Origin of the sequence: Streptomyces europaeiscabiei, assembly GCF_036346855.1 — a bacterium.
In the GTDB taxonomy this organism is placed as follows: Bacteria; Actinomycetota; Actinomycetes; order Streptomycetales; family Streptomycetaceae; genus Streptomyces; species Streptomyces europaeiscabiei.
The window spans coordinates 10,395,505-10,451,695 of the sequence record NZ_CP107841.1; the positions used below are offsets into that span (position 1 = coordinate 10,395,505).

Here is a 56,191-nt window from a genome sequence, read left to right on the forward strand (position 1 = left end):
CCCCGTACGACGGGGAGAAGTTCATCTACTGCAGCGGAACCACCAACCGCGACTTCCTGCTCTCCAACGACCATGGCATGAACTGCAACATGACCGGCGGCTCCAGCGGTGGCCCCTGGTTCACCCAGTTCAACGAGTCCACGGGCACCGGCCTGCTGTCCTCGGTGAACAGTTTCAAGTACAACTTCCTGCCGAACCGCATGTACGGGCCGTACTTCGGCACCGACGCGCAGAACCTCTACCAGACCGCGCAGACGTCCTGACCATCGGCCAGATCGTGCCGGCCACGCGTGGGCCGTGAGATCCCTGGCGTCCCGCATGAGATGACCGGGCGGCGGTGCCGTGGGCTACGGCGCCGCCGCCCTGCAGCCGACTGTCCGAAAGTCGGCTTCCGGCTCGTCTCATCCGGTCACGCGTCGCCCCGCTCGTCCGCCGCCAGAGCCACGACCCGGCGCGCACCGGCCGTGGAGCCCCGTTGCTCCAGCGCGGAAGGGGGGCGATGATGTTCGGGCCGACACGGTCTCGCTCGGTTCTCATGGGTCTCGACAACCACATGATCACCAGCACCGTACCTGCTCTGGTCTCCAGGCCCCCTGCCGCACAACGGACATGACGCCACGTCACTCATGAGACCGGCGAACCGGGTCGGGGCCCCAGGATCAGCCACCGCGGAAGGTGCCGACCGCCGCTAGTTCTAGTTCCGGTACCGGAACACGATCCGGCCGCGCGTCAGGTCGTACGGCGGGAGCTCCACCAGCACTCGGTCTTCCAGCATGATCTTGATGTAGTTCTTGCGGATCTTCCCGCTGATGTGCGCGAGTACCTGGTGGCCGTTCTCGAGCTCCACGGTGAACATGGCGCTGCGCAGGCACTCGACGACCTTGCCCTCGACTTCGATGACGTTCTTGTTCTTCGTCATCGCACCAGCTCCAGGTTGCTGCTCATGGGTCGGGCGCCGATGCCCTCGAACAGCGTCGAGGCTGCTTGGTTGGACTCGTGGACTTCGGTCCAGGCCGCGGCGAACCCGGAGCGGTGCAGCGTTCCCAACGCATGGGCCAGCAGCGCCCGCGCGATGCCGCGGCGCTGCTCGCCGGCCCGGACCGCAACCAGCCCGATGCGCGGCCGGTTCGCCGTCACCACCCGAATCAGACCCAGGTAGCGGTCCGGCGCCGCGGCCACCGCGTACTTCGACGGGTCGACGACGGTGTCGCCTTCGGGGCGGGGAATCACCTCCGCGGGCATCGACTGCCACCCGACGGTCGCCTCGACTTCGTCACGGACCGCCCGGTCCACCGCCCGCAGCAGACTCTCGTTTGCCTGACCGGCGGGCACGATTGTCACGCCCGAAGGCGGCAGGACTGCTTCGAGCCCGGTGACCCGCGGGTCGGTCGACACGACGTACTCCCACTCGCGGCGCCGGATCGTGAACCCTGCCCGCCGCCAGCCGGCCGTCCGCTCGACGTCGGCTTCGTCGACCACCGTGTACAGCGGCGCCGGCAGTTCCGCCAGCATCGCCTCGGCGAGCCGGTCGAAGGTGGCGTCGTGCCAGGCGTCGACGCTGACGAACAAGCGTCCGTCGGGCCGGTGCTCCGCATGCCCGCGGCCGACCACCAGGTCGTCATCCAGTGCATGCCATTGCCTGTCAGCGACACGCGTGATCATCACCGCGTTCTCGCTCATGTCAGACGTGAAGGGCTTCGTGTTCATCGGAGTTTCCTTCCAGGAGTGCCTCGATCTCAGGCGCTCCTGGCGACACCGAACGTCAGCCGCCGGACCGTGACGGGTTGAGGGAGCACCCATGGGTAACTGTGTTCACGGGGCTCACCTCCATACGACGACTTCACGGTCCACCACGAAAGTAGCAGCGGTGCGCCACCTCGCTCAAATCTTTTCCCTCAGGGCCGCTGCGGCGACCAAGGCGCCGACGACGGTGCTCGGGCGCTTCGGCCAGGAGGGGTGCGGGCGGGGCGAGTGGCGGGTTCGTCACCGTAGCCTGCTGCGCCGATCATGCCGAGGCCCAGGCGCAGATGATGCTCCTCCGAGCCGGTCAGCCGGGTCGGGTCAGATCACCTCCACTTGGCGCAGCAGCTCCGGTATCGCCGCGTGGACTGTGTGCAGCCGCCGCTGTCATCCACCCGGTCAGGCAGGGTTGTTGCAGGGCTCGACGCGCTGCGCGAGGTGTCCCGGCGCGGCACAATCCCGCTGCTGAGGGTCTCGCAGGCGCTGATTGGCTGCCCCGGTTGGCGGGTCAGGGGCTGGAACCGGCCGTGCAGCGGATGCGTGTCAGGGAGGGTGCCCAGGATCGGCCCGGGTAGGGCGCTCAGGGGTTCAGGGCCTGCTCGGTGGTGGGGTGACAAGAGATGAAGGTGTCGACGCCGACCAGTTGCAGGACCCGCAGAACGGACTCCTGCGCGCCGGCGATGCGTAGCCAGCCCTGCACGCCGCTTACCTGTTGATAGGCGGCGACGAAGACGTTGATGCCGCTGGAGTCCATGAAGGTCACACCGCTGAGGTCCACCACGATCCGCGGCGGCACCGTGCCGTCCTCGGACAACAAGGCCCGAGTGAGGACGTCCTTGACGGTGTGGTCGATCTCGCCCTGCACGGTCACGACCCGGACGTCGTCCACCATTCGGTGTTCGACGGAGAGCCGGCCTGGCCGGTCCGCATTCTCGATGTCGGTCACCGTCTCCTCGACTGCGTTCGGGCTGGCCCTTCGGGTCAGGGCATGCGCGGACGATTCTGCCCCAACGCCCCAGCGGGATGCACCCGGGTGGCGATGCCGAACAACACCGTTCCTAGAAACTGAGCGGGTGTGAGTCCTTGTGCCAGGTCTCATGCTCGGCCGAACGCCCCGAACGCCCCGAACGCCCCGAACGCCCCGAACGCCCCGAACGCCCCGAACGCCCCGAACGCCCCGAACGCCCCGAACGCCCCGAACGGTGTTGGACGTTTTGGTTGCCCGCGTTCACCTCGCAGTCGGCCGGCACGGATCGTGTCCGTGGTCCGGGGATGCGGGGGCGGGGTTCCTCACGTTCGGGAAGACTCAATCTGGCCTGGCCGGTCCGATGCCTCACCGCATCACTCCGGTGCTGTGAGGGTGGTGTCGTCCGTCGCCGGATCGGGTGTCCCTGGGCGCGCCTTCCGATCGCCACGGCGGCAGCATCATGGCGGGTGGTCTGACGAGTCGTGCTGGTCAGTGGTTTCTGCCAATGCTGGGCACCCCAGCGGCTGCTGCAGGCCGGGCCCACGGCGACGACCGCGATCCTCGTGGCGTCGGCCATCGAAGCGAGCCGGGCGCGGAGCCTGCCCGTGGGTATGCCGGAAATCGGCTTGCGCACCCACCGGACGCAGCACCTCCTCACGATTCAGGCGGTCGAGTCAAGGCCGTACGCGTTACGAAAACTCTCCAGCCGTCGACGGCGGCCGGGAGGCGCCGGGTAGCGCAGCCAGCGCAAACACTCGGCGTCTTCGCGGAACGGGGCGACGTACTCCAGCGCGTAGGCCACGTCGTGAAGCCGCGGTGCCGGGCGGGCGCAGTTCCAGTCGATGATTCCCACCGGTCGGTCGCTCTGCCACACGACGTTCCAGGGGGCCGAAGCCCCTGGCGGACGACCTCGTGGTCGCCGGGGCTGCCCGCGCCTGCGGACCAGGTCGCGCCCGGCGGGGGCGAGAAACCGGCGTAGGCGTCGCGGTAGTCACGCAGCAGCCGGGCGAAGTCCCTCAGACCCTGGTCATCCACGCCCTTGGCCCAGCCCGCAGCCCCGGAGCCACCCTTGATGAGGGGCAGAACTTCACGCCCTCCACCGTCGATTCCCAGAGGGCGGGGCGCATGGGCGAAGCCGACCTCCTCCAAGTGCCGCAGTAGCGCGTGGATGCTGGTTGTCCACGGCTGGACGGGCCTGCGGACAGCGTCACCGATCCGCACCACTCGACGATGGGCATCGTCCTGCAGCACTTCCTCACCGGCCACCCGATGCACGCTACCCAGCCGCCCGAGCTCACGGCACCTCGATTGCCCTCAGCGACGGCTGACGGCCAGTTACCTCCCCGGCAAGTGGCCGACAGTGGGAATCCCAACTGGCCACCAGTACCCGTTCGATCGACAAACCCCAAGATCGGTACAACAACAGCTACTCAGCTTCTTGTTTAACCTCGGCCGTTCACCTGACCCGCTGATCTTGGTTCGTTCCCGGGACAGCGGAGCGGCCGTTCTTCACGCTTCGAGGTGCAGAGCAACGGCACCTGAAGGAACGGCCGCTGGTGAAGAGTCTCACCGCTGAACAGTCCGCCGACGCCGCGTTGGGCGTCCTGTCCCACTTTCGTGTCCAGTTCTACGACTGCCTCTACACCCGGGCGGATGCGCTCTTCGAGCTCACCGACGCGGTGCTGTGCTCGGACGGCCCGGTGACGTCGCTGGTCGAGCTGACGCTCACGGCCGAGCACCGGCGCGGGCACGGAGCGATGTACGACGCGGTCAACCACGGCTGACTGGAGCCGCGCCGCCTACGCAGACTGCTGGCCTCCACGCCGCTGCCGCGTGCCGCCGACGGGCGGACCGTACTCGCGGTGGACGTGAGCAACTGGCTGCGTCCGGACGCCCCCACCAGCCCGGAGTTGCTGTTCTGCCACGTCTACGGGCGGGGCCGCAGCGCGGATCAGTTCATCCCCGGCCGGCCCTACTCCTTCGTCGCCGCCCTGGAGACGGGACGCACGTCCTGGACGGCCCTGCCGGCCGCGATCCGGCTGGGACCGTGTGACGATGCCACCGCAGTGACCGCCACCCAGCTGCGGGAGGTGGTCACCCGGCTTGTGCACGCCGGGCAGTGGCGGCCGGGCGACGCGGCATCCTCGTCGTCATGGACACCGGCTACGACGTCACCCGCCTCGCTTACGTCCTGGCCGACCTGCCCGTCGAGCAGGTCGGCCGGCTCCGCTCGGACCGCGTCATGCTCCGGGATGCCGGCCCACACCGCTCTACCCCACGCAGCGGACAGCCCCGCAAGCACGGCGGTGTCCTCTCCTTCTCCAAGCCGGAGTCCTGGCATACCCCTGACCAGGCCACGACGTGCGACACCACGCGCTACGGCATGGCCGAAGCTCGCCTGGGACCGGATGCACCCCCGGTTGCAGGCCCGTGGCCCCTGGCTCGATCACTGCGGTGAACTCCCTTTGATCCATGACACGTTGATCCGGCTGAAGGTTGAGCACCTGCCCGGTGACCGCGACCCGAAGCCGGTGTGGCAGTGCTCCTCGCGCACCAGCATGACCGGCGAAGACGTCGACCTGCGCCGGCAGGCGTTCCTCCGCAGATTCGATCATGAACATACCTTTCGGCTGTTCAAGCAGACCGACTTGTGGACGTGGCTGATCACCGCCGCCCACACCCAACTCCGCCTTGCCCGGCCCCTCGCCGAGGATCTCCGTCGGCCCTGGGAACGGCCGCCGCAGCCTCTTCGGCTCACCCCTGCCCGGGTCCGCCGGGGGTTCCGCCACCTCCGCGTGAATACCGCCCGTCCCGCCGACGTGCCCAGACCCTCCAAGCCAGGGCCCGGACGCCCACTCGGCTCGAAGAACGCAGGCCCGCCCCACGTCACGAGCCGGGGAAGATCGTGGAGCGAATCGAAACCCGCACCGAACACGTCCGCCTGAAACAGCAGCGAGGCTAATGATCAAGCTAACGGGTTGTCCGTCCAGAACACCCACTTGACCTCGGTGAACGTCTCGGAATCACCAAGGATCCCCAGCGCACAACCCACCAGGAACGCGGCACCGTCCCAGTCCGTCCACTCAGCCAGTCCCTCAGACAGATCCACGAAGCGATCGTGTCAGCACAGCATCAGAACCGGTGAACGTTCCCGGTCACAACGCCTGCGGCGACCCCCTGCCGTGATCGCTGCCCTGTAACGGCGGTGGCCTGGCGCGCCGTTGACCCCGCTCAGCTCGCGAGAGGGGTCCAGCCGTCGTGCGCGTACCAGTACTGAGGCAGGCCCTTGGTGCCGCTGGTGCGGAACGGGAGGCCGTGGTCGTCGATGCGCTCGGTCCCGGTACGGCCCTGTGAGGACCAGTCCAGCTCCAGATACCAGAGGCAGTCGCAGTCGACGGTCCGGGCGTCGACCATCAGCACCTTGGGATCCTTCGCGGTCACACGGTAGGGCATGCGCACCGCCGGGGTCCTTGCTGAGCCCTCACCGCCCTGGACCGTGCGGGCGATCGGCTGGTCCATGTCCAGATTCACGGCGAACGAGCGGGGGTCCAGGTCGGCACCGCAGCCCTGGCCCGTGAAATAGACGGTGCCCTTCACCGGGGTGGCCCGTCCCACGACGCGGACCCGCAGCGCTTCCAGTACGACGGCCGCGTCGGTCCGCCCCTGCACGGAGATGTCCACGAGTGTCTGGCCGCCGTGTACGGCGCCCTGTGTACGCGCCCACGGTGTGGCGTCCTGCGGGGCCGGGGGAGGCGGCACCTGCTGGGGTGCCCTGTCGATGATGTAGTCGTGATCGCAACCGGATGCCCAGAGCTGGGAGTTCACGGTCCAGGTGAGGGGCGGGACGGCGGGAACGGCCTTGGCGGAGGGGCTCGTGGACGGGCTCAGGGATGGGCTCGTGGACGGGTTCGACGAGTGGTCGTCCGTGGGGGGAGCCTTCGGCGAGGGAGTGCCGGGTGGTCGGCCGCGCGTGGGGGAGGCGGGTGCGGACGGTGACGGGGAGCCCTGCCGTGCGCCCGCGGTCGTCGTGCCGGACGTCCGGTCGTCGGCGGTGGCCGAGGAGCGCCCGGACGGCAGGGAGGACAGGCTGCCCAGGGTGGCGATCAGCGCGGTCGCGAGAGCCGCGGTGACCGCGACGCGGTGCCTGTACCAGGGCTTTCGCGAAGCACGGCGCGACGCCGCGTCGTGCTCGCGCGACGAGTCGGGGAGGCTCTCCGCAAGGGGCTCCAGGGGACCGGGCAAGGGGCCGGGCACGGAGTCGACGGCAGTCGCGGCGACGGAGTCGGTGGCAGTCATGGAGACGGAGTCGGCGGCCACCGAGGACACGAGTTCGGCTGCCCCGTCGGCCAGGGGGCCCTCGCTGCCCGCCGAGGGGGCTCCTGCGGCTTCCGGCGCGGACCCGGTCGTCGTCCGGGAACGTTGTCGTGCCGCCGCTGCCAGGACCCACCGACGGTGCAGCTCGATCCGTTCGGCCGGACTGGCCTTGCACATCGCGGCGAACCGTTCCACGGAGGCGAAGCCGAGCGGCACGGCGTCCCCCGCGCAGTACCGATGCAGCGTGGAGGCGTTCATGTTCAGGTGCTGCGCGAGTGCCGCGTAACTGCGGTCCGTGCGGGCCTTCAGACGCCGCAGCAGCGCCGCGAACTCCTCCACCTCGTCCTGGGACGACACCGATACCTCCTGCCTCGCATCCCAGGACGGCATCCCTGGAAGTCCGTACAGGGAGAGGTCAGATGGCCTGGGATGGTTCCACGGCTGTGGGTGGGGCGGGGTCGGCTGTGCCCGCAGCGCGGGGTCGCCGATGCTCTTGGGGTCGCCGGAGCCGTCTGCGCGCCGCGGAAGGTGTCCTGCCGACGCACGGCGCGTGCAAACGGCAGCACGGTGTTGAAGCCCCGGACCGGCCCTGCGAGGCGACGTGCAGGGCGAGCGCCCGATGCGAGTGGCCCTGCCAGAGCAACTTGTAGGCCGGGGTGTGCGCGGGCCTTATCGCGTTCAGCCTGTCGGCCGACAGGATCCGACTCGTCCTGCGTCCGGTCGGCTCGTCCTCCGTCCGGTCGGCGTCCGGGCGTGCCGCCGCCGACAGCGTGTCGCTGGTCGCCGGTGCGGGCCATGGGGTGTGCAGACAGGCGCGATGGGTGGCGGCTGAGGCCTCCACCGCCCGGCCGAGGAGCCGAGGACCTGCCACGGCCGAGGAGCCGAGGACCTGCCACGGCCGAGGAGCCGAGGACCTGCCACCAAGGAAGCCTGTCCGCGACCCGAGGGCGTCGGAGGCACCGTCTGCGTCACTTTGAGTGCCCTATTCCGGTAACGCGGCTTCCGCCCAGGTCAGGTCGGCGGAGTCCTCCAGTGTGTGCGGCGTGCCCATCAGTGCTGTGCCGAGCGCTGCGGCGCGATGGGAGTCGCCCGGTACGGTGACCAGGCTGAGGGTCGGGCCCTCCGGTCCGTCCTGTACGCCGAATGTCAGCTCCTCCGGGGCTTCCTGGTCGGTCAGGGCGGCCGTGAGTACGGCGCGCAGCAGGGTTGTCCGTGCGGGGCTGTCGGCTGGTGGGGTGGCGTCGTCGGCCTGGGCGTGGATCGTCACTTCACAGCCTGCTTCCCGGGCACGGCCGACCAGGTCACGCAGGGGACCGTCGAGGACGCCCGGCAGGTGCAGTTCGTCGCGGATGGACTGGGCCAGCCGGTTGGCCCGGGCTCGGACAGCGACCGGGCCGGGTCCGTCGTCGCCGCGGTCCGTGGCGATCGCGTGGAGGAAGGGCACGATCTGCGTGTCGATCTCCCGCAGCCGACGGTGGTGCTGTTCGGCTCTCGCGCGTGCGGCGGACTCGGTGGCGATGACGACCATGCGGTGCTGGTGGGCATCCAGTACTGCCCCGCCCAGAGTGACCAGCGTGCGCCGGATGACCATGCCCATCACCACCCCCGTCGCCGGAGCGAGCATCGCGGGAAGCGTCATGGCGACCGTGCTCGCCGCCGAACCGCCGCCCGGGGGATCCATGGCGGTCAGCGCGGCGATGCCCGCTTCCTCGCACAACAGCGCGAGGACCGCCTGGCGGACCGGGCGCACGATGACGAGCAGGGTCAACAGCGGTGTCACCGCGCCGATCGGCCACGAACGGTAGTCCGTGACGGCCTGCGGTGGGATCACCAGCAGGCAACTCACCGCGCCCGTGACCGCAATCACCAGCAGTGGAACGGCCACCCGTGCGCTGATTCGGCGGTGAGCCCGGGTCAGCAGTACGCAGGTGGCCCCCGCCAGCACCAGGTACCAGAGGAGGTGTCCGAGCAACGCCGGCGTCCCCACCGTCTGGATCACCGCGACCACGGCCATGACCACCAAGTACGGCAGGCACACCGCCGCCAGTGCCCCGCGCACGTCACCCACGGCGGCGCGCAGCGTCTCCCGCTGTCCGCGCGGGCGCCCCGGCGCACCGCCGTGAGCGTCCGGCGCCGGGGCGCTCCACCTCAGGCGTACCGTTGTGCCGTGTCCGGGACGGCTGCGTACGTCGGCCACGCCGCCGATGTCGGCCATGCGCCGGCCTATGGAGTCGCGTAGGCCCAGGGCGGTCCGGCGGACCTGGGACGGCACGAATCCGCGGCCGTCGTCGGCCACCGTCAGCTCCAGGTCCCGGTGGTTCCCGCGCAGCCGGACCACCACGTGGGCGGCACCGGCGTACCGTACGTTGCGCAGCGCCTCGACGGCCGCTCCCGTGCACGCTGCGGCCACCTCATGGGGCACCGCCAGTTCCGCCGGGAAGTGTGTCGTCACCCGCGGCCGTGGGACGCCGCCCACCGCCGTTGCCGCCAGCCCGGTCAGCAGCGGTACGAGGTCGGTGTCCGCGCCGCCCTCCGCTCCGGCCGAGCCGACCGTCAGCGCTGCCACCGCGCGGCGCGCCTCGGCACGCCGTTGTTCGGCGGGTACGCCGTTCATGCCCGCTACACGCAGCGCCGACCCGACGTCGTCGTGCAGCAGCCGCTGGAAGTCGCGTCGGCCTCGCCGGGCGGCCCGCTCCCGAGCGGCGGCCTCGCTCGTGTCCTCGTCCTCGCGCATGGCGGTGTCCGCGCGGTCCCCGGCGGCACGCAGGACGGGGGCCAGTACCGCTGCGGCCACCCCTCCGGCGAGCGCCGGCCACACCCCCTCCAGAGCGGTTCCCACGCCCTCGTGCCACGCGGCTGCCACCTGCGCCGCCAGCGCGACCACCGCCGCCGAACGCCCCCAGGCCCGAGGTAGATAGGCCACGGCGAGAAGGACCGCGGCGGCCGTCGCCATGCAACGCAGGCCCACCACCAGCTCGGCGGACCGCTGCACCGCGTACGCCGTGTGCACGGTCACGGCCACCGCCACGGCGGACCAGGCATCCACCGGACCGATGCGGACGAAGGCCCCCCGGTAGGCCCAGGCCGTCGCGGACGCGGCGAACAGCGCTGTGACGCCCAGGGACAGCGGATGCCGATGATCCGAGACGGCCAGCGAGACGGCCGTGAGCCACCAGGCGAGCGCGAACAGCAGGGACAGCCCGGCGAACGAGCGGCGAAGAGCGCTTTCCACTCCGGATCGATGGGTGCCGCGTCGGGTCACCCGGCGTCATCCGGGGAGGATGTGCCGGGCCTTCCGGTACCGGTCGGGTCCAGGTCGATGTGGCCGTCCACCATCGAGCGGTACACCAGTTCCGAGTTGTCGGCCAGCCGGGTCCCCTCGTCCTTGGCGAACGCCTCGATGGCCCGCCTCCGGTGAGTCCTGACCGTCTCCTCGGTCATGTACAGGCGGCGGGCGATGACCGCCGGCTTCAGTCCCCGGGCCAGCAGCTCCAGTACTTCGAGCTGGCGGGGGCTCAACCGCACCTTGCCGCGCCGGTCGTGGACGATCTGGTGGGCCAGCCGGCTGGACACGTACGCCCTCCCTGCGTGCGCCGCCCTGATCGCCTCGGCGAGTTGGGCGTCCGGGTCCTCCTTCAGTACCAGTCCGAGCGCTCCTGCCTCGATGCCCCGGCGCACCACCACGGGGCGGTGCTCGCGGCTGAACAGCATGACCTGCGGACCCCACTGGCGCAGGCGGTGGACGTTGGCGGCGATGTCGCTGCCGTCGTTCAGTTCGATGTCCAGCAGAACGACCGACGGGAGCGCCGATACTCTGGACGGCAGTTCATCGACGTTCTCGGCGCTGCCCACCCAGTCGATCTCGGGTGCCGACCCCGCGAGGCACGCCTGGATGCCGTGCAGGATCACCGGGTGGTCGTCGACCGCCGCCAGGCGCGGTCCGGTCGCGGCGTCGTCGCCGGTGCGCGATTCCCGTGTGTCGTTCATGCCGTTCTCCCACCCCCGCGGCCCGCCGGCCACCTGGCCGGGCTCAACGGCCCCACCAAGCAGGTCTACCACTCGTGGTAGCCCGGCGTCTGTCCCCGTGGCCGGGGACAGACGGGCACACGGCTCCGGGGCGAAGGTGTGAACCGGCCCCACCTGGAGGCCTGTTGGCCCCGCAGCAGCGGACCGCGGGGCGAAGCCGAGGGCGTACGGCATCACATCAGGAGGACGTTCATGGGCAGGTTCACCAAGCGGGTCGGCAGCTTCGACTCGCCGCACTCGGTCGAGGACACGTTGGAGGTTCTCTTCAACGGCGTGGCCGAGCAGCTCAGTACCCCGTCGCCGACCGTGTCGATGCCCGGGGTGGAGGCGGCGGTCTACCTGAGCCGCTTCGACACCACCGGCGTGACAGTGACCGCGGGGAACAAGATCGACACCTATTTCACGTTCTACGTCGACCTCACGCCCACCACCAGCGGCTGCACCGGTGAGGCGTACTTCGACCGGCGGATGGGAGCGATCAACCGCTGGATGGGCAACGCCATGGGCATGACGGGCGGCCTGTCGCTGGTATTCCAGCGGTGCAGTGTGCGCACCCGCGGCTGGACAATCGCCTGACGCGGAGGAACGAAGAGCGATGAGCCAGATGAAGTGCAGGTGTGGTCAGCAACTGGAGCGGTGCTGTTCCAGGGGGTGCAGCCGCTGCACCTCGGGGCAGCGATGCCCTCGGCACGGCAAGGACTGGGCAGTCACGACAGGCGGTGGGCTGTTCAGCGCAGGCCGGTCGGGCAGCGGCGCGAAGTGCCGCAAGGACCAGGTTCCTGTCGTCAACTGCCCCTACTGCAGGGGGCAGCGGGGCAGGACCTGCAACACCTGCGGCGGTACCGGCCAGACGTGCCCGAACCATGGCCGCTTCTGGACATGACCCTGGGCAGGTCCGAGGGGACACGGCGCGGTGCGGCCCGTACCGGCCGCACCGCGCCGCTGTGCCAGCTCCACCACCGGACCCTGTGCGGACAACGCCGCCGTTTCCGGAACGTCCATCCTGACCGGCTGACATGGGACCGCCCTGCACACACAGTGTCAGGTTGCCGCCCCTTGAGCGTTGTTCAACCTGAATTCGCTGGTCGTGGGACTGGCGTGGGCGGGGGCTGAGGTACTCGTGCCGGTCGGGGGCGTGATCGACAGGGTGATCATCCGACGCATTGCCGGTTCGCCGGAATCGCGGTGCCGGGTGGGGGAGGTCCCCAACGGCGGGCCGCGGGAGCAGGACACGGTGGATGAAGAGATGGAGCAGTGCTGATGGGCTGCTCGGCTGTCCTGCCAGGACGCCCTCGCCTGGTCACGTATCCCTCAGCGTGGCTCCTCAGCACCGTCGGCGCACGCGCAGCACCAGGTCGTCGGTGTGGTGCGCGCCGGCGCCGCCGTCGGGCGCCACGCCTGGCCGTTGCTCGTCCACCTGGACCTCCCAGTCGTCGTTCAGCAGATCGGCGACCATCGACGGCCAGACGTAGTCGGCCGGGTCGAAGCCGCCCTCGTGTGCCTGCTGGGTGTCCATCCCCGCGTGGTGTACGAGCAGCAGTACGCCGCCGGGCGCGACGGCCGCGAGCAGCGCTCGCTCGGCCGCGGCGTCGGGGGTGCGCAGCAAGGCCGGGTACTGCGCGGAGACCAGGTCGAAGGAGGCCGGCGGGAGGCCTGCTTCGGATAGTGCGGCGTGTATCCAGTGAACGGTGAGGCCGGCGTCCCGGGCGTGCCCGGCCGCCCGCTCCAGCGCCACGCCCGAGACCTCGAGCGCGGTCACGTCCCAGCCGCCGCGCGCGAGCCAGAGGGCGTCCGCGCCCTCGCCACAGCCGACGTCGAGCACCCGCCCGGGTGTGAGCCCGGCGACCTCGGCCACGAGGGCGCCGTTGGGCCGGCCGCTCCACAACTGTTGTCGGTCGGCGTACCGGTCGTCCCACTCCGCCCGCACCGCGGGGTCCCCGACGTATCCGTCGGTGAACGAGGGGATGTCGGACGCGGGCGATCCCGCTGCGATGTCGTCGGTCACAGTCCCACCCTCGCCCCACCGCGTTCCGGTCGGCCACTCCCGTTGCCGATCCGGCAAACCGGCGTCAGGGCCTGGGGCTTCGGGGTGCCTGGGGTCGGCGGTCCCTGGGCGGGGACCGACCGGCCCAATCAGGGGACGCGACAGGGCCGAATGGTCCCGGCGCGGTCGGGCGGCACGGCGTTGCGGGCCGACGGTCACGGGGTGGCTCGTGCCCCGGTGAGTTCACGGCCGGTGACCACTTCGGATTCGATCCGCACGAAAACCTCGTCGTGCATCGGCATCCAGGAACTGGGGCCGCTGCGCGACAGGCGTTCGTGCTCGGCCGGGTCGGTCACCACGGCGGCCCGCCCGGTGACGACCACGCTCCAGCCGGACCGGGTGACCGGATCGAACTCGTCCCCCTCGAAGGCGACGACGAAGCCGTCGATGGCGCGCACGAGGTCGGAGGCGGCCGACGTGCACAGCAGGACGGCTGCATCGGTGTCGAGGACGAAGTTGACCGGGAGGACCGCGGGCAGCGCCTGCCGGGTGTACACCACCCGGCCGACCGGCACCTTGGCCAGCAGGCGGATGCACTCCTGCCGGTCGAGTGCGCGAAAGGCATCGTTCTGAACCATCAGTCCATAGTCAGTGCGGCAATCGAACATGAGTAGGGCCGGTCGGCCTCTTCTGCGGCCCCGACCGGCAGAGGGAGGAGCGCGGCCGTGCCGATCGGGGCCGAACCGGAGACCGTCTGCCCGGCGACAGGGCCTGATGGCCCATGCGGGGGAGAGATCGACGCGCGGACAGTGGGTGCGGGTGCGGGCCGTTCCCCAGGCCGGAGCCTGCGACTCAGAGGTGAGCCCGTATCGCCGTGCCGGCGCGCGAGGTGAGCCCATATCGCCGTGCCGGCGCGCACGGGAAGGGACGGACAGCATGGTCCAGTCGTCGACGACGGAGAGCCGCAGTTCGGTGTCGGACGGGTCGGTGCCGGGAGGAGCGTGGCTGATGCTGATGCTGGTCCTGGTCCTGGTCCTGGTCCTGGTCCTGGCCACGGCCGGATTCGGTTGGAACTTCTGGGCCAGGACCCGCTCAGCCCACTCCTTCCGCTCGGCCCCCGGTTCGAGGACACCTCGCTGCTCAGCCCTTTCCAGCGCACCGGGGTTCGCCATGCGCTGAACCGTCCGGCGCCTGCGGCGGTCTCCCATCCGCCGAAGCCCTGCGACACGACGCACCGACCGACACCCCGCACCCCCGCTCGGATCGAGCGGGGGTGCGGGGTGTCGGTGATTCAGGCTGTGCGCGTCGTCGTGACGTAGAGGGTGCCTACAGGGGAGTCACCTCGGTCGGCGCTCGTCCGTCTCCGGCTGTTCCAGATGGGAGGCGAGGACCGCGGCCTGGACCCGGCGCTGTACGCCGAGCTTGGCCAGCAGGCGGGAGATGTGGTTCTTGACGGTCTTCTCGGAGAGGTAGAGCTTCTTGCCGATCTCGCGGTTGGTGAGGCCTTCGCCGATCAGTGCCAGGATGTCCCTCTCGCGCGGGGACAGGCTCGCCAGCTCGGACGGTACGGCGGGGGCGTCGACGGGTTCGGCCCGCAGCGAGCGCATGAGACGGGCCGTGGTCGCGGGATCCAGCATCGACTGGCCCGAGGCGACCGTGCGCACCGCTGAGACGAGGTCGGAGCCCTTGATCTGCTTGAGGACGTAGCCGGAGGCACCGGCCATGATCGCGTCGAGCAGGGCCTCCTCGTCGTCGAACGAGGTCAGCATCAGACAGGCCAGCTCCGGCATCTGGTTGCGCAGCTCGCGGCAGACCGAGATGCCGTCACCGTCGGGGAGACGCACATCGAGGACGGCGACGTCGGGGCGCAGCGCCGGGCCGCGTACGAGGGCGTGTTCGACGGTGCCGGCGTCGCCGATCACCGAGATGTCCGGTTCGGAGTCGAGCAGGTCGGCCAGGCCCCGGCGGACGACCTCGTGGTCGTCCAGCAGAAACACGCGGATCGGGTTCTGCTCGGTGAAAGTGCGTGGCTCAGGCATCACGGCCCCTCGTTCCCCGGTGGAGGACGGACAGCGGGTTGTCCATGATGACGATCATCACCCGCCCGGACCGAACGCACCAGGGCCGATCGGCCCCACTCACAAGGGCCACCTGGTGATGGCGGCCGTACGGAGGGGACCGACCGGTGCCACGGAATCGGCCGCGGTCCGGCGGTCACGTGGGACGAACGCGTTCGGTGCCGCCTGTGGGCACTGGTGTCGGCTCGCCGGGGCGCGTGAGGTCGAACGTCACGTCCACGACCCCCTCGACGGCGCGCACCAGCCGCGCGGACGTCGGCACCAGCGAGGTGTCGCGGACGTGGCCGACGAGCTTCACGACGCCGTCCCGCACCTCCACGCGCACGGATGAGGCCGGTGTGGGGAAGAGGTAGGACACGATCTCGCGGCGGACCTCCTCGGTGATCTCCTCGTCGGTGCGGAGGAAGACCTTGAGCAGGTCGGCACGGGATACGACGCCTTCGAGCATCCCCACGGCATCGACCACCGGGAGCCGCTTGACCCTGGCCCGGGCCAGGGTGCGGGCCGCTTGGGCGAGCGTGGCGTCCGGGCGCACGGTGAGGGCGGGGGACGTCATGAGATCCTCGGCGGTCACCCCGCCCGCCTTCGCCAGACCGGACAGGCGGCGCAGCTGGGTGTACCTGTCGGGGTCGCTGTCGCGGAACTCCTCCTTGGGCAGGAGGTCCGCCTCGGAGACGACGCCGACGACCCGGCCCTCGCCCTCGACGACGGGCAGGGCGCTGACCTTCCGATCCTGCATGAGCCGCACGATCTCCTTGAAAGTCGCCCTGCGACCGACCGCGGCGACCGTGTGGGTCATGACATCGCTGACGATGTGCGGGGCGCCGTGCATGGCCACTCCTTCGTGCCTCTTTCCGGGCGGGGTCAGATGGTGCTGCCGGCGCCGTACGGGGCGTACAGGTCCAGCAGACGCGTCCGGGCCGAGCGCAGACGGTGCGCCAGCACCCGCCCCACCCACTGGCTGATGTCGTTGCCCAGGGTCGGGTCGTCCCGGCACATGGACCGCACGGCGACGGCGTCGAACTCGTAGGCCCGCACCGGTGTCGTCGCCTCGGCTCCCATCTGCCAGGCGTGCGGCGGGAAGAGCCAGGACCAGCCGACCAGCTCGTTGTGCCCGAGACGCTCGATGACCGCCGCGCGTCGGCCCGGAACCCGCATGTCGAGTTCGATCGTGCCGGTGCGGATGATCCAGAACCGGTCGGCGCGTCCGCCCTCCTCGAACAGACGCGTTCCCTGAGGGACGGACACGTCCCTGGCCAGGCGCATGAGCCGCTGACGGTGCTCGGCAGTCAGTGTGCGCAGCATGCTGGGGGTGGGGGGAGCGTTCATGACGTGCCTCCGCTGCCGGGTGTAGGGACTTCCCTCACCAGGGTGTTCCGGGGCGTCGGTGAGGTCCATGGGCCACCCGGTCCATCGCACGGGCCGTTCGGCACCGGCGGCGGGCTGCGGGACACCGGCTCGGTGGGTGGAGGCCGAGGCGTTGGGGCTGAACGGGCCTCTCGGTCCTGCGCTTCAGGGGCAGGGCGTACCCGCCTACTGACGGGCGAGCCACGCGCGGTACGCGGCCACGGCCGTCGGGAGCGTCGGGAAGATCCGGTTCTCGCCGACCGAGTCCGCGAGGCCGTACGCCTCCAGTTCCTCCCGTAGATCCTGCTTCACGCGGGCGAGGGCGAACACGATGTCCCGGTGGGTCAGTGCGCGCCGCAGGTCGTCGACCGCGTCGAGTGCGGTGATGTCCACCTCGACGTTGGCCTCGGTGTTGAGGACGAACCAGCGCACGGGGTCGCCCTGTTCGTCGACGGCGGCCAGGGCACGGCGCCGGAAGTTCTCCGCGTTGGCGAAGAAGAGCGGGGAGTCGTATCGGTAGACGAGGAGCCCGGGGATCGTCCGGGCCTCGGGGTAGTCGTCGACGTCGTGCATGCCGGCCACGCCCGGGACCAGTCCCTCCACGGCGTCGTGCGGGCGCGCCACCCGGGTCAGCAGCTCGGCCACCGACAGACCGACGGCCACGATCACCCCGTAGAGGATGTCCAGGGCGAGCACTCCGGCCAGGCAGCCGAGGGCCAGCAGCAGTTCCCGGCGGCGGAACGACGCCAGCCGGCGGAAGCCCGCTAGGTCGATCATGCGGACGGCGGCGTAGACGACGAGCGCGCCGAGCACGGCGGACGGGGTGCGCGTCAGCAGAGGGCTGAGCAGGAGCAGCACGGCGAGCACCGCCGCGCCGGCGACCAGCGAGTAGGCCTGGCTGTGCGCGCCCGCGGAGGAGGCGAGCGCGGTGCGGCTGGCGCTGCTGCTCACGGGAAATCCGTGCAGGACCCCGGCGCCGAGGTTGGCCGTGCCCAGGGCGAGGAATTCCTGGTCCGGGTCGAGCCCGGGACCTGGGCCGTCGCGGTCGTCGAACGCCCGGGCGGTGAGGATGAAGTCGGTGTAGGCGACGAGGAGGACCCCGAGCGCGGGCAGCACGAGATGCGGCAGCTCGCTCAGGTCCGGGACGGCGAACCCCGGCAGTCCCGACGGGACGTCGCCGATCACCTTGAGTCCGTACCGGCCGTCGAGGTCGAAGACCGATACGGCGGCGGTGCCCAGCACGACGGCCAGCAGCGGGCCGGGCACGGCACGGGCGTAGCGGGCCGTCACGAAGAGGAACACGAGTACGGCGGTGGAGAAGACGACGGTGGGCAGGTGCGCGTCCGCCAAGTGGCTTACGAAGAACCACAGTTGAGGAAAGAACTCTGCCCCGGTGGTCCGCACGCCGGTGAGCTTGGGGAGCTGGTCCGCCATCATGATGAACGCCACGCCCGCGAGATAGCCGACCAGGACGGGACGGGACAGCAGGTCTGCCAGGAAGCCCAGCCGCACCACCCGGGCCACCAGGCACAGCAGTCCGACCGTGACCGCGAGGGCCGCCGCCAGTGACGCGTAGCGCCCGGGATCCCCGGCGGCGAGCGGCGCGACCACCGTCGCCGTCATCAGGGCGGTCGTGGACTCGGGCCCGACCGACAGCAGTCGCGAGGAGCCGAACAGGGCGTAGAGCGCGAGAGCCGGGAGGATGGCCCACAGCCCGGCGACCGGCGGCAGTCCGGCCACGCCCGCGTAGGCCATGACCTGTGGCACCAGATACGCGGCCACGGTCGCGCCGGCGAGCAGGTCACCGGCCAGCCACGCACGCCGGTAGCCGAGAAGGGCCGAGGCCCCGGGTGCCCACCGACGCCACCCCGATCCGTTCCCGCCCGCCTTGAGGGCCATGTGTCACCTTTCGCCGGTCCAACGATCCGTGCGTCCACGGCATCGCGCGAGACACGGGTACACAGCATGCCCGGACGGCGGGTCGTGCCGGGACCAACGGGTCTGGCGGGCAGGGCCGTTCGGCCCCCTGGCCGCAGGCCTTCGGCACCCGGCGCCACCCGGAGCGCGGGACGAGGGTGAGGGGGGTCGGGCAACGACCGGACCGCCCCTCGAAGGGAGTCACGACCATGGCCGTGCACGAGCACCCGCACCGGAGCTACCTGCACCTGCCGTCGTTCCGCAGGAACCGGGCGGCCTTCGCACCCGGGTCCGCGGTGTCGGGACACACCGGGACGCACACCGCGCGGGTCCACGTCTTCGTGTCGCTGCGTCTGCTCACGGGGTTCGTCTTGCTGTGGGCCTTCCTCGACAGGACCTTCGGCCTCGGCCACGCCACGCAGTCGGGCAGGGGCTGGATCGAGGGCGGATCGCCCACGAAGGGCTTCCTCGGCGCCGGCGCCGTCGCCGTCGGGCCGATGGAGTCCACCTTCGGCTCCTGGGCCGGCGACACCTGGGCCGACCGGCTGTTCATGCTCGGTCTGCTCGGTCTGCTCGGTCTGCTCGGGATCGGCGTGGCCCTGGTCGCGGGCGTCGCGCTGAGGCTCGCCGCCGTAGCCGGCACCGTGATGACGGGGCTGATGCGGGTCGCCGCGTGGCCGCCCGCCCGGCACCTCTCGGACGGAGCGCCGAGCATGTCCACGAACCCGTTCGTCGACCACCACCTGATCCACGCCGTCACCCTGATCGCCCTGGCCGCTGCCTCGGTGCGCAACACCCTGGGCCTCGGCAAGGTCTGGGCCAGGCTCCCGCTCGTCCGCGACAGCCGCTGGCTGCGCTGACCACGGGAGGCGCGGCGGGCACCTCCCGCGGGGTCCGCCGCACCCAGCCGCGTGCTCGCGGGGTCCGCCACGCCGAGCCGCGCGCCCACGGGGCTCGCCGCGCCGAACCGCGCGGAGGGTCACTCGGCCGGATGCGGGACCAGTGGCCCCTGCCGAACAGCCCCCTGAGCACGACGCTGGAATCGAACTCCTCTCCCCCTGGAGGTGAGCAGCGTGCGGGGAGCGGCCAGAGTGCGGGTGGCCGCGAGACGATCGCCTCGCTCGTCTCGCGGACCTACTGGAAGAGGCGGTGTTCGGAACCTGCGCTGTTCGTCGCGACGACTGAACCGGTCGGCCGGCTCTCCGCCTGCCTGTGTGTGGGGCGGCCGTCGGTGGTTGCGTGAGCGTTGCAGTGCGGCGCGCCGGGCGAGGCTCAGAACATGGTGTTGTCGTTCCTGGAGGTGGGTGGGATCACCTGGAGGACGTCCCAGTGTTCGACGATCTTGCCGTCTGCGTCGAAACGGAAGATGTCGATGCCGGCGTACTCCTCGTCGGGCCAGGTCTGGTGGCAGTGCAGGATCACGTGGTCGCCTTCGGCGAAGGCGCGCTTGACCTCCACGCGCTTGCCCGGGTACTCGGCGGCCATGCGCTCGAAGTAGTCGATGAACGCCTTTTTGCCGTCGCCGACATGCGGATTGTGTTGGATGTAGGTGTCGCCGGCGTGCTGGGCGATGGCCTCTGCGGGGCGGCACTGGTTGAACATCAGGTCGTAGAACGCCTGAGCCGTTGCCTTGTTCTTCTCCGGGTCGCTCATGGTGCCACCGTAGGGTCGGGTGCCGGGTGCGGCACGGTGAGGGCGTCGATCAGGTCGTCGGCCCCGACCGGGACGGACAGGGTCCGGCCGACGAGGTCGGCGGGGGTTTCGGGGTGGGTGGGGTTGACGCGTACGAGGCGTGCGTTGGGGATCTGGCGGGTGAGCTGTTCGCCCGGCCACCGGATGACGCCAGGGGTGTTGAAACCGGCGCCGAATTCGAGGATGAGCAGGCGGGCGCCGGCGGGGGCGGTCGTCAGCCAGTCCTGGAGTCGGCGGCCCGCGGAGAGATAGCGGCCGTCGACGAACTCGGGACCGATGCGGACGTTGATCTCGACCTCGCCGCCGCAGTTCGGGCAGCTGGGCAGGGGGCCGGTGACGGCGCCGGTGGCCGGGTCGTACGCGGCGAGGAGCTGTGCGACGAGGGGGCGGCTGTCGAAGGTGGCCGGGGTGCAGGGGGTGGTGCACTGGTAGCGGCCGTAGTCGCCCTGCGGGGTGAAGACTCGGTCGGGGGCGAAGCCGCCCCGGGCGAAGAGGGCGTCCACGTTGGACGTCATCACCCAGTGGTCCTTGTCGCCGACCAGTGAACTCAGCCGCTGGTAGAGGGGGTTGGGGTCCGGGGAGAAGCGGATGTCGTCGATGTGTACGGCCCAGTAGCCCCACCACAGCTCGGGCGGCAGCGGTACGCCGACGAGGTAGCGGGAGCGCAGGCCGAGGCGGTGCAGGGCGGGGAAGAGTTCCCGGAAGCGGTCCTCGTCGCCGTAGTCGTATCCGGCGGCGGCGCTGAGTCCGGCCCCGGCGGTGATCAGGACCCGGTCGGCCTCGCCGAGCCAGGTGCGCAGTGTTCCGGCGGCGGCTTCCAGGTCGAAGGCGGACTCGTTCATCGGGGCTGGGTTCCTTCGGTCAGTGCCTGGAGGTAGGCGGCGCGGTCGTCGTCCGCGTACACGTTGAAGATCACGCGGTCGAGCCGTCCGGGATGCAGGTCGAGCCACTCGGCCACGGAGTCCAGGGCGATGCGGGCGGCGGGCGCCTTGGGGTAGCCGAAGACGCCGGTGCTGATGCCGCAGAACGTGAGGCTGCGGATGCCGCCCGCTTCGGCGGCGAGGTCGAGGCAGGCACGGTAGGAGGCGGCCAGCGCCTGCTGGTGCTCCGAGAGCACGGGGCCGTCGACGATCGGGCCGACGGTGTGCAGGACGTAGCGGGCCGGCAGGTGGTAGCCGCGGGTGATCTTGGCTGTGCCGGTCGGCTCCGGGTGTCCCTGCAGGGACATGATCGTGTGGCAGTCGGTGCGCAGGCGGGGGCCGGCCGCGGCGTGCAGGGCGTTGTCGATGCACGGGTGCATCGGTGCGAAGCAGCCGAGCAGGGCGCTGTTGGCGGCGTTGACGACGGCGTCCGCGCCGAGGGTGGTGATGTCGCCCTGCCACAGCACCGTACGGTCGGCGGCCCGGTAGGCGGCGTGGGGAAGCGTGTCGCGGACGGTGGGCAGCGAGGCTGCGTCGGTGGTGTCGCGTGCCAGGCGTTCGCCGGCCAGGAGCGCGTCCAGGACGCGGGCGGCCCGGGTGGGCAGTGGGTCCGGTTGCCGGACCGTCAGCACGGCGCGCAGGAGCCGGCGGGCAGCGGCATCGTCGATCCGGTCCGCTGCTCCGGGTCGTGGCCGGCGTCGGGCCCGAACGGCTCGTCCAAGGCGATGGCGGCGCGGTAGGCAGGCAGTGGCAGCGCGGCCGGGGCCGGGGGCAGGGTCGGGGTAGGGCACACGGTGGTCCTCCGGGCAGTGGGCACGTGACAGGTCGAAGGGGATGGGTTCGCCGAACGGCACGCCGCCGCGCCCCCACTCCCGGGTCGGTGAAGGCACGGCGGCGGGTGAGGGCTCTCAGACGGGTTCGAGGGTTCCGGTGTGCAGTTCGGCGACGCGGCCGTCGCCCGTCTCGTAGGTCCAGAAGGCGTGGACCGTCAGGGCGTCGAGGTTCAGGAGGTGGGTGACCGTCATGCCGGACTTCTCGACCCAGCCGACCATGAACAGGCCGGGGGCCACTTCGGCGGGGTGGAGGGTGACGGTCTCCTCGGAGCCCTTGGTCGGGCCCTCGACGGTCTCGTAGTGGAGCGTGGTGCCGTCGGCCGCGTAGGTGTTGCGGAAGACGTCCCCGTTGTCGACGCGGAAGACGAAGGTCTTCCCTGCGTAGGTGAGCTCACTCATCGCGTTCTTCTCCGTGCTGGCGGTGTGCGGCTCTAGAACAGGCCGTTGCCGTGGGGCAGCTCGGCCGGGATCGGGGCGATGACGTCCCAGTGCTCGACGATCTTGCCGCCCTGGACGCGGAAGAGGTCGTAGTACGCGACGGCTACGCCGAACTCGCCCTCGGACTGGAGCAGTACGAAGTCGCCCTCGGCGATGACCCTGTGGATCGTCTTGTAGACGAGGTTCTTGCCCTGCTCGGCCCACTTTCCGGCGGCGGCGCCGAAGCCGTCGAGGCCGTCGGCGGCCTCCGGGTTGTGCTGGTGGTACGTCTCGGTGGAGATGTAGTCGGTGAGCACCGAGTAGTCGGCGCCGACCAGGACCTTCTGCGAGAACTCGGCGACCAGGGCCCGGTTGGCCTCGGTCTCCCCGGGCGCGGCGACCTCGGTGGGGCCGTCGGTCTGCGAGCGCCCGGAGGCGGTGTCGGCGACCAGCGGGGTCAGGGCGTCCCAGTGCTCGGCGAGCTTGCCGTCGGCGTCGACGCGGAACACGTCGAAGGCGATCAGCGGGTCGGGGCCGAAGCCGTGGTACGTGCCGTGCAGGGCGACCAGGTCGCCGTCGGCGATCACCCGGGCGCCCTCGTAGCGGAAGCCTTCCGGCAGGCCGGCGACCAGCTGGCGCAGGGCCTCGGGGCCGTCGGCGGCCAGGGTGCTGTGCTGGGTGTAGTCAGCGGCGACCCAGCGGTCCACCGCGCTCGGGTCCTTGTCGCCGAACAGTTCGCCGGCGGCGCTCAGGACGGTGTTCTTGGCGTTGCTCATGACGGTTCTCCCTGTGAGGGCAGGTCGTGGATGGGGACTTGGGGGACGGTCGTGGTCAGCCGCTGGTCGAGTGCGGAGGTCAGGGAAGCGGCTGTGGAGCCCGCGCCACCCATCTGGTCGGCGCCGTGCGCGGTGTCCAGCAGCAGAGTCGGATAGGAGCGGACGCGCAGGCGGCGCAGCGCACGGAAGTCGGCGCGGGCCTTCACCCGGCCGGCCGGGGCGCTGTACGCCGCAGTCACGGCGTCCGCGTCCAGGCCGAGTTCGCCGGCTATGTCCCGGTAGACCTCGGCGTCGGACAGGCTGCGGCCGTCGACGAACCACGCCCGCTGCATGGCCTCGGCCGCGTCCAGTTCGCTGATTCCGGGCTGGTCGCGCAGCGCTGCCAGCCCCGCCGCCGAGGCGGCGGAGTCGAGCACGGTCGTCCCCCGCGACAAAGCACGGTCGTGGCCCGTGCCGAAGGCGACCCCGGTCAGCCGCGCGATGTTGCCGCGTTCGGCCGACAGGTGCGGATAGGCGGACACCGGCAGCGCCCGGGCACCGGTGTAGAGGCCGGCCGAGACGACGCCGATCCGGATGCGGTGAGCGTTGTCCTCGGCGAAGGCCCGCAGGGTGGGGCCGAAGCCGTAGCACCAGGCGCAGTACGCGTCGAAGGCGTATGTCAGGGAGGCCCGTTCCGCCGAAGACATCACATGCCTCCTCTCTTACTGCTCGCTTACTGCTTTCCGACATCGATTGATGCCGGACGGGCTGGCATCTCCAAATTAAGGTGGTTGAACAGGTTGAATCAGATACGCTGGCGACCAGTGATGGTCAAAAACCGACATGATCTCGACCGGGGCATCCGGGAGGTCTCCTTCGCGGCACCCGTCGGCACCCCCGTCGGCGTCGAAGTGCTGTCCCTGGCCGACCTGCGCCACCGCGTACCCGGCGAGCGGCTCTCGGCCCCCCAGCGCCCGGACTTCCACCACCTGGTCACCCTCACCGGCGGAACCCTGTGGCACACGGTCGACTTCACCGCCTACGCCCTCGAACCCGGCTCATGGCTGTGGGTTCGCCCCGGGCAGGTTCAGCAGTGGGGCGACCTCACCCAAGCCGAGGGCACCCTGATCCTGTTCCGCCAGGATGTCCTCGACCCGGCCACCACTGCCGGCGCCCGCACAGAGGACCCGCACGCGCCGATCGTGCGCAGGCCCCTGCCCGAGGACGCCCAGGTCCTGCGACTGGCCGCCGACCATCTCGCCGCCGAGTTCCACGCCCTGGGACGCCTGCCCCTGGAGATCCACACCACGGCGCTGCGCCACCTTCTTGCCGTCCTCGTCCTGCGACTGGCCCACCTCACCGGGCCTGTCGGCAGCCCCGCCCCCGACCCCGACGCCACCTACCTGCGCTTCCGTGACGCGGTGGAAAAGGACTTCGCCCGCACCCGCCGGGTCGAGGACTACGCCGAAGTGCTCGGCTACTCGGCCCGCACCCTCGCGCGCGCCACCCTCGCCTCGGCCGGCCTCGGCGCCAAGGAGTTCATCGACCGCCGTGTCGTCCTCGAAGCCAAGCGCCTTCTGGCCCACAGCGATCAGAGTGCCGCCCGAATCGCCGACCGTCTCGGCTTCTCCAGCGCCACCCATTTCAGCAAGTACTTCCATCAGCGCACCGGCCAGACCCCGATCACCTTCCGCGACACGGTCCGCGGGCACACCCCGAGGTGAGACATCCGTTCCGCCGTACTCGCCGTTCTCGACACCGATGCGCTGCCGACCCACGCCTGCCGGCTGCAGGGGACGGACACCGGAGCTGCAGGCCGGCGGCTGTCGATGCCCTGCCCAACGGCCCACGCCGGCCGACGCTGCGGCCAAGGTTCTGCGAACCACGCAGTGGGGGAAACGGCTCTGTGCCGGTCGCAGGCGTGGGCGACGTGACCGGGGCGAGGCAGCCGTTGTGACGGTCGGCCGAGCGCGCAGGCGAGGGGGCCGGTGGCGCACGGCCGACCGGACCTGGGCGCTGTCGCGGATCAAGTCACGGTTCACCGACCCCGACCACCTGATGCAACCCCTTCGGCAGGGCCTCCGCCAGATCCAGTACCGCAGCAACGGCAGGGACGGCTGTCACGCCGGAACCGGCCTCACCATGACGCCGTGGCCGGGCGGAGTCAGTAACCACAGCCGCGCGCACGTGAGTCAAGCGTCCTGGATGACGGACCCACATCTCTTGGGCCGGGCACCTGCCCACCGCTATCCTGGCGGGCGAACCCGCAGGTGAAGAGAGGAGAGCGAGTGCCCCGCATGGCGGCGAGCGACCGGAGGGCCGAGCTCCTCGAAGCGGCGATCCGGGTCATGACACGGGACGGCGTGGCCAAGGCCACCACCCGCGCGATCGTGAATGAGGCCGGCATGCCCCTCGGGGTGTTCCACTACTGCTTCGACTCCAGGGAGCAGTTGCTCGAAGTCGTCACGCAGACGCTCACCGAGCGGTACGTCACGGAGGCCCGCGGCCTGTTCACGCCGCACCGGGAGATCCGCGACAGCATCCTCGACAGCCTGCACGCGTTCTGGAAAGGGTTCGAGGCGAACCCGCGGGAACACCAGATCAGTTACGAGCTCACGCAGTACGCGCTGCGCAATCCCGGCTTCGAGAACGTGGCCAGACGGCAGTACGAGATCTTCCTGAGCGCGTTCGCCTCCCTCCTCGAACTGGCCGCCGACAATGCCGGGATCGAGTGGACGGTGCCTGTACCGGTGCTCGCGCGGTACCTGCAGTCGACCATCGACGGCCTCAACATCACCTGGCTCGTCGACCGCAACAGCGATGACAGCCGGGCGGCCCTCGAACTGCTTGCCGATCACCTCCTCCAGCACACCCGGCCCCGGGAGGCCTGAGCCCAGCGACCGCAGCCTGACCTGCACGGTCCACCTGCGCAAGGTCACCTCCTCCATGGGACGGCGGGGCGTCGGGAACCCGCCGCCGGCCACGCGGCGGACGACGGCCGGCCGCCCCGCAGCGCCGTCTGCCCGCGGGACCCCCGTGCAGTCAAGTCGGGCGGCGGTGAGGATCTCGCACTCCCGCCGCCGCGTGGGCGGCTTCGTCGCGTATCGGGCCAAAGGCTCTGTCAGTAGGCCAGTTTCCGCAGTATCAGGGAGGCGAGAGGCGTCGGCAGCGTACGCAGGGTGCGGACCAGGGTGGCTGTGGGCCAGGGGAAGTGCGCCTGGGCCGGTTCCTTCTCCAGGGCGCGTATGACATGCCGTGCGCCGCGTTCCTCGCTGATCTCGAACGGTTTGGGCAGTCCGTCCTCGCTGATGCGTGTTGTGGCCACGAAGCCCGGATGGATGTTGGTGAACCGGATTCCTCGGGGTTCGAGTTCGACACGCGCCGCGTCCAGGAGGGTGCGTGCGGCGGCCTTGGCGGCCGAGTACGGGCCCTGGCGAGGAATGCCCATGAGTCCCGCGAGGGAGTTCGTGTGGGCGATGAGGCCGCCGTCGCGCTGCCGCAGCATCTGTTCGGTCAGCGGAATGAGGTAGTTGACGACGACGTCGTAGTTCAACGCCATCATGCGTGAGACGTCGGCGACGGATACCTGGTCCATGGGCATGTCCGGTCCGTCACCGGCGTTGAGCAGCGCGATGTCGACGGATCCGAACTCCACGGTGGCGGCCGTCACCACGTCGGCCGCCGCCCGTGGGTCGAGGGCGTCGGCGGGGATGTCAAGGCAGCTGCTGCCGGCGGCCCGTACCTGCTCCGCGATGCCGGCCAGTTCGGGGGCGCGCCGGGCCGTGACGACCAACCGGTTGTTGCCGGGAGCGAGTTGGCGCGCCACTTCCGCGCCGATACCCGAGGACGCGCCGACGATGAGAATCGTACGATCGGTGATCTTTGCCATGGTTTTCCTGTTCTCGAAGGTACGGCGAGCGGCGCGGGACGCGGGAGAAGGGGAAGAGGGCCGGGGGCCCACGGGTCCGTGGTCAGGACGGCAGTACGTACGCCTCGATCCGTGAAGCGTTGAGTCCCGCGCGCGAGGCGGGTCGTCGGTCGCTTATGGTCGCTGCGTAAAGGGTGTCGCCCTTGGGGCCCGCGACCAGGCAGCTGAGCGTGCGCTGGCTGGTCGCGACGCGGTCCAGGATGGTGCCGCCGGGGCCGACCCGGACGCATTCGCCGCGCAGCGCGTTGGCGACCCAGACTGTACCGCCCTTGCCCGGGGCGATGCCGTCGGATGCGATGGGGCTGCTGGAGCGGTCGGCGATGGCCTGGTGATCGAGCAGGGCCGGGACCCGCCGCGTGATGCTGCCGACGATTCCCGGGGCGGTGACCGCCTTCCACAGCCAGGGCTCGATCAAGGGGGCCCAGGGGCGCGGCGGGCCCAGTCGGCCGTCCGCCAGTACCGGCAGCGCCACGAGCCTCATCGCCAGCGTCTCGGCGACCGGCATCGTGCGGCCGTCGTCGATGGGGAAGTGGCCGTTGGCGAACGCCAACGGCTCGCTCAGGCCGATGAGTTCACCCTCGGGGGAGAAGCAGGCGATCGGCGTGCGGGGCGGCCCGGGCGGCGCGTAGAGCATGGCATTGGGGTGTCGCTCGATGAGGGCGTGATAGTCGAACCCGAAGTTGCCCACGTAGGCGCGGCCCTCCTGGTCGACGTACATGTCGTTGACGAGGCCCTTGTAGGACAGAATGTGCCGGTACGAGGGGTAGTCCGCGAAATGGTCAGGCATCGGCCGGCCACCGAAAGCCGAGAGCGTCTTGCTCGAATCGAAATGGGCCGACTCGTACATCGGACTTCCGGGGCTGTCGATATCCCACACCGCCGAGCGCCGTATGCCGCTCAAGATGCGTATAGGGCAGCTGCCGCTCTGTCGGCGCCCTGGCGACTGCCAACCCAGCAGGTCCCGCCCCGACCACGCACGTGTCAGGGGAAGTACTGCTCACGATTCTTCCTCCCTTCATACCAGGATTTGCCGGCGCTGAGAGGAATCTATTCATCCAACGCTCAGAGGACACTGACCAGCGCGGCCACGGAGGGGGCCTCTGCGGCCACGGGGTCGGGTTAAGCGGTTGTCGCCGGGCACGAATGCACAGGGCCAACTCGCCGCCCTGCTCTGACAGAAGGCGAGCGTGAAGTTCTGGGACCGCACCGACGCACACGGGCACCTGGAAACTCGCGTAGTGCAGGCCCTGACCATCACCGACCTCGGCGTCGGCTTCCCCCACGCGGTCCAGGTCGCGAAGATCGTCCGGCACCGCCCCCCACGCAAGACCGGCAAGCACAGCCGCGAGACGGTCTACGTCATCACGGACCTGACCAGCCGTGAAGCCACCTTCGACCGCATCACGAAGATCGTCCGCTCGCAGTGGATCATCGAGAACCGGCTCCACCTGTCCGCGACTCCACCTTCGCTGAGGACGCCTCCACGGTCCGTACCGGACACGGCCCCGACAACATGGCCAACCTCCGCAGCTTCGCCATCAACACACTGCGAGCCGCCGGCCACACGAATATCGCGGCCGGCCTCCGCGAGATGTCCTACGACAGCTTCCGTCGACCACTGGACCTCCTCGGCCTATCCCGACCAGCACTCACGCAGGATCAAAAGACGTTGCAACAACCCTGGCGGACGGCCGACTCATGGCGCCATGGTGCGAGAGTGATGCTGGACTCGCGGACGTAGCCGGCGGCCCGGTGGACGTGATTCTCTTGTCCGCCCTCCGCCCTCCGCCCTCCGCCCTCCGCCCTCCGCCCTCCGCCCTCCGTGCGTGGACAGTCCCCGCCCTGGGGGAGGGGTTGGGCGATGCGGTCAACCTAGATCGAAGAGATTCGGCAGGCGGAGGAGGTAACGGGTGCGGTCGTGGCGTTTGAGTGCCTCGAACTCGGGAGCTCGATACAGGGGGGTGATGGTGCATCGTTCGGCGGCCGAACCGATCTCGTCCAGCAGGGCGTTGACGGCCTGCCGGGCTGAGGTGTTGGCGCCTTCCATGGTGGCCAGATCGATGGGCACGGCCACATAGTCGCCGGACAGGAAGAGGTTGGGGATCTTCGTGGCCGACCGTGGTCGGTGGTGAAAGGTTCCCGTCGGGTGGATGAGCAGCTGTTCCTCGTTGACCGGGTTCGCAGTGCCGAGTCCGGACACGGCCGGATCGAGGAACCAGGAGTGCAGCACGGAGTCCTTGAGTACCGTACGGCCGCTGTCGTTGAGCGCCGCCTTCAACTGCGCCCACACTTCGCGGGCGACTTCGGCGCGGGTGCACTGCTTGGCCGTCTTGCCGTACAGGATGCCCGGCCGATCCCACTCGGAGACGTCGACGGACAGGCAGTCCCTGACCGTGCCGTCACCGAAATCGGCAGGGAAGTCGTGGCCCGGCCAGTGCTGGGCCTGGGCGATCGCGGTCAGTGACCAGGGAGAGTCGATGAGGTCGAGATGGCCGTGCAGGATCGGCGTACGTTCGGTCAGATAGAACTGGATGCCGGTCATCCAGTCCGTCTCCAACCGGTCGCACTCGGCCAGTTGGGGATCGGCGGCACGCACGGAGGAGTTCCAGGTGCGGCGGGCGTGTTCGACCGGCATGGCCGAGATGTAGTGGTCGGCGGTGACGGTCCGGCGGGCACCCCCAGGATCCTCGATGACCACTGCGGCGATCCGGCCCGCGTCCAGGGTCAGGTCCCGTACGGTCCAGCCGATGCGGAACTCGACCCCGAGTGACTTCAGGCAGGTCACCCAGGGGTCGATCCAGGCCTCGTTGGTGGGGGCGTTGAGGATCCGGTCCAGTGGTCCGTCCGCGCCCCGCCCCAGGAGGTTGAAGGCGAACGCCTCCAGGAGCGTGCCGACCGTACGGGTGCTGGCGTTCTCCGCCTTGGTGGCCACGATGTTGCGGGTGATGCCGACGGCGAGGATCCGTTGGTAGTCGTACGACATCCGCCCGGCCCGTACGAACTCCCACCACGGAGTCCGCTCCCAGGTGTCGTCGCGACGTTCGTCGCAGCTGGTGAGGAAGACCAGGAAACGGTTGGCGAAGTAGAGGGCCTCGTGGAGGGGGAGGTTGAAGGCGGTGTCCAGGACGGAGATGAGGGCCCGGCGGATTTCGTCGGGGGTGAGCTCGGCCGGGGTGCTGTCGGGCCAGGGAAGCGGGATCCGGATGTCCTCACGGCCGCCCGAGCGGGCGAACAGCATCTCCTTGGGGGCGACGAGGTTGTCGTGGACGCCGTTGGGATTGCCGGGGAAGGGGATGCGCCGCATGGTGTCGGGCAGGTTGTGATAGATCCCCGGGATGAAGCGGAAGCCGTGCTCTCCGGGCAGGGCATCGCGCCCGCCCGTGCCGCTGTCCGGCACGTCCATGCTGCGGGCCTTGCCGCCAAGCGCCTTACGTTCGTAGACCGTGACCCGGAAGCCGCGTTCGGCGAGCTCGTGCGCCGCCGTGAGCCCGGCGACGCCCCCGCCCAGTACGGCCACGGTTTGTGGGGCGGCGTCGCTCCGGGCCGCGGCCTGCTGGGGTGTTCCGAGAGCGACTCCGCCGCCGGCGGCCGCGGCCGTACTCAGGAACCCTCTGCGTGTGGTGCCGCTCATCGCCACCCCATACCGTCGGTAACCGTTGGCGCACGAGGATAGGAGCGACACACCGATCTCGGAAGGCGACCGACGGAGCGTAGGTCACTTTGGCTTGATGCCGCATCACCTCGACGTCACCCGACGGCGTGCGGCGAAGGCATTTCTGGTCCGATCTGGTCCGACCGGGGCCGGTCGCGTGCCGGAAGGCGGGGAAGTTTCTCGGTGGACCGGATTCCATCCGCTACACGATCTTGGAGAAGCAGGACCGCAAGGCTGCACGCCTGCGCCGGGGTTCACGCGACGGACGGCCGCCGGGCTTCGGCAGGGGCTGGTGCAAGGATCGCAGCACAGTGGAGCGGGCCATCGGCAAGCAGGAGTACTTCAGTGCCGTGGCCACCCTCTACTACACAGTGCGGAAACATCTACCTCGTCACCTTCACCGTCACTGTCACCGCCGCACTTGAGCCTCCATCGATCCGATCTGGAGCGGTTCACCCGTCAGGACCGCTCATGGGTTTCCTTCGGATGCATGCGTTGACCCGGCGTGACGGAGCGGCGTTCCTGCGCGGCAGCGCTTGTCTTTTCGCTTTCGTCGGCTGTCGGTCGCATGCATTCGATGAGGTAGTCGCCGGTGTCGGGATCCAGGGTCACGCCGTGGGTTTCGCTGCGGAATCCGGGAAAGCGACGGTCGAAGGATTCGAGGGCGGTGAGGTAGCGCAGCAGCGGGCCCTCGGGGGCCCCGACGCTCTCGCCGGGCATGAGGACGGGGATGCCGGGCGGGGTGACGGTGATCATGGCGGCGGCCACCTGGCCCGGCGCCTCGGCCAGCCGTACGCGATGGGTGCCACCGCGGATCAGGCGCTGATAGCACAGCTGCGGTGGAGCGACCGGTTCCGGCAGCTGCTGGAAGGCAGTGTCCAGCAGGTCGACGAGGCGGACTGAGCGCAGATGGTCGTGCATGTCCTGGCACAACTCGCGCAGGGTTTGACCGGCGTATCGTCTGGGGTGCTCGGCGACCAGCGCCGGCAGGACCTGGTCCAGGGGGGCGTCCTCGTCGTAGAGGGCCTTGAAGTCCATCAGGGCGTCGAGGAGGGTGCCCCATTTACCCTTGGTGATGCCCATGGAGAACAGGACGAGCGTCGTATAGCTGTCGGTCTTCTCCACCACGATGTGCCGGGTGGCCAGGTACGCGGTGAGCACTCGTGCCGGGATGCCCCAGTCGCCGGTCGCGCCGGTCGCCTCGATACCCGGGCAGGTCAGGGTGACTTTGATCGGGTCGAGCATGCAGTAGCCGTCGGTCAGTCCCGGGAAGCCGTGCCAGGCCGCGCCCGGCTCCAGATGCCAGCATGTCGGCTCGGTGCGCAGCAGGTCGGCTGGGGCCGCGTCGAACGGCAGTCGGGTGCCGGTGGCCGGGTCGGTGACCGTCTCGGGTTGCCACACGCCGAAGAACCATGGCGGTCGGTCGCCGGCCTCCTCGATACGGCGCCGGATGCGGACCATCTCCTGACGGAAGCGGACCGCCTCGGTCACGGCCTCGTCGATCAGCCACCGGCCTTGCGGCCCGTCCATCATTGCTGTGGCCACGTCCAACGAAGCGATCATCGGATAGAGCGGGGAGGTGGTGCCGTGCATCATCAGCGCCTCGTTGAACCGGTCGTGTTCGACGGGCGCCCTCGGGGCGGGCTTGACGTGAACCATCGCGCTCTGGGAGAGCGCGGCCAGCAGCTTGTGGGTGGACTGGGTCGCGAACACCGTCGGCCGGTCCGGGCCGGGGAAGGTGTCCTCGTCCACCGACATGCCGTACCGGCCCCTGTAGAGAGGGTGGAAGCGGGCGTACGCGAACCATGCCTCGTCGAAGTGCAGTCGGGGTGTGCTCGTCGCGAACGCCTGCGCCGCCATCGCAGCGTCGTAACACAGACCGTCGTAGGTGGAGTTGGTGAAGACGGCGTACTGAGGGTGGGGCGACACGGCATCCTGGGTCAGCGGGTTCGCGGCGATCCGGGCCACGACGGAGTCCGCCGCAAGTTCCGCCGGGGGCAGGGGGCCGGCCAAGCCGTAGCCGTTGCGGGTGGGGATCAGGTAGACCGGGCGGGCGCCGGAGACGACCAGCCCGTGCAGCACCGACTTGTGGCAGTTGCGGTCCACCAGCGCGATCTCGTCGCGGGTGACGCTGAAATGGCCGACCACGCGGTTGCAGGTGGAATCCCCGTGCAGCACGAAGTAGGTGAGGCCGGCGCCGAAGACCCGGGCGGCGTTGCGCTCCGCTTCGCCGATCGGGCCGGTGTGTTCGAACAGTGAGCCGAGTTCCCCCACGGAGATCGACAGGTCGCTGCGCAACAGCCGTTCACCGAAGTAGTCGTGGAAGGCCCGGCCCGCAGGCGACTTCAGCAAGGCGACACCGCCCGAGTGGGCCGGGGTGTGCCAGGAGTACTCGTGCGCGTCGTCGAAGCGGCGCAGCGCCCGGAAGAAGGGCGGCAGAACGGCATCCTGGTAGGCGCGCGCGGCGGTGGTGATCCGGCCCGCGACGAACCCGGGAGTGTCTTCAAGCGGCCACACATAGCCCACGACCGACTCCGACACCCACAGCGGCAAATCCTGTACGCCGTCATCGGTCATGACCAGGAAGACCGGCAACTTCTGAAACCGCCGGCCGATGGAGCGCAGCACCGCGGGGCCACCGGGCTCTCCGGCCGCACCCCCTAGGCCCGGAAGTTCCCAGGCGACCAGTGCCGCGCTCAGCCCCGCCTCCGTCCGCAACACAGCCTCGGCGTCCGCGACGCCTACCGCCCATCGGACGTCGAACCCCCGCTTCTCGATCGCCTCACCAATGCGTACCAACTGCTCGGCACCGGCACCGGCACCGGCACAGGCACCCGCATCCTGTGGACGTTCCCGTACCGCGACCAAGATCCTGCTGTCCGCCATGAGACCCCTCCCGGCGGCCCACGCCGCTCCCGCTCAGTCTCCGAGGGGACCGGCCGAGCCCGCAGCTTCACGGCCGTAAACCACCCGCAGGACGGAACAACCCCAGCTTCACCCGCCCCGGCGATGTCATCTCCGACACGGCAACCCCGTACGACACCACCACCTGGGCCGCCCTGCGAAGCGGTCCGGTGCCTCGCCGACGAGGGGCGGCTTCGGGTTCGGTCGTGTTTCGAGCCCGTCGGTCGGCTTTTCCGGTCGGGACCCTGCTGGGCGCGCGTGGGCACCATGGCCCAGGCGTGCAGCTGCGCGCGGAGGAGCCCGCGAGGGGGCGCGCCTGCCGACATCTTCACGCTCCGCAGGAAAGCCGTCCAAGTCGGCTTCGTGCGCGGCGAGTTGTGGCAGTATCCAATGGCATGTCGCTGTCGGTCATGGGGTCGCCCGAGTCCGGTCGTCGTCTGACGGGTGTCCTGCTCGTGCTGCTTGTGCTGCTCGCCGCGGTGGGCCCAGGTGCGCACGATGCCGGCGCGGCGGCCGGGCGGGGAGCGGCCGGGGTCGCGACGCCGGATCTGGCTCGCTACGACGTGTACCTGCGCTCCGACACCGACGGCAGTCAGTGGACGGGACGGCAGCGGGTGTCGTTCCGCAACGCCTCCCGTCAGCCGCTGCGTGAGGTGTACCTGCGCCTGTGGGGCAACGGTGAGGACCAGTGCGGCACGCCCGGTGCGCCTTCCCCCGTGGCCGTGTCGAACGTCGACGGTGGCACGCCGGACCGGCTCGCCGTGCAGTGCACGGCTCTGCGCATCGCCCTGCCCAGGCCGCTCGGGCGCGGCGAGCGGACGTCGGTCGCCTTCGACGTCTCCCTCACCGTGCCGGACCGCACTGCGCGCTTCGGTCGCGAGGGCGCCTACCGCTTCCTCGGCAACGCCCTGCCGGTGCTCGCCGTGCACGACGCGCAGGGGTGGCACCTAGACCCGTACGTGGCGTTCGGAGAGAGTTTCTACGCGCTGACGGGCGACTTCCGGGTCCGTCTCGACCACCCGTCAGCACTGAAGGTGCCCGCGACCGGTCGCACTCGTGCCCTTCCCGGTGGCCGCGGGCGTACAGTCACGCTGAGCGTCGCGCACCGCGTGCGGGACTTCGCGTGGGCGGCGGGCCCGTTCCGCACGGCGACTCAGACCACGCCCGGGGGCGTACGCGTGAAGTCGTACTGGGCGATCGACACACCTGCCGAGGGGGTGCGCCTCAACCGTACGGACGCCGTCGCCGCGATCGACCGCTTCGGCAGGGAGTTCGGCCGCTACCCGTACGGCGAGATCGATCTCGTGATGACCAGCCGATTCGGCGGCGGCATGGAATACCCGGGCCTGGTCCTGGTCGGCACCACCGAGGAGGGCGGTGCCGTCGTCCACGAGGTGGCGCACCAGTGGTGGTACGGCATCGTCGGCAACGACGAGTACACCTCACCGTGGCTGGACGAGAGCTTCGCCCAGTACGCCAACGCCCGTTTCTACGGGTGGGAGACCCGCGACTGCTGGTCGGATGTCTACTGGCCCGACGACAGCACCGTGCTGACCGACTCGATGGGCTACTGGTCCCAGCACCGAGGTGACTACCACCTCCTCTACACGGCCGGGCCCTGCGCCCTGGCCGACCTGGAACGCACCCTCGGCGCCGGCACCATGGCCCGGGTCCTCAAGCGGTACGCCCAGGATCACTGGTACGGCGTCTCCACCACGGCTGCCTTCAAGAAGGCCGCACAGGCGGCGACGGACAAGGACCTCGGCCCGTTCTGGGAAACCCACCGCATCCGGTGACGGTGCATCCCGGTGCCTGTCGGGTCGCCGGCTGCGGAGCCGACGAGGTCGGCCCGCAGGACCGTCCCTGTGACGCCCCCGCCGACAGGTCCACCCGGTGTATCCCGGGCACGGGCAGCGCGGAGGTTCAGGGTGATCGCGCTCGCGGTCCAGGGACCGTGCAGCAGTCGGAGCAGAACATGCGCCGGGAGGGCGGGGTTTCGGGTGGCGCGGGCCCGCCCGGTTCCGCTGGAGAGCGTTGTACCTGAGTTCTCGCAACACCCGGGGCCTTGCGCTGGGCGCCTGGAGGCGCTCTGTGGGAAGGGCGTAGTACTGCAGCGGCACTTGTCGCGGGGGACGTTGGGATCGAGGCAAGGGCTGAGATCACGAGGACAATGCGGCCCGCTCGGATTCGGCCAGCAATATGCAGAACTCGTTGCCCTCCGGGTCGGCGAGAACGACCCAGCCCCAGCCGTTGGGCTTGCGGCGATCGGCGACCAGGGAGGCACCCAGCCTCAGCAGCCGCTCAACCTCTGCGTCCCGCGAGGTGTCCGGGCGCAGACACAGATGGAGCCTGTTCTTTGCCGACTTCGGCTCCGGAACCTCGTTGAAGTGCAAGGCCGGGCCGCCGGGCAGCATGATTTCGGTCTCGTCGTCACCCGGTTCGTCCTCGGGATCGAGCGGATGTCCGGTCACACTGCTCCAGAACCGCGCCAGTCGGTATGCGTTCGCACAGTCGATCGCTATGTTCGTCACCGTTGAGACCATGCGCGCGATCATGTCCGAGCGGTGCCCCGCCCGCCACCGGAATACAGCCTTCCCCGCGGCCTTCTTCTGCAGCCGCGCTTATGGGGGGCGGTGGCCTCGGCGGGGGTGGTGGCTGAGACGGGCGCGGTGTCGATGGCGTCGGCGCCAGCGTGACCAGCGCAGGATGTGGCCGGCCTCGTGCCGGACGGTGAGAGCGAATCTACTCAGCAGCCGGCGGATCTGGTGCACGCTCAGTCGGATCAGGTCTCGGCCGGCTCCCCTTTCTCGTGCGCGGTCACGCGGATGGCGGCCAGGTAGGCGGCGGCGGACATGGCCAGGGTGATGTGCCGGTACCAGGCCGGGTACCTGCGTACTTGGTAGTGGTCCAGGCCGGCCTCGTTCTTCGCGGCCTGGAAACACTCTTCGATCGCCCAACGGGCGTCGGCGGCCCGCACGATCTCCGCCGGCGGAGTACCCGCCGGGGCGTGGGTGAGGTAGTAAGCACGCTCACCGTCGGCGAGGCCACGGCGGATCAACAGGGCCTCGTCGAAGCCGTCGTCGCTGTCGCCGGGCAGCTGGACCAGGGCCCAGGCGTATTCGCGCAGGCCATGGGCGCCGTGGCCGGCGGAGCGGAGCGTGAAGACCTCTACCGGCGTCCGGCCGCCGGGCAGGGCACCTACGCGGCGAAGAAGATCGTGGGTCGCAAGCGGAGCATCGTCACCGACACCCTCGGACCGCTGCTCGCGGTGCTGGTCACGGCCGCGAGCCTTGCAGGACTCCGCCGCCGGCACCCACCTGGTCGACCAGGTCGTGGCCGCCCGCCCCTCGGTCCGCCAAGTCTGGGTCGACGGCGGCTACCGCCAGCACCTCGTCGAGCACGCCGCCCGGCTCGGTATCGACATGGGAATCGTCCAACGCGCCCCCGGAACCAGGGGGACTCACCCCTCTGCCCAAGCGCTGGACCGTGGAGCGGACGTACGGATGGCTGATGTTCCACCGCCGCCTCACGCGCGACCACGAAACCGTGCCCGCCCGCTCCGAAGCCGTGATGCACCTCGCCATGACCGACCTGATGGCCCGCCGCCTCACCGGCGAAGCCACCATCTCCTGGCGCAACACGACATCACTGGATTAAACACCAATAACGGGATGAAAGATCGGGAGAAAACAACCTCCAAGCTGATCAGAGACGCTGCTCACCACCGCCGTGATCACCATGCGGCGTCGCTTCGGCGGGCCGGTCACCTACTCTGCGGCCGGGTGGGAACACGTCGACTGGTCGCTGTTCGACCTGGCCGGCGTCAGCCTCTACCGCTCCGGCCGCAGCCCACCGCCTACACGGACCGCCTGCGCGGCCTGGTTCGCGACCAGGACAAGCCCGTGGTCATCACCGAGTTCGGCTGCGGTGCCTTCACCGGAGCCGAACAGCGGGGAGCCGGTTCCTTCTGGATCGTCAACTGGTTCGCCGTACCCCCACGCATCCGCGGCGACCATCCCCGAGATGAGGCCGTCCAGGCCCGCTGCCTCGGTGAACTCATCGACCAGTACGACGCGGAGGGCGTGCACGGCTGATTCGTGTTCACCTTCGCCATGCCCGACTTCCCGCATCACGATGATCCTCGTCTCGACCCGGACAAGGCCGGCTTCGGGGTCGTGGCGGTGACCGGCGACGGTGGGTGCAGGCCCAAGGAGGCGTTCCACGAGGTCGCGCGGCGCTACGGCGACATGGCTGTGGAGGAATGACCGAGTGAGATGAGAGGCCGGGCGGCCAACACCAAATCCGCGAACGAGCCACGGAGACACCACACCTCAAACCAGCGACGCGGACCCAGGACCGACCTCGCAGGGCATCTGGAAGCCTTGCACAGCAGATACACCCGTCCGAGTTGTCTTTTCCATGGATTCATCAGCATTTGCATGGCGAAGTCATCTGTGGAGCAGCATCCGTGCATGGAGAATCCTGCATGCGACGGAACACCGTCGGCAGAGGAGATTTCGTCTGGGCCTGAGGTCGTCTTCACAGCGGACTTCGCGTCTACCCGTCAATGGGTGGCAGGGCGTTCGTGGGCGTATCCAAACGGCGGACCGGTCAACCCTGGCGACAACAAACTGGATTACCTGACGGCGGACCCCGCGTACAGCCGCTCGGGCACCTTCCGTGCCACCCTCCGCAAGGACGGCCGGTGGGACACGGGCCTGCTCACCACAGAGGGGAGCGAGGAGGCCTTCACAGTCCGCGCGGGGGACGTGCTCGAGGCACGGGTCAGATTGCCGTACGAGGCCGGGGCGTGGCCGGCCATCTGGACCTGGCGGGACGGCGACCAGGAGATCGATGTCTTCGAGTACCACCCCGACAACGCCGACCTTCTGGAGCTGACCAACCACGTCCGTGGCGGCAACCTCTACTACCGCGACCCCGCTGTCCGTCCGGGCGCGTGGGTCGACCTGCGCGTCGAGTTCGGTCCGAGGTCCGTGATCTGGTGGGTGAACGGCAGCCGGGTGTTCGCCGACCGCCGAGGTGTGGGACGTTCCTGGCACGCCTACCTCATCGTCAACCTGTCGGTGTGCGCGGGCCGTTATCACCCGCCACCGGATCCTCACGTCAAGGAGATGTCGTACGAGGTTCAGCACCTTGTGGTGCGGCGGCCGGCCGCGCTCTTGGAGGCACTGTCCGACGAGCCCGAGGCGGTGGCCGGCAGCGACGTCCCGTGAGCCTGTGGGCGACGGCGTACTTCGCAGCTGCTGGGGTCGTGAGCCGCCGTGCTTCTTGTGCTTGCCCGAGTGGTCGAGAACCCATCTACCTGGGGGCTTCATCCGTCCGTCAGGCCAACTGCCCATCCGATAGATGAGGTTGGAGACGGCTCAGTGTCCGACAGAAACATCAGAATGCGCGAACAGCGGGCGGAGACGCGCTGATGTTCCCGTTCGTCGTCCCGGCACACCTCCCGCCTGCCTCGCCCTCCCAGGGACTGCCGTCCGACATGACCGGCGGCGGTCAGCCATGGCCGCGATCAGCTGAGCAGGAAGGTTGCAGACTGGCTGCTCGACGGCACCCGGATGAGCCGGGCGGACGGACCCTGCCGTTGCCCCGCGAGCAGGGCGCCGTAGGAGAAGTGTGTGCCCTGCGAACCGCCAGGCCGGTCACCGGCTTTTTTTGTTGAACCATCCGAGCGACTGGACGACGGACGCGCCGATAACGAGGATGCCGAGAGGAACGATCGTGAACCAGGTGGCATCGGCTTTCATGGCCGCGAGCAGGGCGATGGCGCCGAGGGCCAGTGCGAGGAGCACGAGCATGCCCAGAAGGACACGAATCTTGGAAACCAACGGAGGACTCTCCAATGTTCAGCCGGGCTCTATTGACCAGACAGCGTTCGCTCCCCGTTGGACAGCCGGCGACGGTTGCCCAGTAGGGAGGCAGCAAGCTCCCCGGCGTGACACCACGGCTCCGTCAGGAAGCTCATGGGGGGAGTCTCCCAACGCTGCCTTCCCGAGGCGCCAGTAGAACTACGTAATCGAATACGTAGGTTCACCGGCCGGGGCGGGGCAGCGGCCGGCCGTACAGTGAGCCGTTGCCAATCTCGTCTGTCGGATGGGCAGTTGGCCTGACGGACGGATGAAGCCTCTGGTAGATGGGCTTTCGACCAAGGGAACTGTCTCCATCGAGGCTTCCTGTGCTTGTCTGCCCGTCCGGCGTCGACGTGTCCAGCTCTGCCCTGTGCTTCCTCACTGCCCGCCTGAGGGAACACCGTCGTGTTCTCGGCACCCGATGGCTGCGCCTGAGCGCGGGCCGGCAGACCCTGCTCACCCTCACCCATCATCGACGCTCTCACCGAGGCCGGCATCACCTGCTGGGCGGACAAGGGCTACCAGGGCCCAGGAGGCACGGTCCGCCTCACCTACCCCGGCCGGTGGGACCGCCTCTCCGCCGGTCAGCGGGCCGTCAACCGATCCCACGCAAAGGTCCGGGCCCTCGCCGAACAGGCCATCGCCACCCTAGAGCCCTGGCGGATCCTCCGCAGGGCTCCGCTGCTCGACGACCCGAATCACCAGCCTCGCCCAAGCCGTCCCTCACCCTCCATCGGGCCAGCTCAAGCCGAGGAGGGATAAAGCTCGATGGCAACTTGAGCTGCGGAAGGGCTGCGGCGATGTGTCATGATTGGGGCACATGCGCGAAATTCGTGGCGGGAGGATGCCGTGGCCGCCTACGAACTCAAGGACCGCCTGGTTGTCGGTATCGCCTCCAGCGCACTGTTCGACCTGGCGGAGGCGGATGCCGTCTTCCGTGATCAGGGAGAGGAGGTCTACCGCGCGTACCAGGAGGAGCACCTGGACGACACGCTGGACAAGGGTGTCGCCTTCCCCTTCATCCGCAGGCTGCTGTCCCTGAACGACCTCTCACCCGGGGACCCTTTGGTCGAGGTCATCATCCTTTCCCGCAACGATCCCGACACCGGGCTGCGGGTCATGCGGTCCATCCAGTCCCACGGTCTGCCGATCAGCCGGGCCATCTTCATGCAGGGCCGCTCGCCCTACCGCTTCATGCCCGCCCTGAACATGTCCCTGTTCCTGTCCGCGAACGAGGACGACGTCCGCGAGGCCGTCGCACTCGGGCTGCCCGCCGGCCGGGTGCTCGGCCCGGCCGTGGCAGACGAGGGCGATGACCAGGATCTGCGGATCGCCTTCGACTTCGACGGGGTCATCGCCGACGACGCCTCGGAACAGGTCTATCAGGCCGACGGCATCGAGAGGTTCCGTTTCCACGAGGCGGCGAACGCCGCCACCCCCCACGACCCGGGGCCCCTGCGGGACTTCCTGGCCGGCGTCAACCGGCTCCAGCGGCGTGAAGAAGAACAACGGGCAGTAGACGCCGAGTACAAGATTCGCGTCCACGTCTCCCTCGTCACCGCCCGCGACGCACCCGCTCACGAACGCCCGGTGCGCAGCCTGAAGAACTGGGGTGTAACCGTCAACGACGCCTTCTTCCTCGGCGGCATAGGCAAGAGCACGATCATGGAGGTACTCAAGCCGCACATCTTCTTCGATGACCAGGTCGGCCATCTGACCGGCACCGCCCGCAGCACGCCCAGCGTGCACGTCCCCTTCGGGAAGATAAACGAACCGGCCCTCCCGACGCCCGGGCAAGCGCAGCAATGAGCCTCGCCCCGGACCGAGTCCGAGCCGCGAAACGCCCACGACGGCAAGGCCGGCTCGCACTGGTGCGTCCGCGATGAGGGTGGACCTGCCGTTCACCCCGTGCAGGCGGCCGCCTCGATCCGTTGGCCATGCCACGGCCGCAGGGGTCGACAGATGACCGACGCGTGGCGACGTGCCCCCTCGGTGGGGCCTGCCGCTTGCAGGGGGAAGAGGCAAGGCCGGGGCCGAGATCGTGGATGAGACCGCTGGCGGCCCACCAGCCGTATGCCCGAGGCAGGCGGCGCGCTTCGTTGTTGCCACGTCGTCCGCATTTCGGTCCTCGGGCCACCCGGTAGCGTGGATGGCGTGTGTTCCGCCAACACCGCCTCGGCGTCGCCCGGGAGGTCCCGTGGCTGTCGGGAGGGAACGGGATCACATGGCAGAGCGCAGCTTCCCTATCGGGGCGTCGGCTGCCAGGGCGTTGTGATCCTTTTGGCAACTCGGCCCGGTGTCGGCCGGCGCCGCATCACGGCACGCCGGCAGCGCACCCGCGGCGGACTTGACGACCTCAACCCTCCGAAGTTCGAGATGACACCGAGCCGATCTCGTTCCAGGTGGCGAAGGCAGGTGGTGTCCGTGAGTCGGAGCCCGGGCTGTGCGGCAGTCGTCGGCGTACGGAGAAGCGTTGTCTGGGAGGCGGGGAGAGGGAGAGCCGATCTGACGACGGGGCGCGCCCCCACCTCGAAGTCGATGTTCGAGATGGCTTCCAACTCCGAGCGATTCGCCGCAGACGCGGTCCTGTTGCTGGCCGGGCGGCGCCAACTCGCGCTGAACGAACCCCTGTCCGACTACCTCGACAACTCTCAGGCGTGGGCGCGCGAGGTCACACTGGGCGACCTGATGCGCCACACGAGCGGCATTCCCGACTACCAGGATCTGCTGGAGGCCAAAGGCATGGAGCTGATGGATCCGGCCGGCCAGGAGGAAGCGATCGCGGCCATCCTCGCCTCACAGTCACAGGATCCGCCAGGTGAGGCCTTCTCCTACTCCAAGGCAGTGGACGTACCCGGCAAGGCGAAGTCGTACGACGAGAAGGACGGCTCCTTCATTCGGCGAGGGCCTGGTCTGGCCCGGCCTCGCCTGGATGGCCGCCACCCTGTTCGCCCTCGCCGCGTTCCGTAACACCGCCCCCGGCACACCCCCGATCGGCTGTGTGCTGGACTGGTTCGCCTTCCTGTGGGCCGAGACCATCATCGCCCTCTGCCTGATCACCGTGGTCATCACCGGTGTCAACAAGTCCCTCCGGCAGGACGCGCCGCCCACGTAGTGGCTCCGCCGCACTGGGCCGCCCACGCCCACGGTCGGGCGCGTATGGAGGCACGCCAGGACCTGAGACGGGTCCAAGGGATTCTCCTGGCCCGGTCGTGGTGAGGGTGCCGCCAGGCGTCAGGGTGTCGATGAGGTGGTTGCTGATGCGGCCACCGGGGACCCGGCGGATCGTCAGGTCCCAGTGGCCCAGGCGGGCGGGGCTGGAGGAGAGGGCGTAGGGGCGGTTGGTGCCGTCCGCGAACACGCTCACGTACTGGCCGGCCAGGAAGGGCGGCAGGTGCGCTCCATCGGGTCGGCGCAGCCGGAAGGTTCTCGTGGTGGCGGTCTCCGTGATGACCTCCGTGACCCTGAGGGTGAGCCTCCTGGGGTGGTAGGTGTCGATGGTGTGGCGGGTCTCGGCGGCGATGTTGGTGTGGCCGTCCTGGCGGTGGACGCCGATGGCGAGGTTGCGCGGGCCGGCCACGATGCGCGGGAGACGACCGACACGGATTTTGGAGTCGTCCTCGCGGAACGTGCGGTCGCGGACGTGGTGCAGCAGGTTTCGATCTTCCGGTGCCCTCTGGTCCAGTCGGCGAGCCGGGTGCCGGTAACCGCGCCGGGCGGCAGGCTGGTGATCAGGCAGACGCGCTCGACGGTGAGCTTGCCGCTCGTGAAGTCCTTCCTCCAGCGCACGACTTGAAGGGCCTGGCGGGCATCGGCGTTGTCGAGGTGGGCGAAGGCTGCGGTCTTCAGCCATCTGATCTCCAGGCGATGGTGGGCCCGGGTGCGGTCGTAGTGGTCGAGAGCGACCTCTCGTTGCTCTTGTCCGGCGACCTGTCCAAAAGTGCCCGTACCCGCCTCACCCTGTACCAGATCCTCGGCACCCTCCAGAAACATCCTGAGGTGCTGGACCGGCATCTGCACAACCTGCCACCAGCCCCTGCGTGCCAGAACACGCACGACACCAAGATCAAGACAGACCTGACGGAGTCCTTCCTACTCGGCCGGAGGGCGATCACCGAGGCCGGGATAACATGCAGATCTTTCTCTTCTCTGCCCTTTCACCGGAGCGTGTCCGTGAGTGCGACAACCGTCCTGTCGGTCCTGCTCGGTCTTCTCTTCGTCGTGACCGGAGGGGTGAAGGTGCTGGGCGTTCCACAGTCACTGGCGATCCGTGACCACTTCCACCTCCCGCCGCGCCTGTGGCAGGCGGTCGGCGCACTCGAAACCGCGGGCGGAGTGGGAGTACTCGTCGGTCTGGCCATACCGGTGCTCGGCGCGACAGCGTCCGCGGGTTTGGCTGCGTTGATGGTCGGCGCGACCGTCAACCGCTTGCGGGTGCACGATCCCGCTGTCATGGTCGTTCTGGACCTGACGGTCCTCGGGCTCGTACTGGCGCTCGCCGCGCTCCGGACGTCGGCATGAGCCGATTCCGATTGACAGGGAGCAAAGGGTCTCGCGCATTCACGAGTGGGCTTGTCCCGGTCTTGATCAAATAAGTGTGGAGAGTGGTGTTGGCCTGTCATGCCGGGCCCGGAGGCCAGCAAGCCCTCTTGGAGGATCACGGAAAACATGACGGGGCGTGCGACCGTCGGTACGGTCAGTCCGCCGTCTGTACCGGGCCCGCCGTCACCGTCCGCAGCAGCGGCCTGCTGCCGGCGATCGCGGCGAACATGGCGAGCGCGCCAGCGCCCACGCAGAGCACCAGTTGCACGGCACCGGAGGTGTCGATCGTGGTGCCGGCCGCCTTGTTGAGCTGCATGGCGCCGAAGACACCCATCGCGGTGGTGCCACCGGCCAGGACGGCCAACGGGATGACGGTCTCCCGGACCCGGGCCCGGTCCAGCACCTTCAGCGGGGTGCCGGCCAGCCGCAGCAGACCGTACACCCGGCGCCGGTCGAGGACGTTCGCGGCCGCCGTGAGGCCGGCGGAGGCGGCTGCGACAAGGAAGCTCAGCATCAGGGTGGCGGCGCTGACGGTGGCAACGCGGGCGATGACCGTGTCGTCCGGCGCGGAGACGTACTCCTGCGTGAACGGATACCTGCCCGACCCCACGGGCGTCAGAGCGGTGACAGCAGTGTCTATGTCCTCCTGCCCGCCGGAGACCTGGGCGATCACGCCGGTGGCACCGCTCAGCAGGCTGTCGTAGTCGTCCTCCCTCACGCCGGAGACGGTCGCCGTGACGCCCACCCGGTGCAGCACCGTACGGGCCTCGGCGGCGGCGTGTCGGGCATCGGCAGCGTTCGCGGTGATCACGGCCACCTGTCCCTCGTGGCCCGGCCCCTCAAAATTGAGCGTGCTGACGGAGAAGAACCCGGCCACGAAGCCCGCGAGTACCAGGCCGCTGACGGTCCGCCAGGCCCCGCGCGGATCGTCGCTGAGCCGGCGCCCGGCCAAAAGCGTGGCCGGGCGGATGGCGCGGCGGCCCACGATCCGGCCCAGCCGGTCCACGACCCAGGGACCCAGCAGCCAGAACGCGCCGTAGAAGAGCACCAGCATGGCGATCAACTGCCGGGGCTTGAGCTGGCCGCCGTCGCCCGTGGTCGCCCAGATGTAGCCCAGGACCGCGACGAACAGCACCAGGCGGATCACGCGGGTGCGGCGCGGGTTGGCCTGCTGGGCCACGCCCAGAGGCGAGGTGGCCACCTGGCGCAGCGTGGTCACCGCGCTGACGGTGATCAGCGCGGTGATGCCCAGCACCACCGCCGCGAGCCACGGCAGTCCCACCCACAGCTGACCGGTGTACCAGGCGCCCACGCCGTACGGTAGCTGGGCGAGCGCAGGCAACAGTGCTGTGTAGGCGAGCGCGCCCGCCAGGGCACCGGCCGAACCGACTCCCGCCGCCTCGACGGCGGTCATGGCGAGGATCTGTCGTGGAGTCGCCCCTGCCAGCCGCAGTGCGGCGAGCCGCTGCTCGCGCCGGGCCGCGCCCAGCCGCCCCGCGGCCGAGGCCAGCACGACGACCGGAACAACCAGAAGCACCACACCCAGCAGCACGGTCCCCTGGTCGGAGCCGGTGAACACGCTCGCCTTGGTCCCGGCGAACCCGGAGACCGGTGCGCGCTCACTCATCCCCTCGTCGTAGTAGCTCTGCTCCCCGGCAGTCTTGGAGACGGCCGGGTCGCCGGGCGCCCGTCCGACCACCGCGACCAGCTCGTCGGGGGAGGCGAGACCGGCGGCGCCGATCGTGCCGTAGGACTTCGTCTTCGGGAAGCGGTCGGCGAGTTGGCTGGAGGGGAGCTTGTGCAACAGCTCGGCCAGGGCGGGCGAGACGTACACCTCGTCCTGCTTCGGGAAGCCGGTCAGGCCGGGCGGCGCGGGCGTCGCCTCGCGGCCGGGCAGCTGGGCCAGGTTCACGACGGTGACCGGTTCATGGCGTACGTACGTCGTGGTCGTGGCCTGGACGGCCGTCGCCCGCTCGGCCGGTACGGCGTCGGGGGTGCGCCACGTGGTGTGGTCGGCGCGGGCGCCGGCGCCCAAGGCTGCGGCGATCATCACCAGCAGGAGGAACGAGCCGACGGCGGCGGCCCCGGCAGCGAGCAGCTGGGACTGCAGGCCGCGACGGCCGGAGGACCTGGCGAGATGCCAGGTCAAGGGCAGGACGGGGGAACGCATCAGGGGACTCCGAAGATCTTCGGGCGCGAGCGACACGGGGCGTCTCAGGCGACGGTGAACTGGCTGTGGCCGCTGATGCGGCCGTCCCGGACCTGGAGGATCCGGTCGCAGTGGGCGGCGACGTCGGCGTCGTGGGTGACCATCACCAGGGCGGCGCCCAGGTTCCGGGTCGTCGACGTCAGGAGCTGGACGACCTCCGTGCTGGTGCGCTGGTCCAGGGCGCCGGTGGGCTCGTCGGCGAAGACGACGTCCGGTTCGACGACCAGCGCGCGGGCGATGGCGACCCGCTGAGCCTGCCCGCCGGAGAGCTGTCCGGGGCGACGGTGCTCCAACCCCTCCAAGCCCAGCGGCGCGAACCAGCGGCGGGCGCGCTCGACGGCTGCCTTGCGTGGGACGCCCTCCAGCATCAGTGACAGCGCCACGTTCTCCTCGGCGGGCAGCTCCGGCAGCAACTGGCCGAACTGGAACACGAAGCCGAACCGCTTGCGGCGCAGTGCGCTGAGCCGGTTCTCGCCCAGGTTGTCGATACGCTCGCCGCGCAGCAGCACCTGGCCGCCGTCGGGCCGGATGATCCCGGCGAGGGCGTGCAGCAGGGTCGACTTCCCCGACCCCGACGGCCCCATGATCGCCAGCGAGTCGCGCTCCCTGACCTCGACGTCCACGCCGGCCAGGGCGGTGGTGGAGCCGTACTTCTTGACGAGGCCGTGTCCGGCCAGAACAGTGCTCATGGTGTGTTGTGGTTCCTTCTCAGCGCTCGAACTTCCAGGTGACGCTCTTGGCGTCGGCCTGGGTCACACGGACGGGGATCTTGACGGTCGCGCCGTCGCTGTTCTTGCCGGTGCAGGTGAGGGTGGCTCCGGTCACGGCCTTGAGGCCGGTCGGGCAGGTGACGTCGGAGAGCTTGTCGCCGACCCAGGGCAGCGGGTGGTACTTGCTCTCGGTGCGGCCCGCGACGATGTTCGCCGCGAGCGCCTTGTGACCGTCCACCGATGCCGTGCTGTACTCGTCCAGACGGCTGGTCGACTCCGTGCCGGCGAGCAGATATGTGCCGAGTCCGCCCAACGCGGCCACTGCGGTCACGCCGCCGCCGACGCCGACGAGGAACTTGTTGCGCTGCATCGCGTACTCCTGATGTCCGTGGTGAGGATGCAGCTCCACCCTCGCCCGCAGGCCCGGGCGCGTGCCTCGGCCGAACGGTCAGGATCGCGGGCCGGACCCGCCGGGTCCCTCGGCCGTTCGGCCGATCCCGCTGCCGGGGTCCGGCCTACCGTGATCGCATCGAAGACCGTTTCCGGTCGGCGGCATCACCGTCGCCGCACTGACCGGCACACGCATCACCCCGCTGCTGACACCAAATACCGCGCAGACCCGGCAGAACACTGCCTACAAAAAGCCCCACACGCTGGGTGCCTCTTCGGGTTCGGGAACAACACGCCCACTTCGCCTCGTCCTGGCGTCTGCACTGCCTCACCTCCGCGTACCTGACCAGTGGTGGGCACGAACAAGGCGCGCTGACGGCGTGGGCAGCTGCACGGCGGCGCGGCAGCTGTTCACCGAACCACACCTCTCAAAGCGCTCCCGGCTCGCACAGGAAGGGACAGGCATGCGCAGCCCCCAGCACCTACCGTTCCGCCCATTTCTTCTCATTTTTCTTTTACTCGTCTCGGCGTGACCCTCGCGCCCGCGGTCGCTGCCGCCCCCCGTAGCTTCCCCTGTACGCATCATGCCGCCGGGTGGCTCGATCACCGGCTCGCCCGGCTGCCGGCGGGCGGTGCTGTGGAACCGTCTGCGCAGTACCGGTCACCCGAACGCCGATCTTGTCGGCACGAACGACGTCAGGAGCAGCATCCCGCCCGCGGCCAAGGGCGCCAACACCGTCCGCGTTGTCCTTGCGAGCGGTGACCGCTGGACTCGCCGAGTTCGCCGGGCATCGCACCCCCGACGGTCTGCAGCGATTGCTGAATGGGGCGACCGGGGAGGCCGACGACGTCCGCGACGACCGCCAGTCCTACGGCGCCGAGCGCCTCGGTGAGAACGGCGGGGTGGTCGTCATCGACGACACCGGCTTCGATCTCGACCAACTTCATGTTGGAGTCCGGAAAGCTCGACCAACTTCATGTTGGAGTCCGGAAAGAGGGGACAACTGCTGCTGGAGCCGCTGGACGACGTCACGCAAGTCCCCGAGGAAAGCGCGAGATGGTGCTTCCGGCGGCAACTCGACGCCTGCGCCACCCGCCAGACTCTGCACGCCTGCGCCACCCGCCAGACTCTGCACGCCTGCGCCACCCGCCAGACTGTGTACGCCTGCGCCGCCCGCGTCGACGAACAGATCCAGGCGATCTTCGGTAGCTACATGCAGCTCCGCCATCACGAGGTCGCCGAACGCATCGGCCGACCCGATGGGCTTGTCCCGGTCGGAGTCGTGCTGACGCCGAGCCGCAGCGGCCGGCGCCCGTGGGACACCACGATGATCCGCGTCCACGGGCCCGGCACGCTGACGGAAGAAGCCGCGGAGTTCGGCAGAGTGTGGAACGAGAACGCCGCGACGGCCTGATCCCCGAGCTGGGAACGGTCAGGCCGTAGGGGCAGCTGCGGTCAGCATCTGCCCCATTGCGGCCACCACCGACGGCTCCACCCGGTAATAGACCCAGGTGCCGCGCCGCTCCGACGTGAGCAGTCCGGCCTCCCTGAGCTTCTTCAGGTGATGCGAGACCGTTGGCTGCGAGACGCCCACGTCGGAGATGTCGCACACGCACGCCTCGCCGCCCTCGTGCGAGGCGACCAGCGAGAACAGCCGCAGCCGGACCGGGTCGCCGAGCGCCTTGAACATCGCGGCGGTCCGCTCTGCCTCCTCGGCCGTCAGAGGCCGCTCGGTGAGCGGCGGGCAGCACGGCACGGCACCCTCGGCAACCTCGGGCTCCAGCAGCGGCAGCACCTTGATGTTCGACATACGTCTATGTTGACATACGTCGAACCAGGGTGGCCAGGGTTCGCGGTCGCATCAGCCTCGGCGCACGTGCGCCGCCAGACGTCATGTGATCCGGCTCGCGTCCCTGCCGACCCCGCAGGGAGTTCGAGGACAGGCTGCGCTGCCACTCCAGCCCCACGTGGGCGAGGCCGGGATGGGTGGCCGATACCGCCCTCCCGGTGGAGTGGGTGGCCGTGTTCGTCGAGGGCGGCGAGCGGGGTCAGGTAGCCGAGGTCGGGGCGGTGATCGGTGGCCGGCAGGATCGTGGCGACCTCCTCGCTGCCGCCGTCGACCCAAGTGGCTTTGGCGTCGCCGATCGCCGTGAACACCGGACGTCGGTCCGGAGCGCCGGAGGTGAGGGCAGCCCGGTGGTGGCCGTCGTCGATGACCAACTGGGTCGGGGGTACGCGCAAGAGCCGCCCCAGGGGCAGGGTGTCGGCCCCGGTTCGCTTCAGCAGCCAGTGCAGATCCTGGCCCAACGTGCGCTGAGCAGTGAAGCGCACCGGATGCCGCGTGGCGCGGGTGACCCGGGCGTGCGCGGCCGGCTCGGCGGCGATCTGCACCGCGGAGTTGCCGGCGCCGACGCACGCGCTGCCCGGCGCAAGGCTCCGGTGCCCGGTAGTCGGCCGCGTGCAGCACGGCGCCGGCGAAGTCCTCCAGCCCTCGCGGCGCTGGCCGGTGCGGATGGCCGAACGCACCCGAGGCCGCCACCGCGCCCCGCACGGACAGCTCGCCCCGCCCCTTCGGTAGGAGCGTGAAGGAGCCGCCGGCGGCGCCCCGGACATCCCTGAGGCGTGCCACCGTACGGATTTCGGCATCCAGCTGGTCGGCGTACCGCAGCAGGTGGGCGGTGACCTCGTCCCGGTGCGGACAACGGTCCGGGTCCCCGCCGAAGGGTGTGCCGGGCAGCGGGCTGTATGCGGCGGGAGAGGAGAGGGGGAGGCTGTGGTGGTGGTGCGGCCATGATCCGGTCGGCCGGTCGGACGCCTCCAGGGCCACCGGCTGAAGCCCCTGTCGGCCCAGGGCATGTGCTGCGGCCGGTCCGGACTGGCCGCCCCCGATCGCCGCTGCGTCTACGTGTTCCACGCCGACGCCGAATTCGATGGATGTCTATGTTGACGCTTATCGATACAGGTGCCATGCTGGGCGGTGCAAGAGATCGACGAACATCGAAACAAAGGGGATCTCAGTGGCTGAGTTCATTGACAGCGCGCTCACCGTCGACCAGCTGCCCGTCGTGGTCATCGGCGCCGGCCCGATCGGTCTGGCCGCTGCCGCCCACCTCGTCGAGCGCGGCATCGAACCCCTGGTTCTGGAGGCCGGCCCGGCGGCGGGCAGCGCCGTTCGCGAGTGGTCCCACGTTCGCCTGTTCTCGGCCTGGGGCGAGGTCGTCGACCCGGCCGCCGAGAAGCTGCTCGCCCCGACCGGGTGGGTCCGCCCCGACGTCTCCGCCTACCCGACCGGTGGCGACTGGGCCGAGCGCTACCTCCGGCCCCTCGCCGATGTCCTCGGCGACAAGGTCCGGTACGGCGCCACGGTGACCGGCGTCGCCCGCGCCGGCCGGGACCGCGTGGTCGACTCCGGCCGCGACGAGCAGCCCTTCACCGTGCATCTCCGGTCCGCCGCCGGGCGCGAGGAGCGGATCGCCGCCCGCGCCGTCATCGACGCCTCCGGCACCTGGTCCGTCCCGAGCCCGATGGGCGCGGACGGCCTGCCCGCCCTCGGCGAGAAGACGGCCGCCGACCGCATCACCTACCGCGTCCCCGACCTCGACGACCCTGCCGTGCGCGCCCGTTACGCGGGCAAGCGGACCGCCGTCGTCGGCTCCGGCGCCTCCGCCTTCACCGCCCTCGCCCTCCTCGCCGACCTGGCGAAGGAGGAGGGAGGCGGCACGCACGCCGTATGGATCCTGCGCCGTGGCATCGGCGCCAACACCTACGGCGGCGGCGAGGCCGACGAACTGCCCGCCCGAGGCGCACTGGGCCTGCGGGCCAAGGCAGCCGTCGAGGCCGGCCACGCGTCCGCCGCCACGGGCTTCCGCACCGAGGCAGTCGAACGAGACGGTGACCAGCTCGTCCTGGTCGCGGAGGACGGCCGCCGTCTCGACCCGGTCGACGAGGTCATCGTCCTCACCGGCCTCCGCCCCGACCTGTCGTTTCTCTCCGAACTCCGCCTCGGCCTCGACGAACGCCTCCAGGCCCCGACCGCCCTGGCGCCGCTCATCGACCCGAACGTGCACTCCTGCGGCACGGTCTACCCGCACGGCGTGAACGAGCTGTCCCACCCCGAGCAGGGCGTCTACCTGGTCGGCATGAAGTCCTACGGTCGCGCACCCACGTTCCTCGCGATGACCGGCTACGAGCAGGTCCGCTCCATCTCCGCTGCGATCGCCGGAGACCAGGAGGCCGCCGACCGCGTCGAACTCACCCTTCCGGAGACCGGCGTGTGCGGCGGCGCGGGCCTCTTCGACGAGCCGGACAACGCCGGGCAGTCCGGCGGCGGTTGCTGCGCCGCCCCCTCCACCCTCCAGATCGGCATCGGCGCCCCGGCCATCACCTCCGGCGGCTGCTGAACACCCCACCCACCCCAGGAGGTTCGCCATGACATCCCGCGTACAGCTCGCCCTCCGCGTCCCCGACCTCGGCGCGTCCATCGCCTTCTACACGAAGCTCTTCGGCACCGAGCCCGCCAAACTCCGCGACGGCTACGCCAACTTCGCCATCACCGAGCCCCCGCTCAAGCTCGTCCTCATCGAAGGCAGCGCCGACGAGGTGACCCGCATGGACCACCTCGGGGTGGAGGTCGAGACTACCAAGGAGGTCCACGCCGCCACCGCCCGCCTGGGCGAGGCCGGACTGGCCACCGATGTGGAGAACGACACCACCTGCTGCTACGCCCTTCAGGACAAGGTCTGGGTCCACGGCCCCGGCCAGGAACCCTGGGAGGTGTACGTCGTGAAGGCCGACGCCGACTCCCTCGCCAAACAGCAGGGCAGTACCTGCTGCACCGGCACGGCCGAGCCCGGCACGGGCGCCGGCGTGAAGGAACCGGTCGCCGCGGGCGGCTGCTGCTGATCCGCCGATGACCGACCTCGACACCAGCGAGGCCGTGACCGGGACGGGGGTCCTGTCACGGCCCCGCGCCGCCCTGCCCGCCCTGTGCGCCACCCAGATCACCAGTTGGGGAATCGTCTATTACGCCTTCCCCGTCCTCAATCCGCAGATCACCGCCTCCACCGGCTGGTCGTCCACAGCCACCACCGCCGCCTTCTCGGGGGCGCTCCTGATGTCCGCCGTCACCGGCATACCCGTCGGCCGCATCCTCGACCGCCGAGGCCCTCGCGCCGTGATGACCACCGGCTCCGTCCTGGGCGTCCTCGCCGTGCTCGCCATCGCCTCCGCGCCCAACCTGATCGCCTTCACCGCCGCGTGGCTCCTGGCCGGTGTGGCCATGGCCGCCACCTTCTACCAGCCCGCCTTCTCCGCCCTCACCCGCTGGTGGGGCGAGGACCGCATCCGCGCCCTCACCATCGTCACCCTCGCCGGCGGCCTGGCCTCCACCGTCTTCGCACCCCTGACCGCCGTACTCGCCGAGCACCTGAGCTGGCGCAACACGTACGCCGTACTCGCGGTGGTCCTGGCCCTCGTGACCATCCCCGCCCACGCCCTCGCCCTACGAGGACCTTGGCCACCCGCCCCAGCGCCACCCTCCCAACGGGACACCCGCAGTGGCTCGGTGACCCGCAGCCGACCGTTCCTGATGCTCGCCACAGCGATGACCTTGAACAGCTTCGCCATGTACGCCGTCGTCATCGCCCTCGTACCCCTGCTGATCACACGCGGCGCCAGCCCCACCGCCGCCGCCTGGGCCCTCGGCCTGGGCGGCGCGGGCCAGACCCTAGGCCGCACCCTGTACGCCACCCTCGCCCGCCGCACCGGCGTCACCACCCGCACCGTCACCCTGATCATGCTCGGCGGGGCTACGACCGCCGCGTTCGCCATGGTCACCGGCCCCTTCCCTCTGCTCGTGGGCGTCGCGATCGCGGCCGGCATGGTGCGAGGCAACCTCACCCTCCTCCAGGCCACCGCCGTCACCGACCGCTGGGGCACCACCCACTACGGGCGCCTGTCCGGCCTTCTGGCCGCCCCCGCCACCATCGCCTCTGCTCTCGCCCCCTTCGCAGGGGCCGCCCTCGCTGGACCGCTCGGCGGATACCCCGGCTTGTTCACCGCCCTCGCGCTGACTTCCGCCTCAGCAGCCCTCCTCGCCCTGGGAAGTGAACCCAACCACCGCAGCCGACACTGCCCCTGAGCCTGCTTGCCGGCTCGTCGGCACGCACCGCATCGGGGACGACCCGCCGCAGATATGGAAGGCGACATCCGCCGTACAGGAGTCGGGCGAACCCAGCATCACCCTCCCGTCCGTCTCGGCGCGTCCGCCCTGCTCGCGGAGCGGCCGGCCGCTCTCGCGCCCGGCCACCTCGACCAGGTGTGGCAGTGCAACAGCGGTGCCGAGGCGGTGGGGGCGGCCCGGAAGCCGGCCCGTGCCGCCACCGGCCGCCGACCGGTGGTCTCGACGCGCGCAGTCGAGATCACCGGCCTGAACGAACCCAGCGCCCACCTCCACGGCACGCTCAGCGGCGAATTGCCAGCCGGCAACTGACGAACTCGTGGGACAGCCGGACCACCCGGAGCGCAGCCAACCGGGCATGCGCCCGGCGGTTCGGACAACGACCAGGGTGACGGCGATCGCACTGTCCCTCCTGCGCAAGGGCCTCACCGGTCGACATCTGAGACCAAGCTCCCACAACCGAGACGATCGCCATGGTGGTGGATACGGGCCCGGGTGCGCCTTCGGCATCGGCTTCGACGCGTCCATGTTCGTCTTCGCCCTCACCGTCCAGAACGGCCTGCGCGCCGACACACCGCACGGGGCTGGTGGTCCTGCCGATGGCCTTGCTGTTCTTCGCGGCCTCCCTTCTGGCCTCTCGCGTCATCAGCCGCTTCGGCAGGGCCGCGCTGTCGGCCGGTGCCGCCGTCCAACGAGTCGGCCTGGCCTCACTGGCGGCGGTTGTGATCGGAAGGTGGCCGCATGTCGGTCTCTGGTGCCTGTACCTGAGCCTGGCTCCGGACGACATCACTCATGCCTTCACCGGCGTCGGCTATGTGCAGATGGGAATCGTCGCCCTGCCGGCGGTCGGCGCCGCAGCACGCCGCGCTTCACCGAGGACTCGTCGGCCGAACTCCGATCGTCGATGCCCGGCCTGCCGCCCCGCGAGCGCGGACACCGAGGCCGCCTCGTCCACCACCGCAGCACGCGAGGCCACAGCCGTAAAGGGACCGTGGCCCTGGAGGACCCGTCAGCACGGTGCCTCCCGACCGGACCGGAGGTGTACGCGGTTGCACGCGCTGCTGGAGGGCTGTGCCGTGAGCGCAGGGTTGTGCCGGTGGAGGTGCCCTCGCGTGCTGTCGGGTTCTCGGGGCCCGCTGTGAGAGTAGTGCTTGGAAGACGGTTCCGACCTCGGTGAATGGGACGCGTTCCGCGCACAAAGATGCGTCAGCTCGTCGTTGACCGGCGGTCTGCGGCAGGGCCAGGGTGATGGGGCCAGATCGGATTCCGATCTCCCGTTTCCGGTCATCGAACTGAGTGCAGGAGGCCGTGATGTTCCAGACAGACACCTTTGAAGAAACCGAACTCAAAGGAGATCCCGAAGCGGCTGCCATCGCCACGGCCACGCCCGTCACTCCGAACGCACCGGCGGACCGCGACGAGCTGCTCTTCCAGCGTTGTCTGTGGTGCGGCACTCCGGCATACCGCCGCTCGTTCTGCCGTGCCTGCGGGTCCGTGGGCTTTCGACGGGAGCGCAGCGCGGGCGACGGGGTCGTGGTCCGCCGCCACGGCCAGGTCCCGCACAACACGTGGTTCGTCGCGATGAACGAGGGCTTCAACCTGCTCTGCCAGGCCACCGACGCGTCGCCGGTCACCGTCGGGTCGAGGGTGAGTGTCGTACGGGCCGTCGCTCCCCTCGGGCAGGGACTGCCCGTCGTCGAGCCCACGCGTCCGCCGACCTCGGACCGCTGGTGGCAACGGGAGTCGGCTCGAACGCAGCCACCTCGCGCGAGCGGGACGATCAGAGAGGAGGGCGCGTGAGCACCGAGCACAACGCGCAGGACGGATGGGCCGGCTCGGTCGAGGGAGCGGGCCGCGGCGCGCTGGAGGGTCTGCGGATCGCCGACTTCTCCCGGGTTCTCGCTGGGCCCTATGCCACCATGCTTCTCGCCGACCTGGGCGCGGACGTGGTGAAGGTCGAACGGCCAGGTATCGGGGACGACACCCGGGCCTGGCATCCGCCGACGGACCACGACGGCACCTCGACGTACTTCCTGAGCGTCAATCGGAACAAGAAGTCCGTGGTCCTGGACCTCACGACCGACGCCGGGCTGGAACAGGCTCGCGCTCTGGTCGCCGAGTCCGATGTGCTGGTGGAGAACTTCCGCCCCGGCACGATGGAACGGCTCGGGCTCGGCCATCGCGAACTCCGCGCCCAGCATCCGGAGTTGGTCTACTGCTCGATCAGCGGCTTCGGTAGCGGCCCGGGCGCGGCGATCCCCGGATACGACCTGCTCGTGCAGGCCGTCGGCGGTCTGATGAGCGTGACCGGGGACGCGGCCGGTGAGCCGGTCAAGGCGGGTGTGGCTCTGGTCGATGTGATCACCGGCCTGCACGCCTCGCTCGGCATCCTCGCGGCTCTCCGGCACCGGGACGCCACCGGGCAAGGGCAGCACGTGGAGGTGAACCTGCTCAGTTCGCTGCTGTCGGCCCTGGTCAACCAGGCGTCGGCGTATGCGGTGGCCGGTGTGGTTCCGAGCCGTATGGGCAACGCGCATCCGAGCATCGCCCCGTACGAGACCTTCCCTGCCGCCGATCGTCCGATCGCCATCGCGGTGGGCAACGACCGGCAGTTCGCCGCGCTCTCCGACCTCGTCGGGGAACCCGGTCTGGCTCTCGACGACCGCTTCCGCACCAATGCCGACCGAGTCGCCCACCGCACCGAACTGCGGGACATCCTGACTCGGCGGCTGGGCACCGCAGGCGCCGACCACTGGTCGACCCTCCTGCTGGCCGCAGGGGTGCCCGCCGGGCCGGTCAACACCCTTGACGAGGCAT

The 56,191-nt window shown here is 70.0% G+C and carries 51 protein-coding genes and 9 pseudogenes (2 of these 60 running past the window's edge); 26 read left to right on the plus strand and 34 right to left on the minus strand.

The window, feature by feature from the left end; genetic code table 11:
* A protein-coding gene (locus tag OG858_RS45145) for a trypsin-like serine peptidase (RefSeq protein WP_086752118.1) crosses the window boundary here: on the plus strand, positions 1-263 show its end. Its footprint begins 715 nt before the window's first position; only the last 263 of its 978 coding nucleotides appear in the window; its start codon lies off the left edge, out of view; it ends in the stop codon at positions 261-263.
* 431 nt (positions 264-694) lie between these two features.
* Here OG858_RS45145 and infA read toward each other — a convergent pair whose 3' ends face one another.
* The 5 genes and pseudogenes from infA to OG858_RS45170 form a co-directional block, all read right to left on the minus strand.
* Positions 695-919 carry a translation initiation factor IF-1 gene (gene infA, locus OG858_RS45150; RefSeq protein WP_010981942.1) on the minus strand — a complete coding sequence of 75 codons (225 nt, stop codon included), beginning with the start codon at positions 917-919 and terminating at the stop codon, positions 695-697.
* Complete coding sequence (locus OG858_RS45155) at positions 916-1,707, minus strand: GNAT family N-acetyltransferase (protein ID WP_086752122.1); 792 nt, start codon at positions 1,705-1,707, stop codon at positions 916-918. Before OG858_RS45155 ends, infA begins: the two co-directional genes overlap by 4 nt.
* Before the next feature lie 613 nt (positions 1,708-2,320).
* Positions 2,321-2,686, minus strand: coding sequence for an STAS domain-containing protein (locus OG858_RS45160; protein ID WP_319267293.1), 366 nt, complete (start codon positions 2,684-2,686; stop codon positions 2,321-2,323).
* Positions 2,687-2,798: 112 nt separating this feature from the next.
* A pseudogene (locus OG858_RS45165) lies at positions 2,799-3,338 on the minus strand (hypothetical protein); the annotation flags it as partial.
* A 30-nt stretch (positions 3,339-3,368) separates the two neighbouring features.
* Positions 3,369-3,560, minus strand: a complete 192-nt coding sequence (locus tag OG858_RS45170) for a phosphotransferase (protein ID WP_218779676.1) — start codon at positions 3,558-3,560, stop codon at positions 3,369-3,371.
* An 826-nt stretch (positions 3,561-4,386) separates the two neighbouring features.
* On the opposite strand from OG858_RS45170, the pseudogene OG858_RS45175 reads away from it, so the two are divergent.
* Positions 4,387-5,165, plus strand: a pseudogene (locus tag OG858_RS45175) (transposase).
* A 507-nt stretch (positions 5,166-5,672) separates the two neighbouring features.
* Here OG858_RS45175 and OG858_RS45180 read toward each other — a convergent pair.
* From OG858_RS45180 to OG858_RS45195, 4 genes are all read right to left on the minus strand, one after another.
* The gene (locus OG858_RS45180) at positions 5,673-5,816 is read right to left on the minus strand and encodes a hypothetical protein (RefSeq protein ID WP_179201541.1); all 144 of its coding nucleotides are present in this window, start codon (positions 5,814-5,816) and stop codon (positions 5,673-5,675) included.
* Between the two features lie 122 nt (positions 5,817-5,938).
* Entirely contained in the window at positions 5,939-7,411 is a 1,473-nt protein-coding gene (locus OG858_RS45185; protein WP_319267291.1) for a helix-turn-helix domain-containing protein, read from the minus strand.
* A gap of 592 nt (positions 7,412-8,003) precedes the next feature.
* Positions 8,004-10,253: a sensor histidine kinase gene (locus OG858_RS45190; protein ID WP_319318512.1), complete on the minus strand. Its 2,250-nt coding sequence runs from the start codon at positions 10,251-10,253 to the stop codon at positions 8,004-8,006.
* Positions 10,254-10,279: 26 nt separating this feature from the next.
* A complete protein-coding gene (locus OG858_RS45195; RefSeq protein ID WP_086749307.1) occupies positions 10,280-11,008 on the minus strand; it encodes a response regulator in 729 nt (242 codons plus the stop codon).
* Positions 11,009-11,239: 231 nt separating this feature from the next.
* Here OG858_RS45195 and OG858_RS45200 point away from each other — a divergent pair, with 231 nt between their 5' ends.
* Positions 11,240-11,623 (plus strand): hypothetical protein, encoded by a 384-nt coding sequence (locus OG858_RS45200; protein ID WP_328543786.1) that lies wholly within the window; start codon positions 11,240-11,242, stop codon positions 11,621-11,623.
* Positions 11,624-12,371: 748 nt separating this feature from the next.
* On the opposite strand, the gene OG858_RS45205 is transcribed toward OG858_RS45200, so the two are convergent.
* Entirely contained in the window at positions 12,372-13,052 is a 681-nt protein-coding gene (locus OG858_RS45205) for a class I SAM-dependent methyltransferase (RefSeq protein ID WP_328543785.1), read from the minus strand.
* 194 nt (positions 13,053-13,246) lie between these two features.
* Complete coding sequence (locus OG858_RS45210; RefSeq protein WP_086749304.1) at positions 13,247-13,669, minus strand: pyridoxamine 5'-phosphate oxidase family protein; 423 nt, start codon at positions 13,667-13,669, stop codon at positions 13,247-13,249.
* A gap of 298 nt (positions 13,670-13,967) precedes the next feature.
* Here OG858_RS45210 and OG858_RS45215 point away from each other — a divergent pair, with 298 nt between their 5' ends.
* Positions 13,968-14,210 (plus strand): hypothetical protein, encoded by a 243-nt coding sequence (locus OG858_RS45215; protein WP_328543784.1) that lies wholly within the window; start codon positions 13,968-13,970, stop codon positions 14,208-14,210.
* 158 nt (positions 14,211-14,368) lie between these two features.
* Here the strand turns inward: OG858_RS45215 and OG858_RS45220 are convergent, their stop codons facing one another.
* The 4 genes from OG858_RS45220 to OG858_RS45235 form a co-directional block, all read right to left on the minus strand.
* Positions 14,369-15,070, minus strand: coding sequence for a response regulator (locus OG858_RS45220; RefSeq protein ID WP_086748559.1), 702 nt, complete (start codon positions 15,068-15,070; stop codon positions 14,369-14,371).
* Positions 15,071-15,245: 175 nt separating this feature from the next.
* Complete coding sequence (locus OG858_RS45225) at positions 15,246-15,941, minus strand: CBS domain-containing protein (protein ID WP_319267283.1); 696 nt, start codon at positions 15,939-15,941, stop codon at positions 15,246-15,248.
* 32 nt (positions 15,942-15,973) lie between these two features.
* Positions 15,974-16,438 (minus strand): Crp/Fnr family transcriptional regulator, encoded by a 465-nt coding sequence (locus OG858_RS45230; RefSeq protein WP_319267282.1) that lies wholly within the window; start codon positions 16,436-16,438, stop codon positions 15,974-15,976.
* 204 nt (positions 16,439-16,642) lie between these two features.
* The gene (locus tag OG858_RS45235; protein WP_319267280.1) at positions 16,643-18,355 is read right to left on the minus strand and encodes a SulP family inorganic anion transporter; all 1,713 of its coding nucleotides are present in this window, start codon (positions 18,353-18,355) and stop codon (positions 16,643-16,645) included.
* 227 nt (positions 18,356-18,582) lie between these two features.
* Here OG858_RS45235 and OG858_RS45240 point away from each other — a divergent pair, with 227 nt between their 5' ends.
* On the plus strand, positions 18,583-19,233 hold the full coding sequence (locus OG858_RS45240; RefSeq protein WP_328543783.1) for a hypothetical protein: 651 nt from the start codon (positions 18,583-18,585) through the stop codon (positions 19,231-19,233).
* 412 nt (positions 19,234-19,645) lie between these two features.
* On the opposite strand, the gene OG858_RS45245 is transcribed toward OG858_RS45240, so the two are convergent.
* The 7 genes from OG858_RS45245 to OG858_RS45275 all read right to left on the minus strand — a co-directional run bounded on the left by OG858_RS45245 (position 19,646) and on the right by OG858_RS45275 (position 23,697).
* Positions 19,646-20,026 carry a nuclear transport factor 2 family protein gene (locus tag OG858_RS45245; protein ID WP_327725909.1) on the minus strand — a complete coding sequence of 127 codons (381 nt, stop codon included), beginning with the start codon at positions 20,024-20,026 and terminating at the stop codon, positions 19,646-19,648.
* Positions 20,023-20,907: an SIR2 family NAD-dependent protein deacylase gene (locus OG858_RS45250; protein ID WP_327745671.1), complete on the minus strand. Its 885-nt coding sequence runs from the start codon at positions 20,905-20,907 to the stop codon at positions 20,023-20,025. The genes OG858_RS45245 and OG858_RS45250 overlap by 4 nt, the downstream gene beginning before the upstream one ends.
* Positions 20,904-21,617 carry a macro domain-containing protein gene (locus OG858_RS45255; protein ID WP_328543782.1) on the minus strand — a complete coding sequence of 238 codons (714 nt, stop codon included), beginning with the start codon at positions 21,615-21,617 and terminating at the stop codon, positions 20,904-20,906. Before OG858_RS45255 ends, OG858_RS45250 begins: the two co-directional genes overlap by 4 nt.
* On the minus strand, positions 21,611-21,778 hold the full coding sequence (locus tag OG858_RS45260) for a hypothetical protein (protein ID WP_328543781.1): 168 nt from the start codon (positions 21,776-21,778) through the stop codon (positions 21,611-21,613). The genes OG858_RS45255 and OG858_RS45260 overlap by 7 nt, the downstream gene beginning before the upstream one ends.
* Positions 21,779-21,893: 115 nt before the next feature.
* Positions 21,894-22,217, minus strand: a complete 324-nt coding sequence (locus tag OG858_RS45265; RefSeq protein WP_328543780.1) for a MoaF-related domain-containing protein — start codon at positions 22,215-22,217, stop codon at positions 21,894-21,896.
* Positions 22,218-22,249: 32 nt separating this feature from the next.
* The gene (locus OG858_RS45270) at positions 22,250-23,011 is read right to left on the minus strand and encodes a nuclear transport factor 2 family protein (RefSeq protein ID WP_328543779.1); all 762 of its coding nucleotides are present in this window, start codon (positions 23,009-23,011) and stop codon (positions 22,250-22,252) included.
* A complete protein-coding gene (locus OG858_RS45275) occupies positions 23,008-23,697 on the minus strand; it encodes a DsbA family protein (RefSeq protein ID WP_319267272.1) in 690 nt (229 codons plus the stop codon). The genes OG858_RS45270 and OG858_RS45275 overlap by 4 nt, the downstream gene beginning before the upstream one ends.
* Positions 23,698-23,817: 120 nt before the next feature.
* Here OG858_RS45275 and OG858_RS45280 point away from each other — a divergent pair, with 120 nt between their 5' ends.
* Positions 23,818-24,714 carry a helix-turn-helix transcriptional regulator gene (locus OG858_RS45280; RefSeq protein ID WP_086753359.1) on the plus strand — a complete coding sequence of 299 codons (897 nt, stop codon included), beginning with the start codon at positions 23,818-23,820 and terminating at the stop codon, positions 24,712-24,714.
* Between the two features lie 573 nt (positions 24,715-25,287).
* Positions 25,288-25,881: a TetR/AcrR family transcriptional regulator gene (locus tag OG858_RS45285; RefSeq protein ID WP_319318520.1), complete on the plus strand. Its 594-nt coding sequence runs from the start codon at positions 25,288-25,290 to the stop codon at positions 25,879-25,881.
* Between the two features lie 230 nt (positions 25,882-26,111).
* Here the strand turns inward: OG858_RS45285 and OG858_RS45290 are convergent, their stop codons facing one another.
* From OG858_RS45290 to OG858_RS45310, 4 genes and pseudogenes are all read right to left on the minus strand, one after another.
* On the minus strand, positions 26,112-26,879 hold the full coding sequence (locus OG858_RS45290; protein WP_319267270.1) for an SDR family NAD(P)-dependent oxidoreductase: 768 nt from the start codon (positions 26,877-26,879) through the stop codon (positions 26,112-26,114).
* A 751-nt stretch (positions 26,880-27,630) separates the two neighbouring features.
* Positions 27,631-27,937: pseudogene (locus tag OG858_RS45300) on the minus strand (NAD(P)-binding protein); the annotation flags it as partial.
* Between the two features lie 848 nt (positions 27,938-28,785).
* A complete protein-coding gene (locus OG858_RS45305) occupies positions 28,786-30,549 on the minus strand; it encodes a hydroxysqualene dehydroxylase (RefSeq protein WP_327745675.1) in 1,764 nt (587 codons plus the stop codon).
* A gap of 480 nt (positions 30,550-31,029) precedes the next feature.
* On the minus strand, positions 31,030-33,456 hold the full coding sequence (locus OG858_RS45310; RefSeq protein WP_327745676.1) for an Orn/Lys/Arg family decarboxylase: 2,427 nt from the start codon (positions 33,454-33,456) through the stop codon (positions 31,030-31,032).
* A 413-nt stretch (positions 33,457-33,869) separates the two neighbouring features.
* Between OG858_RS45310 and OG858_RS45315 the strand changes: the two genes are divergently transcribed.
* Positions 33,870-35,270, plus strand: coding sequence for a M1 family metallopeptidase (locus tag OG858_RS45315; protein ID WP_319318206.1), 1,401 nt, complete (start codon positions 33,870-33,872; stop codon positions 35,268-35,270).
* Positions 35,271-35,633: 363 nt separating this feature from the next.
* Here OG858_RS45315 and OG858_RS45320 read toward each other — a convergent pair whose 3' ends face one another.
* Complete coding sequence (locus OG858_RS45320; protein WP_086748772.1) at positions 35,634-36,017, minus strand: VOC family protein; 384 nt, start codon at positions 36,015-36,017, stop codon at positions 35,634-35,636.
* 239 nt (positions 36,018-36,256) lie between these two features.
* Positions 36,257-36,631 (minus strand): annotated as a pseudogene (locus tag OG858_RS48590) (IS701 family transposase); the annotation flags it as partial.
* Here OG858_RS48590 and OG858_RS48420 point away from each other — a divergent pair.
* From OG858_RS48420 to OG858_RS45350, 4 genes and pseudogenes are all read left to right on the plus strand, one after another.
* Positions 36,627-37,131, plus strand: a pseudogene (locus OG858_RS48420) (transposase); the annotation flags it as partial. The pseudogenes OG858_RS48590 and OG858_RS48420 sit on opposite strands and share 5 nt — an antisense overlap.
* 245 nt (positions 37,132-37,376) lie before the next feature.
* Positions 37,377-37,568, plus strand: a complete 192-nt coding sequence (locus tag OG858_RS45340) for a hypothetical protein (protein WP_319318222.1) — start codon at positions 37,377-37,379, stop codon at positions 37,566-37,568.
* Between the two features lie 3 nt (positions 37,569-37,571).
* Complete coding sequence (locus tag OG858_RS45345) at positions 37,572-37,739, plus strand: hypothetical protein (protein WP_319318209.1); 168 nt, start codon at positions 37,572-37,574, stop codon at positions 37,737-37,739.
* A gap of 207 nt (positions 37,740-37,946) precedes the next feature.
* The gene (locus OG858_RS45350; protein ID WP_086748765.1) at positions 37,947-38,708 is read left to right on the plus strand and encodes a LamG domain-containing protein; all 762 of its coding nucleotides are present in this window, start codon (positions 37,947-37,949) and stop codon (positions 38,706-38,708) included.
* 429 nt (positions 38,709-39,137) lie between these two features.
* Here the strand turns inward: OG858_RS45350 and OG858_RS45355 are convergent, their stop codons facing one another.
* Positions 39,138-39,323: a hypothetical protein gene (locus OG858_RS45355; RefSeq protein WP_086748764.1), complete on the minus strand. Its 186-nt coding sequence runs from the start codon at positions 39,321-39,323 to the stop codon at positions 39,138-39,140.
* A 489-nt stretch (positions 39,324-39,812) separates the two neighbouring features.
* Here OG858_RS45355 and OG858_RS45360 point away from each other — a divergent pair.
* The 4 genes and pseudogenes from OG858_RS45360 to OG858_RS45375 form a co-directional block, all read left to right on the plus strand.
* Positions 39,813-40,096, plus strand: a pseudogene (locus OG858_RS45360) (transposase family protein); the annotation flags it as partial.
* A 97-nt stretch (positions 40,097-40,193) separates the two neighbouring features.
* A complete protein-coding gene (locus tag OG858_RS45365; protein WP_319069220.1) occupies positions 40,194-41,153 on the plus strand; it encodes a 5'-nucleotidase in 960 nt (319 codons plus the stop codon).
* Between the two features lie 567 nt (positions 41,154-41,720).
* On the plus strand, positions 41,721-42,314 hold the full coding sequence (locus tag OG858_RS45370; RefSeq protein WP_330346579.1) for a serine hydrolase domain-containing protein: 594 nt from the start codon (positions 41,721-41,723) through the stop codon (positions 42,312-42,314).
* Positions 42,247-42,459 (plus strand): annotated as a pseudogene (locus OG858_RS45375) (DUF4436 family protein); the annotation flags it as partial. The gene OG858_RS45370 and the pseudogene OG858_RS45375, both read left to right, overlap by 68 nt.
* A gap of 99 nt (positions 42,460-42,558) precedes the next feature.
* On the opposite strand, the pseudogene OG858_RS45380 reads toward OG858_RS45375, so the two are convergent.
* Positions 42,559-42,924 (minus strand): annotated as a pseudogene (locus tag OG858_RS45380) (FAD-binding oxidoreductase); the annotation flags it as partial.
* Here OG858_RS45380 and OG858_RS45385 point away from each other — a divergent pair.
* Entirely contained in the window at positions 42,847-43,140 is a 294-nt protein-coding gene (locus OG858_RS45385) for a hypothetical protein (RefSeq protein WP_256960453.1), read from the plus strand. The pseudogene OG858_RS45380 and the gene OG858_RS45385 sit on opposite strands and share 78 nt — an antisense overlap.
* On the plus strand, positions 43,137-43,865 hold the full coding sequence (locus OG858_RS45390) for a DoxX family protein (RefSeq protein WP_328545257.1): 729 nt from the start codon (positions 43,137-43,139) through the stop codon (positions 43,863-43,865). The genes OG858_RS45385 and OG858_RS45390 overlap by 4 nt, the downstream gene beginning before the upstream one ends.
* A gap of 175 nt (positions 43,866-44,040) precedes the next feature.
* On the opposite strand, the gene OG858_RS45395 is transcribed toward OG858_RS45390, so the two are convergent.
* From OG858_RS45395 to OG858_RS45405, 3 genes are read right to left on the minus strand one after another with little or no spacing between them, the layout of a single operon-like run.
* Complete coding sequence (locus tag OG858_RS45395) at positions 44,041-46,056, minus strand: FtsX-like permease family protein (RefSeq protein ID WP_086748761.1); 2,016 nt, start codon at positions 46,054-46,056, stop codon at positions 44,041-44,043.
* A 44-nt stretch (positions 46,057-46,100) separates the two neighbouring features.
* Entirely contained in the window at positions 46,101-46,784 is a 684-nt protein-coding gene (locus OG858_RS45400; RefSeq protein ID WP_086748760.1) for an ABC transporter ATP-binding protein, read from the minus strand.
* Positions 46,785-46,803: 19 nt separating this feature from the next.
* A complete protein-coding gene (locus tag OG858_RS45405) occupies positions 46,804-47,175 on the minus strand; it encodes a DUF4333 domain-containing protein (protein WP_086748759.1) in 372 nt (123 codons plus the stop codon).
* Between the two features lie 791 nt (positions 47,176-47,966).
* Between OG858_RS45405 and OG858_RS48595 the strand changes: the two are divergent.
* Positions 47,967-48,125 (plus strand): annotated as a pseudogene (locus OG858_RS48595) (IS701 family transposase); the annotation flags it as partial.
* A gap of 47 nt (positions 48,126-48,172) precedes the next feature.
* Entirely contained in the window at positions 48,173-48,610 is a 438-nt protein-coding gene (locus OG858_RS45415; RefSeq protein ID WP_328543777.1) for a hypothetical protein, read from the plus strand.
* 18 nt (positions 48,611-48,628) lie between these two features.
* On the opposite strand, the gene OG858_RS45420 is transcribed toward OG858_RS45415, so the two are convergent.
* A complete protein-coding gene (locus OG858_RS45420) occupies positions 48,629-49,006 on the minus strand; it encodes an ArsR/SmtB family transcription factor (protein ID WP_086748757.1) in 378 nt (125 codons plus the stop codon).
* A 1,207-nt stretch (positions 49,007-50,213) separates the two neighbouring features.
* Between OG858_RS45420 and OG858_RS45425 the strand changes: the two genes are divergently transcribed.
* The 6 genes from OG858_RS45425 to OG858_RS45450 form a co-directional block, all read left to right on the plus strand.
* Positions 50,214-51,596, plus strand: a complete 1,383-nt coding sequence (locus OG858_RS45425; protein WP_328543776.1) for an NAD(P)-binding domain-containing protein — start codon at positions 50,214-50,216, stop codon at positions 51,594-51,596.
* Positions 51,597-51,624: 28 nt separating this feature from the next.
* A complete protein-coding gene (locus OG858_RS45430) occupies positions 51,625-52,098 on the plus strand; it encodes an ArsI/CadI family heavy metal resistance metalloenzyme (protein ID WP_086748755.1) in 474 nt (157 codons plus the stop codon).
* Between the two features lie 7 nt (positions 52,099-52,105).
* Complete coding sequence (locus OG858_RS45435) at positions 52,106-53,335, plus strand: MFS transporter (protein WP_086748754.1); 1,230 nt, start codon at positions 52,106-52,108, stop codon at positions 53,333-53,335.
* A 54-nt stretch (positions 53,336-53,389) separates the two neighbouring features.
* Entirely contained in the window at positions 53,390-53,686 is a 297-nt protein-coding gene (locus OG858_RS45440) for a hypothetical protein (protein ID WP_086748753.1), read from the plus strand.
* A gap of 999 nt (positions 53,687-54,685) precedes the next feature.
* Positions 54,686-55,174 carry a zinc ribbon domain-containing protein gene (locus OG858_RS45445; RefSeq protein ID WP_086748752.1) on the plus strand — a complete coding sequence of 163 codons (489 nt, stop codon included), beginning with the start codon at positions 54,686-54,688 and terminating at the stop codon, positions 55,172-55,174.
* A protein-coding gene (locus OG858_RS45450; protein WP_319069226.1) for a CaiB/BaiF CoA transferase family protein crosses the window boundary here: on the plus strand, positions 55,171-56,191 show its 5' portion. 239 nt of this gene lie beyond the right edge of the window; only the first 1,021 of its 1,260 coding nucleotides appear in the window; its start codon is at positions 55,171-55,173; its stop codon lies off the right edge, out of view. The genes OG858_RS45445 and OG858_RS45450 overlap by 4 nt, the downstream gene beginning before the upstream one ends.

Bases quoted from the DNA above. Each gene is read 5' to 3' on its own strand.
- infA (WP_010981942.1), bottom strand. From the start codon at position 919: ATGACGAAGAACAAGAACGTCATCGAAGTCGAGGGCAAGGTCGTCGAG.
- OG858_RS45155 (WP_086752122.1), bottom strand. From the start codon at position 1,707: ATGAACACGAAGCCCTTCACGTCTGACATGAGCGAGAACGCGGTGATG.
- OG858_RS45185 (WP_319267291.1), bottom strand. From the start codon at position 7,411: ATGCCGTCCTGGGATGCGAGGCAGGAGGTATCGGTGTCGTCCCAGGAC.
- OG858_RS45195 (WP_086749307.1), bottom strand. From the start codon at position 11,008: ATGAACGACACACGGGAATCGCGCACCGGCGACGACGCCGCGACCGGA.
- OG858_RS45200 (WP_328543786.1), top strand. From the start codon at position 11,240: ATGGGCAGGTTCACCAAGCGGGTCGGCAGCTTCGACTCGCCGCACTCG.
- OG858_RS45210 (WP_086749304.1), bottom strand. From the start codon at position 13,669: ATGGTTCAGAACGATGCCTTTCGCGCACTCGACCGGCAGGAGTGCATC.
- OG858_RS45215 (WP_328543784.1), top strand. From the start codon at position 13,968: ATGGTCCAGTCGTCGACGACGGAGAGCCGCAGTTCGGTGTCGGACGGG.
- OG858_RS45220 (WP_086748559.1), bottom strand. From the start codon at position 15,070: ATGCCTGAGCCACGCACTTTCACCGAGCAGAACCCGATCCGCGTGTTT.
- OG858_RS45225 (WP_319267283.1), bottom strand. From the start codon at position 15,941: ATGCACGGCGCCCCGCACATCGTCAGCGATGTCATGACCCACACGGTC.
- OG858_RS45230 (WP_319267282.1), bottom strand. From the start codon at position 16,438: ATGAACGCTCCCCCCACCCCCAGCATGCTGCGCACACTGACTGCCGAG.
- OG858_RS45235 (WP_319267280.1), bottom strand. From the start codon at position 18,355: ATGGCCCTCAAGGCGGGCGGGAACGGATCGGGGTGGCGTCGGTGGGCA.
- OG858_RS45240 (WP_328543783.1), top strand. From the start codon at position 18,583: ATGGCCGTGCACGAGCACCCGCACCGGAGCTACCTGCACCTGCCGTCG.
- OG858_RS45245 (WP_327725909.1), bottom strand. From the start codon at position 20,026: ATGAGCGACCCGGAGAAGAACAAGGCAACGGCTCAGGCGTTCTACGAC.
- OG858_RS45250 (WP_327745671.1), bottom strand. From the start codon at position 20,907: ATGAACGAGTCCGCCTTCGACCTGGAAGCCGCCGCCGGAACACTGCGC.
- OG858_RS45265 (WP_328543780.1), bottom strand. From the start codon at position 22,217: ATGAGTGAGCTCACCTACGCAGGGAAGACCTTCGTCTTCCGCGTCGAC.
- OG858_RS45270 (WP_328543779.1), bottom strand. From the start codon at position 23,011: ATGAGCAACGCCAAGAACACCGTCCTGAGCGCCGCCGGCGAACTGTTC.
- OG858_RS45275 (WP_319267272.1), bottom strand. From the start codon at position 23,697: ATGTCTTCGGCGGAACGGGCCTCCCTGACATACGCCTTCGACGCGTAC.
- OG858_RS45280 (WP_086753359.1), top strand. From the start codon at position 23,818: ATGGTCAAAAACCGACATGATCTCGACCGGGGCATCCGGGAGGTCTCC.
- OG858_RS45285 (WP_319318520.1), top strand. From the start codon at position 25,288: ATGGCGGCGAGCGACCGGAGGGCCGAGCTCCTCGAAGCGGCGATCCGG.
- OG858_RS45290 (WP_319267270.1), bottom strand. From the start codon at position 26,879: ATGGCAAAGATCACCGATCGTACGATTCTCATCGTCGGCGCGTCCTCG.
- OG858_RS45305 (WP_327745675.1), bottom strand. From the start codon at position 30,549: ATGAGCGGCACCACACGCAGAGGGTTCCTGAGTACGGCCGCGGCCGCC.
- OG858_RS45310 (WP_327745676.1), bottom strand. From the start codon at position 33,456: ATGGCGGACAGCAGGATCTTGGTCGCGGTACGGGAACGTCCACAGGAT.
- OG858_RS45315 (WP_319318206.1), top strand. From the start codon at position 33,870: ATGTCGCTGTCGGTCATGGGGTCGCCCGAGTCCGGTCGTCGTCTGACG.
- OG858_RS45320 (WP_086748772.1), bottom strand. From the start codon at position 36,017: ATGGTCTCAACGGTGACGAACATAGCGATCGACTGTGCGAACGCATAC.
- OG858_RS45350 (WP_086748765.1), top strand. From the start codon at position 37,947: ATGGAGAATCCTGCATGCGACGGAACACCGTCGGCAGAGGAGATTTCG.
- OG858_RS45370 (WP_330346579.1), top strand. From the start codon at position 41,721: ATGACACCGAGCCGATCTCGTTCCAGGTGGCGAAGGCAGGTGGTGTCC.
- OG858_RS45395 (WP_086748761.1), bottom strand. From the start codon at position 46,056: ATGCGTTCCCCCGTCCTGCCCTTGACCTGGCATCTCGCCAGGTCCTCC.
- OG858_RS45400 (WP_086748760.1), bottom strand. From the start codon at position 46,784: ATGAGCACTGTTCTGGCCGGACACGGCCTCGTCAAGAAGTACGGCTCC.
- OG858_RS45405 (WP_086748759.1), bottom strand. From the start codon at position 47,175: ATGCAGCGCAACAAGTTCCTCGTCGGCGTCGGCGGCGGCGTGACCGCA.
- OG858_RS45415 (WP_328543777.1), top strand. From the start codon at position 48,173: ATGTTGGAGTCCGGAAAGAGGGGACAACTGCTGCTGGAGCCGCTGGAC.
- OG858_RS45420 (WP_086748757.1), bottom strand. From the start codon at position 49,006: ATGTCGAACATCAAGGTGCTGCCGCTGCTGGAGCCCGAGGTTGCCGAG.
- OG858_RS45430 (WP_086748755.1), top strand. From the start codon at position 51,625: ATGACATCCCGCGTACAGCTCGCCCTCCGCGTCCCCGACCTCGGCGCG.
- OG858_RS45435 (WP_086748754.1), top strand. From the start codon at position 52,106: ATGACCGACCTCGACACCAGCGAGGCCGTGACCGGGACGGGGGTCCTG.
- OG858_RS45440 (WP_086748753.1), top strand. From the start codon at position 53,390: ATGGAAGGCGACATCCGCCGTACAGGAGTCGGGCGAACCCAGCATCAC.
- OG858_RS45445 (WP_086748752.1), top strand. From the start codon at position 54,686: ATGTTCCAGACAGACACCTTTGAAGAAACCGAACTCAAAGGAGATCCC.